Source organism: Streptomyces sp. NPDC039609, assembly GCF_055596705.1.
Genome location: NZ_JBVIUJ010000007.1, coordinates 282,630 through 337,299 on the forward strand (window position 1 = coordinate 282,630; position 54,670 = coordinate 337,299).

Annotated in this window: 57 protein-coding genes, 1 tRNA gene and 2 pseudogenes (2 of these 60 only partly in view); 29 read left to right on the forward strand and 31 right to left on the reverse strand. The window is 70.3% G+C overall.

The annotated features are described in order from the left end of the window. Positions 1-76, forward strand: the final stretch of a protein-coding gene (locus tag ACZ561_RS22450) for a GNAT family N-acetyltransferase (RefSeq protein WP_470997816.1). It extends 443 nt beyond the left edge of the window; the window shows 76 of its 519 coding nt (coding positions 444-519); its start codon lies beyond the left edge, outside the window; its stop codon occupies positions 74-76. Positions 77-83: 7 nt separating this feature from the next. On the opposite strand, the gene ACZ561_RS22455 is transcribed toward ACZ561_RS22450, so the two are convergent. From ACZ561_RS22455 to ACZ561_RS22480, 6 genes are all read right to left on the reverse strand, one after another. Continuing rightward, the gene (locus ACZ561_RS22455) at positions 84-683 is read right to left on the reverse strand and encodes a pentapeptide repeat-containing protein (RefSeq protein WP_470997819.1); all 600 of its coding nucleotides are present in this window, start codon (positions 681-683) and stop codon (positions 84-86) included. Continuing rightward, positions 680-5,407 carry a putative T7SS-secreted protein gene (locus ACZ561_RS22460; protein WP_470997822.1) on the reverse strand — a complete coding sequence of 1,576 codons (4,728 nt, stop codon included), beginning with the start codon at positions 5,405-5,407 and terminating at the stop codon, positions 680-682. The genes ACZ561_RS22455 and ACZ561_RS22460 overlap by 4 nt, the downstream gene beginning before the upstream one ends. A 2-nt stretch (positions 5,408-5,409) precedes the next feature. Continuing rightward, positions 5,410-6,060 (reverse strand): hypothetical protein, encoded by a 651-nt coding sequence (locus tag ACZ561_RS22465; RefSeq protein WP_376438711.1) that lies wholly within the window; start codon positions 6,058-6,060, stop codon positions 5,410-5,412. Then, positions 6,060-6,539: a hypothetical protein gene (locus tag ACZ561_RS22470; protein ID WP_470997825.1), complete on the reverse strand. Its 480-nt coding sequence runs from the start codon at positions 6,537-6,539 to the stop codon at positions 6,060-6,062. The genes ACZ561_RS22465 and ACZ561_RS22470 overlap by 1 nt, the downstream gene beginning before the upstream one ends. A 186-nt stretch (positions 6,540-6,725) precedes the next feature. Beyond that, positions 6,726-7,181, reverse strand: a complete 456-nt coding sequence (locus tag ACZ561_RS22475) for a hypothetical protein (RefSeq protein ID WP_470997828.1) — start codon at positions 7,179-7,181, stop codon at positions 6,726-6,728. A gap of 37 nt (positions 7,182-7,218) precedes the next feature. Beyond that, on the reverse strand, positions 7,219-8,682 hold the full coding sequence (locus tag ACZ561_RS22480) for an aminotransferase-like domain-containing protein (protein WP_470997830.1): 1,464 nt from the start codon (positions 8,680-8,682) through the stop codon (positions 7,219-7,221). Here ACZ561_RS22480 and ACZ561_RS22485 point away from each other — a divergent pair. Beyond that, positions 8,681-9,937: an aminotransferase class V-fold PLP-dependent enzyme gene (locus ACZ561_RS22485; RefSeq protein ID WP_470997833.1), complete on the forward strand. Its 1,257-nt coding sequence runs from the start codon at positions 8,681-8,683 to the stop codon at positions 9,935-9,937. The two genes, ACZ561_RS22480 and ACZ561_RS22485, sit on opposite strands and share 2 nt — an antisense overlap. A 187-nt stretch (positions 9,938-10,124) precedes the next feature. Next, positions 10,125-10,955 (forward strand): hypothetical protein, encoded by an 831-nt coding sequence (locus ACZ561_RS22490; RefSeq protein WP_470997836.1) that lies wholly within the window; start codon positions 10,125-10,127, stop codon positions 10,953-10,955. 256 nt (positions 10,956-11,211) lie between these two features. Here the strand turns inward: ACZ561_RS22490 and ACZ561_RS22495 are convergent, their stop codons facing one another. From ACZ561_RS22495 to ACZ561_RS22510, 4 genes are all read right to left on the reverse strand, one after another. Next, positions 11,212-11,481, reverse strand: coding sequence for a hypothetical protein (locus ACZ561_RS22495; protein WP_470997839.1), 270 nt, complete (start codon positions 11,479-11,481; stop codon positions 11,212-11,214). A gap of 38 nt (positions 11,482-11,519) precedes the next feature. After that, on the reverse strand, positions 11,520-11,786 hold the full coding sequence (locus ACZ561_RS22500) for a hypothetical protein (RefSeq protein WP_470997842.1): 267 nt from the start codon (positions 11,784-11,786) through the stop codon (positions 11,520-11,522). Positions 11,787-11,889: 103 nt separating this feature from the next. Further along, positions 11,890-12,099, reverse strand: a complete 210-nt coding sequence (locus ACZ561_RS22505) for a hypothetical protein (protein WP_376438691.1) — start codon at positions 12,097-12,099, stop codon at positions 11,890-11,892. Positions 12,100-12,103: 4 nt separating this feature from the next. Further along, on the reverse strand, positions 12,104-12,655 hold the full coding sequence (locus tag ACZ561_RS22510; RefSeq protein ID WP_470997845.1) for a DUF5994 family protein: 552 nt from the start codon (positions 12,653-12,655) through the stop codon (positions 12,104-12,106). Positions 12,656-12,938: 283 nt separating this feature from the next. Between ACZ561_RS22510 and ACZ561_RS22515 the strand changes: the two genes are divergently transcribed. The 3 genes from ACZ561_RS22515 to ACZ561_RS22525 are packed head-to-tail and all read left to right on the forward strand — an operon-like array spanning position 12,939 to position 13,987. Beyond that, positions 12,939-13,433, forward strand: coding sequence for a DUF5994 family protein (locus ACZ561_RS22515; protein WP_470997848.1), 495 nt, complete (start codon positions 12,939-12,941; stop codon positions 13,431-13,433). Continuing rightward, a complete protein-coding gene (locus tag ACZ561_RS22520) occupies positions 13,430-13,786 on the forward strand; it encodes a PRC-barrel domain-containing protein (RefSeq protein WP_470997851.1) in 357 nt (118 codons plus the stop codon). Before ACZ561_RS22515 ends, ACZ561_RS22520 begins: the two co-directional genes overlap by 4 nt. A 30-nt stretch (positions 13,787-13,816) precedes the next feature. Beyond that, positions 13,817-13,987, forward strand: a complete 171-nt coding sequence (locus tag ACZ561_RS22525) for a hypothetical protein (protein ID WP_470997854.1) — start codon at positions 13,817-13,819, stop codon at positions 13,985-13,987. A gap of 114 nt (positions 13,988-14,101) precedes the next feature. Here the strand turns inward: ACZ561_RS22525 and ACZ561_RS22530 are convergent, their stop codons facing one another. Next, complete coding sequence (locus ACZ561_RS22530; RefSeq protein ID WP_470997857.1) at positions 14,102-15,301, reverse strand: PP2C family protein-serine/threonine phosphatase; 1,200 nt, start codon at positions 15,299-15,301, stop codon at positions 14,102-14,104. Positions 15,302-15,616: 315 nt separating this feature from the next. On the opposite strand from ACZ561_RS22530, the gene ACZ561_RS22535 reads away from it, so the two are divergent. Further along, complete coding sequence (locus ACZ561_RS22535) at positions 15,617-16,885, forward strand: ATP-binding protein (RefSeq protein WP_470997860.1); 1,269 nt, start codon at positions 15,617-15,619, stop codon at positions 16,883-16,885. Positions 16,886-17,160: 275 nt separating this feature from the next. Here ACZ561_RS22535 and ACZ561_RS22540 read toward each other — a convergent pair whose 3' ends face one another. From ACZ561_RS22540 to ACZ561_RS22550, 3 genes are all read right to left on the reverse strand, one after another. After that, on the reverse strand, positions 17,161-18,363 hold the full coding sequence (locus tag ACZ561_RS22540; protein ID WP_470997863.1) for an NAD(P)/FAD-dependent oxidoreductase: 1,203 nt from the start codon (positions 18,361-18,363) through the stop codon (positions 17,161-17,163). A 113-nt stretch (positions 18,364-18,476) separates the two neighbouring features. Then, positions 18,477-19,421, reverse strand: a complete 945-nt coding sequence (gene sigJ, locus ACZ561_RS22545; RefSeq protein ID WP_470997866.1) for an RNA polymerase sigma factor SigJ — start codon at positions 19,419-19,421, stop codon at positions 18,477-18,479. A gap of 601 nt (positions 19,422-20,022) precedes the next feature. Continuing rightward, positions 20,023-20,937, reverse strand: coding sequence for a DUF1206 domain-containing protein (locus tag ACZ561_RS22550; RefSeq protein WP_470997868.1), 915 nt, complete (start codon positions 20,935-20,937; stop codon positions 20,023-20,025). A gap of 517 nt (positions 20,938-21,454) precedes the next feature. Between ACZ561_RS22550 and ACZ561_RS22555 the strand changes: the two are divergent. Next, a pseudogene (locus tag ACZ561_RS22555) lies at positions 21,455-21,763 on the forward strand (GNAT family N-acetyltransferase); the annotation flags it as partial. A gap of 212 nt (positions 21,764-21,975) precedes the next feature. Here the strand turns inward: ACZ561_RS22555 and ACZ561_RS22560 are convergent. After that, on the reverse strand, positions 21,976-22,314 hold the full coding sequence (locus tag ACZ561_RS22560) for a MerR family transcriptional regulator (protein ID WP_361968811.1): 339 nt from the start codon (positions 22,312-22,314) through the stop codon (positions 21,976-21,978). 972 nt (positions 22,315-23,286) lie between these two features. After that, on the reverse strand, positions 23,287-23,931 hold the full coding sequence (locus tag ACZ561_RS22565) for a type III effector protein (protein WP_470997872.1): 645 nt from the start codon (positions 23,929-23,931) through the stop codon (positions 23,287-23,289). 132 nt (positions 23,932-24,063) lie between these two features. Here ACZ561_RS22565 and ACZ561_RS22570 point away from each other — a divergent pair, with 132 nt between their 5' ends. From ACZ561_RS22570 to ACZ561_RS22585, 4 genes are all read left to right on the forward strand, one after another. Next, positions 24,064-24,498, forward strand: coding sequence for an Hsp20/alpha crystallin family protein (locus ACZ561_RS22570; RefSeq protein ID WP_393488375.1), 435 nt, complete (start codon positions 24,064-24,066; stop codon positions 24,496-24,498). Positions 24,499-24,589: 91 nt separating this feature from the next. Beyond that, complete coding sequence (locus ACZ561_RS22575) at positions 24,590-24,988, forward strand: DUF2267 domain-containing protein (protein ID WP_470997875.1); 399 nt, start codon at positions 24,590-24,592, stop codon at positions 24,986-24,988. 76 nt (positions 24,989-25,064) lie between these two features. Continuing rightward, positions 25,065-25,535: a DUF2267 domain-containing protein gene (locus ACZ561_RS22580; protein ID WP_470832416.1), complete on the forward strand. Its 471-nt coding sequence runs from the start codon at positions 25,065-25,067 to the stop codon at positions 25,533-25,535. A gap of 189 nt (positions 25,536-25,724) precedes the next feature. After that, positions 25,725-26,084, forward strand: a complete 360-nt coding sequence (locus tag ACZ561_RS22585; RefSeq protein ID WP_361968801.1) for a hypothetical protein — start codon at positions 25,725-25,727, stop codon at positions 26,082-26,084. 115 nt (positions 26,085-26,199) lie between these two features. Here ACZ561_RS22585 and ACZ561_RS22590 read toward each other — a convergent pair whose 3' ends face one another. The 6 genes and pseudogenes from ACZ561_RS22590 to ACZ561_RS22615 all read right to left on the reverse strand — a co-directional run bounded on the left by ACZ561_RS22590 (position 26,200) and on the right by ACZ561_RS22615 (position 30,517). Further along, positions 26,200-26,511, reverse strand: coding sequence for an SCO5918 family protein (locus ACZ561_RS22590; RefSeq protein WP_470997879.1), 312 nt, complete (start codon positions 26,509-26,511; stop codon positions 26,200-26,202). A gap of 48 nt (positions 26,512-26,559) precedes the next feature. Then, positions 26,560-26,964: a CBS domain-containing protein gene (locus tag ACZ561_RS22595; RefSeq protein WP_470997882.1), complete on the reverse strand. Its 405-nt coding sequence runs from the start codon at positions 26,962-26,964 to the stop codon at positions 26,560-26,562. A gap of 46 nt (positions 26,965-27,010) precedes the next feature. Next, entirely contained in the window at positions 27,011-28,522 is a 1,512-nt protein-coding gene (locus ACZ561_RS22600; protein WP_470997885.1) for a DEAD/DEAH box helicase, read from the reverse strand. Positions 28,523-28,770: 248 nt separating this feature from the next. Continuing rightward, positions 28,771-28,974 (reverse strand): cold-shock protein, encoded by a 204-nt coding sequence (locus tag ACZ561_RS22605; RefSeq protein ID WP_030939356.1) that lies wholly within the window; start codon positions 28,972-28,974, stop codon positions 28,771-28,773. A gap of 289 nt (positions 28,975-29,263) precedes the next feature. Next, positions 29,264-29,968, reverse strand: a pseudogene (locus ACZ561_RS22610) (NAD(P)/FAD-dependent oxidoreductase); the annotation flags it as partial. A gap of 475 nt (positions 29,969-30,443) precedes the next feature. Further along, positions 30,444-30,517, reverse strand: a tRNA-Gly gene (locus ACZ561_RS22615). A 405-nt stretch (positions 30,518-30,922) separates the two neighbouring features. On the opposite strand from ACZ561_RS22615, the gene dcd reads away from it, so the two are divergent. Then, positions 30,923-31,498, forward strand: coding sequence for a dCTP deaminase (gene dcd, locus ACZ561_RS22620; protein ID WP_017240230.1), 576 nt, complete (start codon positions 30,923-30,925; stop codon positions 31,496-31,498). Between the two features lie 13 nt (positions 31,499-31,511). After that, positions 31,512-32,009 carry a phosphoribosyltransferase gene (locus tag ACZ561_RS22625; RefSeq protein ID WP_376434930.1) on the forward strand — a complete coding sequence of 166 codons (498 nt, stop codon included), beginning with the start codon at positions 31,512-31,514 and terminating at the stop codon, positions 32,007-32,009. 95 nt (positions 32,010-32,104) lie between these two features. On the opposite strand, the gene ACZ561_RS22630 is transcribed toward ACZ561_RS22625, so the two are convergent. The 4 genes from ACZ561_RS22630 to ACZ561_RS22645 form a co-directional block, all read right to left on the reverse strand. Next, on the reverse strand, positions 32,105-32,338 hold the full coding sequence (locus ACZ561_RS22630; RefSeq protein ID WP_470997889.1) for a hypothetical protein: 234 nt from the start codon (positions 32,336-32,338) through the stop codon (positions 32,105-32,107). Positions 32,339-32,543: 205 nt separating this feature from the next. Continuing rightward, on the reverse strand, positions 32,544-33,392 hold the full coding sequence (locus tag ACZ561_RS22635; protein ID WP_470997891.1) for a Yip1 family protein: 849 nt from the start codon (positions 33,390-33,392) through the stop codon (positions 32,544-32,546). 160 nt (positions 33,393-33,552) lie between these two features. Beyond that, positions 33,553-35,802: a (Fe-S)-binding protein gene (locus tag ACZ561_RS22640; protein WP_470997894.1), complete on the reverse strand. Its 2,250-nt coding sequence runs from the start codon at positions 35,800-35,802 to the stop codon at positions 33,553-33,555. 143 nt (positions 35,803-35,945) lie between these two features. Then, complete coding sequence (locus ACZ561_RS22645; RefSeq protein WP_470997897.1) at positions 35,946-36,431, reverse strand: sugar transferase; 486 nt, start codon at positions 36,429-36,431, stop codon at positions 35,946-35,948. Positions 36,432-36,679: 248 nt separating this feature from the next. Here ACZ561_RS22645 and dnaK point away from each other — a divergent pair, with 248 nt between their 5' ends. From dnaK to ACZ561_RS22665, 4 genes are read left to right on the forward strand one after another with little or no spacing between them, the layout of a single operon-like run. Then, complete coding sequence (gene dnaK, locus ACZ561_RS22650) at positions 36,680-38,524, forward strand: molecular chaperone DnaK (protein ID WP_329118777.1); 1,845 nt, start codon at positions 36,680-36,682, stop codon at positions 38,522-38,524. Then, on the forward strand, positions 38,524-39,189 hold the full coding sequence (grpE, locus tag ACZ561_RS22655) for a nucleotide exchange factor GrpE (protein ID WP_376434921.1): 666 nt from the start codon (positions 38,524-38,526) through the stop codon (positions 39,187-39,189). Before dnaK ends, grpE begins: the two co-directional genes overlap by 1 nt. A 30-nt stretch (positions 39,190-39,219) precedes the next feature. Next, entirely contained in the window at positions 39,220-40,407 is a 1,188-nt protein-coding gene (gene dnaJ / locus ACZ561_RS22660; RefSeq protein WP_383554142.1) for a molecular chaperone DnaJ, read from the forward strand. A 4-nt stretch (positions 40,408-40,411) separates the two neighbouring features. Next, entirely contained in the window at positions 40,412-40,870 is a 459-nt protein-coding gene (locus ACZ561_RS22665) for a heat shock protein transcriptional repressor HspR (protein WP_329118783.1), read from the forward strand. Between the two features lie 57 nt (positions 40,871-40,927). Here the strand turns inward: ACZ561_RS22665 and ACZ561_RS22670 are convergent, their stop codons facing one another. Both ACZ561_RS22670 and ACZ561_RS22675 read right to left on the reverse strand, forming a co-directional pair. Beyond that, positions 40,928-41,401, reverse strand: coding sequence for a hypothetical protein (locus tag ACZ561_RS22670; RefSeq protein WP_470997902.1), 474 nt, complete (start codon positions 41,399-41,401; stop codon positions 40,928-40,930). Between the two features lie 5 nt (positions 41,402-41,406). Then, a complete protein-coding gene (locus ACZ561_RS22675) occupies positions 41,407-42,390 on the reverse strand; it encodes a helix-turn-helix transcriptional regulator (protein WP_470997905.1) in 984 nt (327 codons plus the stop codon). A gap of 393 nt (positions 42,391-42,783) precedes the next feature. On the opposite strand from ACZ561_RS22675, the gene ACZ561_RS22680 reads away from it, so the two are divergent. Then, the gene (locus ACZ561_RS22680; RefSeq protein WP_329118791.1) at positions 42,784-43,104 is read left to right on the forward strand and encodes a (2Fe-2S)-binding protein; all 321 of its coding nucleotides are present in this window, start codon (positions 42,784-42,786) and stop codon (positions 43,102-43,104) included. A 163-nt stretch (positions 43,105-43,267) separates the two neighbouring features. Here ACZ561_RS22680 and ACZ561_RS22685 read toward each other — a convergent pair whose 3' ends face one another. Further along, positions 43,268-43,681: a pyridoxamine 5'-phosphate oxidase family protein gene (locus ACZ561_RS22685; protein ID WP_470997908.1), complete on the reverse strand. Its 414-nt coding sequence runs from the start codon at positions 43,679-43,681 to the stop codon at positions 43,268-43,270. A gap of 120 nt (positions 43,682-43,801) precedes the next feature. On the opposite strand from ACZ561_RS22685, the gene clpB reads away from it, so the two are divergent. After that, complete coding sequence (clpB, locus tag ACZ561_RS22690; protein WP_470997910.1) at positions 43,802-46,387, forward strand: ATP-dependent chaperone ClpB; 2,586 nt, start codon at positions 43,802-43,804, stop codon at positions 46,385-46,387. A gap of 10 nt (positions 46,388-46,397) precedes the next feature. Here clpB and ACZ561_RS22695 read toward each other — a convergent pair whose 3' ends face one another. Beyond that, positions 46,398-46,805 (reverse strand): hypothetical protein, encoded by a 408-nt coding sequence (locus ACZ561_RS22695; RefSeq protein WP_470997913.1) that lies wholly within the window; start codon positions 46,803-46,805, stop codon positions 46,398-46,400. 157 nt (positions 46,806-46,962) lie between these two features. Between ACZ561_RS22695 and ACZ561_RS22700 the strand changes: the two genes are divergently transcribed. Together ACZ561_RS22700 and ACZ561_RS22705 are read left to right on the forward strand one after the other, a co-directional pair. Beyond that, complete coding sequence (locus ACZ561_RS22700; protein WP_376434905.1) at positions 46,963-47,493, forward strand: type III secretion system chaperone family protein; 531 nt, start codon at positions 46,963-46,965, stop codon at positions 47,491-47,493. A gap of 21 nt (positions 47,494-47,514) precedes the next feature. Then, on the forward strand, positions 47,515-47,799 hold the full coding sequence (locus ACZ561_RS22705; protein WP_470997915.1) for a hypothetical protein: 285 nt from the start codon (positions 47,515-47,517) through the stop codon (positions 47,797-47,799). A gap of 33 nt (positions 47,800-47,832) precedes the next feature. Here ACZ561_RS22705 and ACZ561_RS22710 read toward each other — a convergent pair whose 3' ends face one another. Further along, a complete protein-coding gene (locus ACZ561_RS22710; RefSeq protein ID WP_470997918.1) occupies positions 47,833-49,008 on the reverse strand; it encodes a pyridoxal phosphate-dependent aminotransferase in 1,176 nt (391 codons plus the stop codon). A 94-nt stretch (positions 49,009-49,102) separates the two neighbouring features. Here ACZ561_RS22710 and ACZ561_RS22715 point away from each other — a divergent pair, with 94 nt between their 5' ends. The 7 genes from ACZ561_RS22715 to fbaA all read left to right on the forward strand — a co-directional run. Continuing rightward, positions 49,103-49,291, forward strand: a complete 189-nt coding sequence (locus ACZ561_RS22715; protein WP_470997920.1) for a hypothetical protein — start codon at positions 49,103-49,105, stop codon at positions 49,289-49,291. Positions 49,292-49,598: 307 nt separating this feature from the next. Continuing rightward, a complete protein-coding gene (locus tag ACZ561_RS22720) occupies positions 49,599-50,156 on the forward strand; it encodes a DUF2617 family protein (RefSeq protein ID WP_470997923.1) in 558 nt (185 codons plus the stop codon). Between the two features lie 36 nt (positions 50,157-50,192). Continuing rightward, the gene (locus tag ACZ561_RS22725; RefSeq protein ID WP_470997925.1) at positions 50,193-51,860 is read left to right on the forward strand and encodes a polyamine aminopropyltransferase; all 1,668 of its coding nucleotides are present in this window, start codon (positions 50,193-50,195) and stop codon (positions 51,858-51,860) included. A gap of 68 nt (positions 51,861-51,928) precedes the next feature. Then, positions 51,929-52,762 carry an SRPBCC domain-containing protein gene (locus ACZ561_RS22730; RefSeq protein WP_470997927.1) on the forward strand — a complete coding sequence of 278 codons (834 nt, stop codon included), beginning with the start codon at positions 51,929-51,931 and terminating at the stop codon, positions 52,760-52,762. A gap of 20 nt (positions 52,763-52,782) precedes the next feature. Further along, positions 52,783-53,583, forward strand: a complete 801-nt coding sequence (locus ACZ561_RS22735; protein ID WP_470997929.1) for an aldose epimerase family protein — start codon at positions 52,783-52,785, stop codon at positions 53,581-53,583. A gap of 185 nt (positions 53,584-53,768) precedes the next feature. Further along, a complete protein-coding gene (pyrE, locus tag ACZ561_RS22740) occupies positions 53,769-54,317 on the forward strand; it encodes an orotate phosphoribosyltransferase (RefSeq protein WP_329118821.1) in 549 nt (182 codons plus the stop codon). A 245-nt stretch (positions 54,318-54,562) separates the two neighbouring features. Further along, on the forward strand, positions 54,563-54,670 hold the 5' end (the start) of the coding sequence (fbaA, locus tag ACZ561_RS22745; protein WP_470997931.1) for a class II fructose-bisphosphate aldolase. It continues 915 nt past the right edge of the window; only the first 108 of its 1,023 coding nucleotides appear in the window; it begins with the start codon at positions 54,563-54,565; its stop codon lies off the right edge, out of view.

The window sequence follows — 54,670 nt, forward strand, 5'->3', positions numbered from 1 at the left end:
CAAGGTCCCCGCGTACGCCACCGACCCCACGGGCGCGCTCCAGGACTGCAGCTTCTTCTACAAGGCGCTGGCGTAGGGCGGGGCTACGGCCTCAGCGACCCGCGCCGTACGCCCTCCAGAATCGCGTCGGTCAGGACCGTCCCCTCGGTCCTTGCCGCGATCAGCACGGCCTCCGTGAGGTCCGCGTGCGACAGGTCGGCGTCGGTGAGCTCGGCGCCGACGAGCTTCGCGCGGCGCAGGGAGGCTCCGCGCAAGGTGGCGCCGATCAGCCGCGCCCGGGAGAACGTCGCGTCGTCCGCCCGGGCGCCGCTGAGGTCCGCGCCGGTGAGGTCGCAGAGGCCGCCGTTCACCCGCGTCAGCGTCGCGTTCACCAGGGTGGCTCCGCCCAGGTCGGTGCCGGTCAGGAACGCGTCGGTGAGGTCGCAGCCGCTGAGGTCGGCGCCCCGCAGGTCGGCATAGCTCAGGTGGACGCCCGTCAGGTCCGCGCCCGTGAGGTCGACCCCCGCCAGCGGGATGCCGGCGAGGTCGTTGTCGTTGCCCCAGGGCTGTGTCCACGCGCGCACCAGGGAGCGCCAGTCGCCGCCGCCGGTCAGCGCGTCGCGCAGTCCGGCAAGGACGGAGGCGCCCTCCGGCCGGGCCCACCGGTCCCGTACCTCGGCCTCGTGGCCGTTCTCGTCGGTCATCCGCCTGACGTTCCGTTCCGGTTCTGGATCTGGTGCAGGAAGCCTTTCACACGGTCGAGGTGGTAGACGGTCTCGTCGTGCTTCTTCAGGAGGACTTCCAGGCCGCGTTCCGTCATGCCGTCGGGCAGCCGCTCCATCTCCTTCCACAGGACCTTGCGGACGTTCTCCAGGCCCTGCATACCCTGCGTGAGGTCCTCGACGTGGTCGAACGGTTTGCCGTTGTCCTTGAGCTTGATCACCTCGCCCCCCGCCTCCCGCCGCGCCGCCGAGTAGTGGTTGTGGTCGGGGTCGGAGTTGATGCGGCCGATCGGGTCGGCCTTGATGTTCTCCAGCTTCTGGATCGCGGCCATCGCCTCGTCGCTGAGGCCGAGGCCCCGGTACGGCGAGAGACCCAGCGGGTCGGACCAGGTGAACGGGTTGTGGACGTAGGCGGCCGGGTTGGGCGCCGGGGCGAGGCCCAGCGGGTCGGGCGTCAGGTAGCGGGCGGTCTCGGGGTCGTACTGCCGGAAGTAGTTGTGGTGGAGGCCGGTTTCGGGGTCGTAGTACTGCCCGGGGAATCGCAGCGGGGTGTAGGCCGTCGCGGAACTGTTCCACGCGGTGGTGCCCCAGAGCGTGGCGCGGGCGTGCCAGGCCGGCTCGCCCGCCTCGTCGACGAGTTCGGTGGGGGTTCCCACGATGTCGGTGGCGATCGCGAAGAAGCGTTCGTCGACCACCTCCTGGGAGGCGTCCGTGCCGAGGACGCGCTCCGTCTGGGCCAGCGGCCGGTTCTGCCGGTGGTCCCAGGTCAGGGCGACGGGGTGGGGCATCCCGGGGGCGGTGGTGGTCTGTTCGCACAGGGTCGAGCCGTCCCAGGTGAACCGGACCTCCTCGACGACCGTCTCGCCGTCGTCGGCCAGTCGCTGTTTCGCCGTGCGCCGGCCCAGCGGGTCGTACCGGTACCGCCAGCGTGTGCCGTCGGGCGTGGTGACGGCCGTGAGGCGGTCCTCGGCGTCCCAGGTGTACCGCCAGGTGTCGGCCTTCCGGGACAGCCGGGTCTTGCGGCGCAGGGTGATCCGGCCGCCGGCGTCGTGCTCGTACCGCACCGCGCCCGCGCGGGTCACCACCGTTCCGGTGTAGCTGCGGGGCCCGGTCGCCTCGTGGCCGGGATGGCCGTCGGGCCAGGACGCGGAGGTCTGGTTGCCGGCCGCGTCGTAGGCGTACGTCTCCGTCCAGCCGGCGGCCGTCACCGTCGTCACCCGGCCCGTGGCGTCCAGGTCGTAGCGGAACGAGCCGCGCAGGGTGTCGTCGAGCGCGGTGAGGTGCCCGTCGGCGCGGTAGGTGTACGTGCGGCGGTTGACCGTGCGGTCGCCGGCGGTGAGGTGCTGTCCGGTCAGCCTGCCGGCCTCGTCCCAGGCCGAGGCCAGGGCCACCGTGTCGCCGAAGGCGCGGCGCAGCTCGCGTCCCGCCGCGTCGTGGGCGAACGCGATCCGGCGTGTGCCGCTGGTCAGCCGGGTGAGGAGGCCGGCCGCGTCGTAGCCGTAGGAGGTGACGTGTCCGGTGGGCGTGACGCGGCGGGCCCGGCGCCCGGAGTCGTCGTAGCCGTAGATGAGGGGGCGGCCGTCGACGAGTTCGGCCTTGAGCTCGCCGCGGCGGCCGTACGTCCGGAGCAGCTCGCAGTCGGGGCCCGTGGCCCGGATCATCCGTCCGGCCGTGTCGTACGCGTAGGTGGTGACGGCGCCTGCCGCGTCCTTCCGGACGACCCGGTCGAGCGCGTCCCGCTCGTAGGAGACGGTCTCGCCCGTGGGGGTGGTGCGGGTGACCACCTGTCCGACCGGGTCGAGGGTGTAGCCGACGGTACGCCCGTCGAAGTCGGTCTCGGACACCGTCCGGCCGGCCCGGTCGTAGTCGTACGTCCAGGTCAGGCCCTGCGGGTCGGTGACCTTGGTGAGGCGCAGCGCCGCGTCGTGCTCGAAGGTGTGGCGGGCGCCGTCCGGGCCGGTGCGGGCGGAGAGCAGGTCGAAGTGGGTGTACTCGAAGCGTGTCGTGAGGCCCGTCGCGTCGGTGTGGGCGGTGCAGTTGCCCTCGCCGTCGTACGACCAGGACTCGGTGGAGCCGTCGGGGAGGGTGCGCCGGGCGGGATCGCCGTCGGCGTTCCATTCGAGGGTGGTGGCCGCGCCGAGAGCGTCGGTGATGCGGGTGAGCCGGCCGAAGGCGTCCCGTTCGCACCGGGTGGTGCCGCCGAGCGGGTCGGTGACCTCCACGGGCAGTCCGGCCGGGTCGCAGCGGAAGGTGGTCACGGCGCCGAACACGTCGGTGGCGGAGCGGAGATGGCCGCGGTCGTCGTACGCGTACCGGGTGGTGCGGCCGCCGGGGTCCGTGACCGCGATGAGGTTGCCCAGGTCGTCGAACTCCTGGAGCGTGCGCCCGCCGTCCGCGTCGGTGAACTCCACCGGCAGGCCCCGCGCGTCGCGGACGGTGCCGATGCGGCTGCCGTCGGCGCGGACGACAGCGAGCAGCCGGCCCTCCTCGTCGTACGAGAAGGCGGTGACGCGGCCCAGGGGGTCGGTGCGGGTCAGCAGGTTGCCGCGCGTGTCATGGGTGAAGCGGGTGGTGTGGCCGAGCGGGTCGGTGGTGGCGACGACCCGGCAGGCACTGTCGATCAGATGGCGGACGACGCGGCCGTCGGCGGTGGTCAGCGTGGTGACGCGGTGGCCCGTGGCGGGGTCGGGAGTGCCGTACGCCAGGGTGAGCTGGACGTGTCCGGCCTGGCCTCCCTCGCCGATCACCCGGTCGTGCTCGTCGTAGGCGTAGTCGTAGCGGCTGTCGTTGGAGTCGATCCAGGCGATCACCCGCCGCCTGTCGTCGTACTCGAAGGTGAGGGTGGCGCCGGAGGGTCGGGTGACGCCGGTGAGGTTGCCGTCGGTGTAGGCGTAGCGGACGACGTCCTGCCGGGCGCCGTCGGGGAGTTCCAGGGCCAGGCCGGTCACCCGGCCGTCCGCCGTGGCGACGGCCAGGCGGCGACCCGCCGAGTCGGCGAGGGTGAGCGGTGTGCCGTCCGTACCGCGGTCGACGCTGACGGTGTGGCCGCTTCGGTCGGCGGTGTGGACGAGCCAGGCGTCCCCGTCGTCCCCGGGCTCGACACCGGGCGGCGCGGTGAAGTGGCGGGTCAGGCCGGACTCGGGGTCGGTGAGGACGTAGTCGCCGCTCGCGTCGCGGGTGAGAAGGCGGCGCACGGTGCCCGACTCGGGGAGGGTGGGGACGCCGGGCACGGGATGCGGGTACGTGAGCAGGAGGCCGTCGTCGGTGACATGCACGACCCCTCGGGCGTCGATCTCCAGGTGCTCGTCCACGGTGGAGGACCAGGACGGGCCGAAGAAGCGGCCGGCGGTGTAGCCGGACTCGACGCGCCGGGTGAAGGCCAGCGGCAACGTGCCCGGCAGGACCACGTCGGTCTGGGGCAGGAACATGCGCCCCGAGGCGAGGTCCACCGGGTCGGTCTCGTCGACCAGGCGCTGCCCGTCGGGCCGGTTGTGGGTGCCGTTGGGTCCGTTGTCGAGCAGCCGGCGGGCCCGGTTGGCGTCGCTGGCCATGTCGGCCGCGTCCGCGGCGACCCGCACGCCCTTGACCGCGCCGCCGGCGCCGGCGGTCGCCGCGGTCAGCAGCGCGTCGGGCACAAGCCGTCCGAAGCCCTCGGCGGGGTCCTTCATGAAGTCGTTGATCATCGCCTTGCCCGTGCCCCACGGGTCGTTGGCGGCGAGGACGAGGCCGGAGGCGAGGCTGTTCAGATTGGTGAGGTACTCGGCGGGGTGGGTGAGGTTGTACGGGTCGGTGGGGTTGATGCCCCGTACGAAGGTGGCCAGGCCGGCCGTGCCCTTGATGATGCCGGCGCCGAAGTGGTCCTTCATCACCTGCAGTTCCTCGAGGCCGTCCATGGCCTGCTCGGCGTAGCTCGGCTTGGCCGGGGCCTCGTCCCGGGCCGCCCGGACCGCCGTACGCGCCGTCTCGGCGGCCGAGTTCCGCTGCTTGCGGGCCTCGGCGAGGATCTCCTGCGCCTCCTCCATCTGCGCCTTGCCGGGATCGCTGAACGTGCCCGGCTTCGGCGGCAGGGAGGACGGGTTCCGTTTGTCGGCGGGCTGGGCGTTGTAGCTGTCGACGGCCTTGTTGTAGTCGTCGACCTGCTTGTTGTGCGCGTTCGCGGCGTTCTCGGACGCCTTGGTGCCGGCCTTCCACTTGTCGATGGCGGTCTGCGCCTGCATCTGCGCCCACTCCACCGTCAGCGCGAAGCTCGCGATGGCGTCGGCGGCCTTCCCGAAGGCGTCCGCGCCCTTGAACCACTTCGGAGGCTCGATCGCCACGCTCTCGCGGAACGCGTCCGCGGCCTCACCCTTGACGGCGGACGAGTCGAGCCCTTTGAGCCCCTTGCCCACTTTGTCGAACGACGACTGGAGATCCCGCAGGTGGGAGGCTGTGGAGCGCAGCTTGGACGGGCTGCCGTAGATCAGTTTGGTCTTGTCCTCGGTCTGTCCGAGGTCCATCTCGTCGACCTCGGCGCCCATCCGGTTGGCCAGCGAGCGCGACTGCTCGCGCACCCAGTCCGCGCCTGACTCCCAGCCGACGTCGTCCAGCCGGTCCGCGGTCCAGTCGCCGGCGTCCTCGACCCGGTTGCCGGCCCACTCCACGCCGTCCTCGACCGCGTCCTCGACGACGTCGGGCGTGATGTCGCTGACGAAATCCCCGATGCCCACGGTCAGTTCCCCCCGGCGTTCGGCTGCTGCTGGGCGGCCCGCTCCTCGGGAGACGGGCCGAAGGTGTCGTCCACAGCGCGGTCGAAGGCGCCCTGGTCCACGCCGAGCATCTCGTTGAGGATCCGCGACTGGCGCCCGCCGTTCCCCTCCGTGACGAGCGCCCGCCCGGTGTCCTTCCAGGTCTGCGCGGCCTCGTCCCCGGCGCGCTCGAAGGACTCGGCGCTCCAGTCGGGGTTCAGATAGTCGGGGGTGAACACGTCACCCCAGTTCTGCTTGACGACATCCGCCTCGGAGGCGTGCGGATTGCCGACGGCGGCGTTCACCGCGATCTTGAACGTGCCCTGGAGGTACTGGTCCTCCTCCCAGACGATCCCGGCGGCGAGACCCAGCGCCGCCGCGAGGGTGTTGGCGTCCTGGACCAGTGCCCGTACGCCCCACTCCCAGCGCTCGCAGTAGTCCTCGAAGTCCACGGAGAGGCCGTGGTGCCCGGCCTCCATGCCGGTCATCGACAGGTCCGAGAACCCCTTGCCGAGCACGGCGCCCGTGCCCGAACCGATGTCGCGCAGCTCGGCGGTGGCCGCCCGAAGGCCTTCGGTGACCTGCTTGATGCTCTCCGCGTCGAACCGCAGGTCCTCCGGCCCGCCGCCGCCCATCAGACGCCCCCGTCCTCGGCCGGTACGTCGACGGCGACGGCGTCGGGGACGATGCCGTGGGCGGGCGGGAAGAGCATCGCCCCGTCGGGATCGGCGATGTCGACGGCGATTCCGGCGGGGACGGCCATGGCGGGGATGATCTCGTCCAGGAGACGGGCACCGCGCAGCTCGGCGAACTCCCAGGGAGGACCGGCCGCCGGCGCTTCCGGCGCATCGGTTTCCTCCGGCCCATCGGCATCAGGCCCAGCGGCTTCGTCCGCTACGTGAGCGCCCCGGGCTCGGGCGAACCGGGCGAGAGAGGCCTCGTCGGTGAAGGCGCAGATCCAGCGCACGCCGCCGAGCTCCGCCGTCCACAGGCCACGGGAGTCCACCGGCACCAGCAGCAGGGACCGACGCAACTCCCCCACCATGTCCCTGGGATCGCCCCGCCCGGCCCGCCGTTCGGCGATCCGTTCCGCAAGTGCCGCACCGTCGCTCATCGGCTCTCCTCCCGACGTCGCTTTGCGCCTCCCCGCTTTGAGAGGAGAACACGCCTGGCGCGGGGGATCGGTTCCGCAACGGAGGGGTGAGGACGGTGAGCGTGCACTCGCCCGACGCCTACCCGAGTCTCCGCCGGACGGGTCCAGAAGGTAGGGGTCACGGCCGCCACGGTGGCGGCGGCTCCCTCAGGGCTTCTTCAGCTCCAGGACGAAGTCCGGGCAGGTGTCCGGGTCGTCGTGCTCGTAGACGACCGTGCGTTCGGAGTCCGCGGTGATCGTCAGGAGGTCCACGGTGTCCCCGCGGAGAATGCCCTCCGGCTTCTCGAAGAACAGCCGCAGCTGAGGGATGTCGTCCGGGTCCGAGTGGCGGTCGACCTCCCACGTGCCGGAGCCGTCGAAGACGTCGCCGAGTTCGGCCAGTTGACGATCCCCGGTCGGCCAGTTCTCCGCCGTGAGTGTGCCGCCGGCCTGCCCCGGGGCGGTGGTGAGGGTCAGTCGTGCGCCGTCGGCATCCAGATCGCCCTCGAACGTGCCGGTGAGATCGGCCGAGCTCGCCGCGGAGGACTCCTCCGGGACACAACGCTCGAACAGACCGGACCCACAGGCGCTCACCGTCCCACCGAGGACCACGAGGGCGGTCATGACCCCGAGAACACGAGAAGAGCGGTGGAACATGGTGTTACGGCCTCCTGCCGGGATGCGCTTCGGTCCGGAGCGTCACAGTGTCGTCGATCATGTGGCCGAGCGCGGCTCCCAGTCGGCGTACTCCCTGCGTCAGTTCCGTATGGTCGGCCGTGGCGGCGAACCCGAGGCGCAGGTGGGCCGCCGGCGGCTCTGTGGCGAAGTAGCGGCTGCCGGCACTCACGGCGACACCGTGCTGCCGGGCGGCGCTTGCGAGGACGGTGTCGTCCACGCCGGGCGGCAGACGGACCCACAGGTGGAGGCCTCCGGTCGGCAGCCCGGACAGGGCCGCGCCCGGGATCTCCTGGGCGACCGCGGCGGCCAGTACGGCGCAGCGCTCGCGCAGTGCCGTGCCGAGGGAGCGGACGTGCCGGTCCCAGGACGGGGAGCTGAGCACTTCCAGCGCGGCCTCCTGGAGCGGGCGTGTGACGAAGAAGTCGTCGACCAGGCGCACCGCCCGCATCCGCTCCATGACCGGTCCGCGGGCCACAAGTGCCCCGATCCGCAGGCTCGGTGCCGCGGGCTTGGTGAGTGAGGTGACGTGGACGACCGTGCCGTCGCGGTCGTCGGCGACCAGCGGCCGCGGTACGGCGCCGCCGTGCCCGAGGTGCCGTGCGAAGTCGTCCTCGATCACGAACGCGCCCGAGGCGCGCGCCACATCGAGGATCTGACGGCGCCGTTCGGGCGCCAGCACCGTACCGGTCGGGTTCTGGAAGGCGGGCTGGCAGTACAGCAGCCGTGCGCCGGTCATCGCGAACGCGTCGGCCAGCAGGTCGGGCCGCAAGCCTTCGGCGTCGAGCGGGACCGGCACCGGCCGCAGCCCCGCGGCGCGTGCGGCGGTCAGGGCGCCGGGATAGGTGGGCGACTCCACCAGGACCGGGCTGCCGGGTCCGGCGATGGCCCGGAACGCGATCGACAGGGCGCTCTGTCCGCCGGCGGTGACCAGGACGTCCTGCGGAGCCACGCTGCCGCCGACGATGCGTGCGAACACGGTGCGCAGCGCCGTCAGACCGCCGGCCGGGGCGCGGTCCCAGGCGTCCGGACGGCGTGCCGCCCGCGCCAGCGCCGCGCTCAGGGCCCGGGTGGGCTGGAGCGAGCGGTGCACGTAACCGCTGTCCAGGGGGATGGTCCCGGCCGGTGAGGGGCCGAGCGGGTCGGCGATCAGGTGTGTGTCGACGGCGCGGTCCGTGAGGGCGACCGTCTGCCAGTCGGTGCTGGTGCCGGTGCCGGAACCCTCCTCACGGGGGCGGGTGCGCTGCGCCACGTACGTCCCGCTGCCCGGACGGGTCACCACCGCGCCCTCCGCGGCCAGTGCGGCGATGGCCCGCGCCACCGTCGCGGGGCCGACCCGGTACTCCTTGATCAGCTCACGACTGCTCGGGAGCCGGTCACCGGGCGAGAGCCGGGAGAGCAGCGGCCGAAGCCTGTCGGCCAACTCCCCAGAAGTGCTACCGTCATTCATGAGAGATAAGAATAGCGCTACCGGCTCTGGTCGAGAAGCACTTCAGCTGGACGTCGCCGCACTGCGTTCCGACACCCCGGGGTGTCGGAACGTCATCCACTTCAACAACGCGGGCTGCGGACTGCTTGCCTCCCCCGTACTCGACGAGATGGTCGGCCATCTGAACCTCGAGGCACGGATGGGCGGTTACGAGGCGTCGGCCGCCCGCGCCACCGAAGTGCGCGCGTTCTACACGGAGATCGCCGCGCTCATCAACACCACGCCCGACAACATCGCCTTCGCGGGCAGCGCCACCCACGCCTACGCCAACGCGCTGTCCTCGATCCCCTTCGAGGCCGACGACGTCATCCTCACCACCCGCGACGACTTCGTCTCCAACCAGATCGCCTTCCTGTCCCTGCGCAAGCGGTTCGGCGTACGCATCGTCCACGCCCCCAACACCGCCGACGGGGGCGTCGACGTGGAGGCGATGGCCGGGCTGATGCGGACCCACCGGCCCCGCCTGGTGTCCGCCACCCATGTCCCCACCAACTCGGGACTGGTCTCGCCGATCGCCGAGATCGGCCGGCACTGCCGGGAGCTGGACCTGCTCTACCTGGTGGACGCCTGTCAGTCGGTGGGCCAGTTCGTCATCGACGTGGAGGAGATCGGCTGCGACCTCCTCACCGCCACCTGCCGCAAATTCCTCCGCGGCCCGCGCGGCTCCGGATTCCTGTACGTGTCCGATCGCGTCCTGCGGGCGGGCCACGAACCGCTGTTCATCGACATGCACGGGGCCCGCTGGACCGGGCCGAGCACCTACGAGCCCGCCCCGACGGCAACCCGGTTCGAGGAATGGGAGTTCCCCTACGCCACGGTGCTCGGCAGCGCGGCCGCCACACGGTACGCCCGCGAGGTCGGCATCGAGGCCATCGAACAGCGCACACCCGCGCTCGCGGCCCGGCTGCGCGACCGGCTCGAGCCCATCCCGGGGGTACGGGTGCTCGACCGCGGTCCGCGACTGGCCGCACTCGTCACCTTCGCGGTGGAGGGCTGGCAGCCGCAGCCGTTCAAGGCGGCCATGGACGCCCGGAGCATCAACTCGGCACTCAGCTTCCGCGAGTTCGCCCAGTTCGACTTCGGGGACAAGGACGTCGACTGGTGCCTGCGTCTGTCGCCGCACTACTACAACACCGAGGAGGAGGTGGACCACGTCGCCGCCACGGTCACCGACCTCGCCCGCCAGGCCCCCGACCGCAGCCGGGGACGACGTTGACACCGACCGTCGCCACACGGACGGCCGCCGCGGAGCCGGCCTTCGGGTCCGCGGCCTGACCTGACAAGGACGAAGGCCCAGGTCGGTGACCTGGGCCTTCGTTCAGGAGTGGATGACGGGAATCTGACCCGCGGGACTCGTCAGGTCCTCCCTGGTGCCGGCGGCTTCCGCGACTAGCCTCCGCATCATGCTGCGTATCGTCGACACCCGTACCGGCCACCTCGTGGAGATTCCCTCCGTAAGCCGCCATCTGCTGAGCATCTGCGTCCACCTGTCGGCCGGCGACACCGGGATCGGCACGATGGACCTGCGGGCGCTCCTGGTCGGTGATGTACTGGCGCGCACCGCGGAGCTGCACGGCCTGCAGTCCCGCACATTCGTCACCACGCCGGACCTGCCGCATGTACAGGCCCAGGCGCTTGAGCGCGCCATGTCCGCTCTTGGCATCCACCCGCCCGCCACCGTCGGCGTCCACCATCCGAACGGAGCGCTCTGCGCCGCTGCCGATGTTCACGTGCACGCATATGGGAATGCCATACAGGACGCGGGCGGCGGGGCCCGAATCGACGTGGGCCAAGTCGGCCCGGTCTCCCGGGAGCGGGGCGTCCCGGACGGAGCCCACTCCCTGTTCCCTGGGCTTCTGGACGCCGTCGACCCGGAGGGGACCGATCCGTTGGCCGCGAGGATGCTGATGCTCGGGCACGCCTACCGCGAGCCGGTCGTGGTCACCGGTACTGCGCTCGACGAGGCCCGGCGGATGCTGGGGGACTGGCGGCAGCTGGTGGCCGACTGGGCACAGGAACCGTCCCGGCCGATCCCTGCCGACGTACTGCGAGACGCCCATGCCGTGCTGGCTGACGACCTCGGCGTCCCCGCCGTCCTGGACGCGCTGGTCACCGTGGCGAAGCGCGCCGACGTACCGGCAGGTGCCAAGTTCGAGACGTTCGCCTTTCTCGACCGCGTCCTCGGACTGGACCTCGCGCGCGAGGTGGGGCACCAGTACCGGGCGGCGACATGACGTCGGGCGCGGCCTCATGGCGGCGGTCGTCGCAACGGCCCCGGCGCATTCACTCCGCCAGGGCCGCCCTTCCGGATCGTCACACGTGAGCGTGGCCGATCCATGTCCCATTGTACGACTGCGGGCCGGACGGGCCGGGAGGAGAGAGCAGGCCATTCGGGCAGGCCCCCTCCCCCTCGTTCGTGTGTGCAAGTGGGGCCGTGCGGGCCGTAAGTGCCGGCTGAGCGGTGGACCGTCGGCCCTCGGGCAGTCCGGCTCAGCCGCGTTCTTCTTCCGCCTCCATCCGGCGGATGCCCAGGTGGGTGAGGGAGACCATCGCAGGTGTGTTGCCCGGTTCCCAGTCGACGCTGATCAGGCCCTCGCCGGCGAGGTACGTGCAGGCGGCGGCCAGGTCTTCCTCCGGGATGCGCAGGTCGTTGCGCAGCTTCCGCCCCGGGACTCCGAGGAGGCGGTTGCCTTCGGTGGCTTCGTACAGGGCGGTCAGGACCCGCTCGCGGTAGCCCTGTCGCTCGCGGAGAGTCGCCATGATCGAGTCCTTTGGTCCAAGCGAAGGTCCGGCGCTACTCAGACTTCGTCGACGTGGGCGCCGGTGCGGGTGAGCGGTCTGCTGGTGGTGAGCCAGGAGAGAGCGGGTCCCGCGGCGGATTCGGTGTCCACGGTGAGGTGGAGCCGGGTGCCGCCTTCGGGTACGGGGTAGCTGCGCTGTTCCGCCCCGGCGAAGCAGCGGCGGATGACTTCGGCGACCGCGCGGGCGGCTTCGGGGGTGGCGGCGACGATGCGGATGTCGGCGTGTCCGGCCGAGGGCAGGGTCGGGATGTCGATGGGGTACAAGGTGTGTGGTCCCTTCACGGGCGCGAGAGGCCTGGCGGGTGGGTTGTCCCGGGTGTCGGGTGCCCCACCCGCGGCCTTCGGTCGGAGGAGTGGTCCGAGGTGGTCAGGGCCAGGTGCCCGTGAGCCGGCGGCTGGGGGCCTTCCCTGTCGACGGGTGGTGGCTGTGGCCGGGTGGACGGGCGATGGCCGGGTAGGGGTCGCTGAAGTGGTAGGCCGCGATGCGTGCGTCGTGCTGGGCGTTGAGCTGGTGGATCAGGCGCATGCCGAGCGCGATCAGGAGGGCGCCTGCCGCGAGCGCGATCAAGGTCTCCATGACGTCACCTCCGCGGGTTCCCCGGCAGGGGGATCATCCGCGCGCCGACGACCGGGTGCCGGAGCGGCGGCAGGGCGGACCCGCCTTCGGTCTCCCAGGAATCCTCGCTGCTTCGGGCGTCCCGCATACGGCGGCCGGTCGCGGCCTCGTCGGACATGAGGACACCAGCGGTGAGGCTGCTGCCGGGAACGGCGGCGGCGGTCATGAGCCGGGCGGCTGCGGCGGGTTCGGCGTCGGGCGGGATCACCAGCAGATCGCAGCGGCCGACGGTGTAGGAGAGCAGGATCATCTTGTCGGGATCCTGTTCGGTGAACCAGCCGACGTGCACGGTGTGCCCGGTGACAGAAACCTTGTGCGGGACGACGGGCCAACGAGTGGGGTTCACCATGACGCGTGTGATGCGTCCGAAGCGGCCCTCCAGCGCGTCGACCAGGGGAGGAAGCTCGGCTTCGAGGTCACGTGAGTACGGCCACCAAGCACCGTCCAACAGGCCGGTCAGGGTGGTCTTCGGCGTCAGCGAAAGGCGCGCCGAAAGGGTGGGTGCGAAGGTCGTCATGATCGCGGACCCGTCTCCGGGCCGTCCTGCAGGACGGCCCAGTGTCTTGATCGCCGGAAACGACGTCCGCGTGGGAGCGGGTGTTCGAGTTACTCCCGGTACCTTCAGCGTACTCCGCGCCGGGGTCGGACGAGTGGTTTCCGACCAGCTGATCTCCGACCGGGAACGCCGCCCGGCCGGCGGTCGAAGGCGTGACCGCAGGCACGCGGGTACCGTGAGAACCACGGCGGTATCTCGTCGGCCATGAGGTGTCGGCGGCGCCGCGCAGTCAGGCGAACGCACCATGGCCGAATCAGACGCCCCCACCCCTCCCAAGCTCCTTCCGGACGAGATCCACCAAGCGGCGAAGCCCGGCACGGCCCTGCTCCGGCTGCAGACGACGCCCGCCCGCGAAGGCGTCCTCGACGGCGCCTGGTGGCCCCGCTCCCGGCACATCGCGGCCGAGCTGCCCGCCCTGATCCAGGTGCTCACCGCGCACCTCGGTCCCATCACACGGGTCGGCCTCGACACCGCCGCCTGGGAGGAGGTCCCGACTCGCGTGGTCGTCGACGACCGGGTCGTGCACCTCGACTCCTTCCCCGTCGGCGACGACACCGTCCTCATCACCCGAGGCGACAGCGACCACTTCGCCCTGATGGTGGTGCCGCCGGACACGACGCCCGACGCGGCACGTGACGCCATGGCCCGCGCGGTCCGAGCCGACAACGTCACCCAGGCCGCCGAGATCCTCGTCGCCACGCTTCCCGAACCAGCGACCGACCGCGAGGAGTCGGCATGATCCAGATGGCGGACATCCGTGAGTGGCGAACCCAGGACGTGGTGGACACGCGGGGCCACAGGATCGGAGAGCTGGAGGCGATCTATGTCGACACCAGCACCGACGAGCCGGCCATGGCCACGATCCGGGTCGGCCTGCCCACCCGGCACCGTCTGGTGTTCGTCCCCCTGGAAGGGGCGACGGTGGGGCCGGGCTATGTGAAGGTCGTTCACGACAAGGCGCTGGTGAAGCAGTGCCCTTCGATCGAAACCGACAGCGTCCTTCCCGCCGGGGACGAGGAAGCGGTCTTCCGGCACTACGACCTTCCCTACGAGCCCGGGGCGAACGGTGAACGGCAGCTGGCCCGCCGCTGAGCCCCCTGACTGACCGAGGAGGTGGCCCTCGTGTCGCTTTTCCTGGCCCTGATCATCGTGGCGATCGTGCTGGGCATCATCGGCGTCGTTGCCGACGGACTGCTCTTCCTTCTGTTCATCGGCATCGTGCTGCTCGTGGCAGACCTCATCTACATCGCCATGCGCACGCGCAGCTCAGGCCGACACCGCCCGGTCCGGTGACCCGACGCACGAGGCGAGCTGGTTGGGGCCCCGCCCGGCCGACCTGGTGGACTGACTCACCCTCACCTCTTTGCTCACACCGTTCCTCCTGGCACGTTGTGGCACGGTCTTCCGTCATCCGCGCCACTCCAACAGGACGAGCGTCGCGTCGTCCGAGGTGGTTTCGCCGCGTGCCCGCTTGAGGGTGTGGGACAGGTCCCGGGCCACCGTGCGGATCCCGTGCTCGGCCTGCTCCAGCTGGTTCACCCAGTCGATCAGCTGCTCCTCGCCGAACTGCTCCTGCCCGCTCTCGTGTTCTTCGATCAGGCCGTCGGTGAAGCAGAGGACGCGGTCACCCGGCTCCAGCGCCACCGCGCTGACCTGCGGCTGGGCCCCTCCGAAGCCGACAGGGAGGGTCGTGGGGCTGTCCAGACGGCGTACGACGCGGTGCGCGCGGATCAGCATCGGCGCGGGATGCCCCGCGTTGACCCACTGGAGGCGCCCCGTGTCCGTGTCCAGGCGCATCATCTGGGCGGTCACGAAGTGGTCCGGGTCGAACTGCTCGGCGATGGCCCGGTCCATGAAGAGATAGATCTCGGACAGTGCGATGCTGATCCGGCGGGCGTGGCGGTACGCGCCGATGGCCACCGTGGCCATCGTGGCCGCGTCCAGGCCGTGCCCCATGGCGTCGATCATGGCGAGGTGCAGGATGTCGCCGTTCAGGGCGTAGTCGAAGCTGTCCCCCGCCACGGCGTAGGCGGGCTCCAGGACTCCGGCGACCGCGACGCGCGGCATCACCATCGACAGCGGGGGCAGCAGGGACCACTGGATCTCCGCGGCGACACTCATCGGTTCGCCGCGGCGGGTGCGGAAGAAGAGGTCGGTGTAGCCGTTCTTGGTCTGCAGCAGGTCGGCCGCCAGGCCCGCGATCCTGCGCAGGAGGCGGCGGGTGTCGTCGTCGATCCCGTCCAGGGTGACCGCGAGGACCCCCACCTGGTCGCCGCCGTCCAGCAGGGGCAGGTGGACCCGCACGCCGTCGGCCGTCGGGACTTCGACGGGGCGTGACTCCAGGAAGCACCGGCCGGCTTCGGACCGGTCGATGGGCTGCGGATCACCGGCGCCCACGCCGTCGGCGGGCAGGGGGACCAGCTGTTGCTGTCCGTAGTCCTGAAGCAGGATCTGTGGTTCGCGGCCCCCCAGGCGGGCCACCGTCTCGGCGACGAGCGGGCCGACCATGTGCGGCGGCAGCTCGTGTGCCCGGTCCAGGAGCACCCCGAGCAGTTCCTCCCCGAAGCTCTCCGAGTGGTCCGGGTCCCCGCGCCCTCCGACGGTCATCCTGTTGCCTCCAACCGGGCGGCGGGCCGGCATCCGGCTGCACGGGCGGCGTGGCCTCCAGGATGCTCCCCCGCGACCGGGCACGCCACACGGGCTTCCGTGCCCGGCGGCCTCCCCGAGGCGTGGCTCTGCCGCCGTGAGGTGCCGTTGTGCCGTCCGGTGCCGCCGGCCTGAAGGGCCGTGCCATCGCGCTCCCCCGGCGGTTCGCGGCACCGGCGTCGCCGTGGAGGTCCTGGACCACACCGTTCGCCCGGCGTGCGCGTCCCGCGCACATCGGCCGATGATGGGAGTACGGCCGAACACGCGGAGCTGACCATGACGGGTTGGCGTGTCAGGGACTACACCCAGGACGATCTCGAGGCGGTGCTCCGAGTCGACGCGGAGAGCGGCACGGCCGAGGAGCCACCTCTCTTTCCGCTGTCGGACGCCGTGGCGTCCCTCCAGGCCTCCCACCCGGCGGTGGTGGCCACCGCGGACGAGGAGGTGGTCGGTGCCGCGGTGAGCAGGGTGGAGGGTGACCGGGCGTGGATCCTGCGCATCAGCATGGCGCCTGCCTGGCGGCACCAGGGGCTGGGCAGCGACCTGATCACGGCCCTGGAGCACCGGCTGTTCGCCGGTGGCGTCCGAACGGTGCACGCGGTCCTGCCCGACGGAGAGACCGGTGCCACCGCCCTGCACAACTGCGGCTTCGGCGCCCGTCCCGGCCTGGTCTTCTTCGAGAAGCGCGGGCGAGTGACCCCGCAGGCGGTCAGCATGCTCGCGTCACTGGGAGCGGAGCTGCCGCCCGGCGGACTGTGGCAGAAGGTCGCGGGCATGCAGAGGGAGAAGGAGCTCATCGAGCGGCGCCTGGTCCTGCCGCTGGCCCATCCCGAAATGGCCGCGCAGCACGGAGTCGAGCTGCCGCGGGCGGTGATGCTGTTCGGGCCGCCCGGGACGGGGAAGAGCACGTTCGCGCACGCGATCGCCAGCCGTCTGGGATGGCCGTTCCTCGAACTGTTCCCCGCCCGGCTGGCCGCCGAGTACGGGCTGGCCAGCGGGCTGAACCGGCGCTTCGACGAGATCGCCCGGCTCGACCACGTCCTGGTCTTCATCGACGAGGTCGAGGAGATCGCGGGGACCCGGAGCGGTGCGGACGCGACCGCGGTCGGTGTCGTCAACGAACTGCTCAAGGCGATCGTCCGGTTCCGTGGCCAGGACGGGCGGCTGCTCGTCTGCGCCACGAACGACGTGACCACGCTCGACTCCGCGTTCCTGCGGCACGGCCGGTTCGACTACGTGCTGCCGATCGGCCCGCCCGACCACCGTGCGAGGACCGCGCTGTGGGAGAGCTACCTGACCCGAGCGGGCGCGGAGGCCGACAGCGCGGCACTGGCGTCCGCCAGCGAGGGGTTCACCCCTGCCGACGTCGCCCATGTGGCGCGCACCGTCTCCCAAGTCCAGTTCGAGCGCACCTTCGACACCGGAGCCCGGGCCCGCCCCACCACCGAGGACTACCTGCGCACGATCGGCGAAACCAGGCCCACGGTAAGCACCGCCATGGCTCAGGAACTCGTCCACCAGACCGAGAGGTTCGCCCGCATCTAGCCCCTTCACTCGACCGCCTCTTCCTCCTCGGCCTCCGTACGCCGGATTCCCTCGTAACTCGGCCGGTCGCCGAACCAGTGCAGCAGGAGGGCTCGTTCCGAGCCGGTGCCCAGTACGTAGTGCTGCGGCCCGAGGGCAGCGAAGAGGGCCCAGGTCGTTGACCTGGGCCCTCTGGCACGGGCTTCGCGGGGGAGTGACCGTGGCGGAACGGGACCGGCGCGCCTGCGATGCGGCGCACCACGTCTGCGGAAACCCGCAGTTCGGCCGTGACGAGGTCAGGCCGCTGCCTCCACCTGTGCACGGCTCGGAGTCTCCTGCCGTACGACGCGCCGGCGCCGGGTCGGCAGGCCCAGGGTCGGGTTGGCGGCGCCCCAGGCGGCGCCCTTGCAGATCAGTTCCTTGTAGCGGGCGGCCAGGCGGCCGGTCAGGGCGCGCTCGACCGCTTGGTCGTCGGCGGTGACGAACTGGATCAGGCCCTCCTTGCGGCCGAGGGAGATGCACTGCTGGGAGTAATGGATGTCGATGTGAGGGACCTTGGTGCCGGCGAGACGGGCGGCGATGGCGTCGGCGGCCTGCCAGGCCATGGGGACGCCCGAGGCGCACGACATGCGGAGGGGCTTGTCGCCCGGGCCCATCGCCATCGCCGCGTCGCCCACGGCGTACACGTCCGGGTGGGAGACCGAGCGCATCGTGGCGTCGACCACGATCTGGCCGCGGTCGGTGATCTCCAGAGCGGTGGCCCGGGCGATTGGGTGGACGGCGAAGCCGGTCGTCCAGACCGTGACATCGGCGGGGATGGTCCTGCCGTCGGCGGTCGTCACGCCGTCCGCCTCCACGGTGTTGACCGCGGCGTGTTCGTGGACCGTGATGCCGAGCTTGTCCACCACCTTGCGCAGGTGGGCGCGGCCCTTCTCCGAGAGCCAGTCGCCGAGGGCGCCGCTCGCGGCCAGGGCGACGTCGAGGTCGGGGCGGGCCTCGGCGATCTCGGTCGCGGCCTCCAGGCCCGTCAGGCCGCCGCCGACCACGATGACCGGCCGGCCGGCGTCCAGGGCGGCCAGGCGGTCACGGAGGCGGAGGGTGCCGGCGCGGCTGGAGACCTCGTCGGCGTGTTCGGCGGTGCCGGGGACGCCCCCGTCGTTCCAGCCGCTGCCGAGGGCGTAGACGAGGGTGTCGTACGCCAGTTCCTCCCGCCCGGGGCCGTTCGCGGTGGCGACCGCCACCGTCTTGCGGTCCACGTCCACGGCGGTGACCTTCGCGAGCTTCAGTTCCACGCCCGTGCCCGCGAACATCTCGCCGAACGGCCGGGGCCTGAGGTCCTGGCCGGCCGCGAGCTGGTGCAGTCGGACGCGCTCGACGAAGTCGGGTTCGGCGTTGACGAGGGTGATGGTGACGTCCTCGCGGTGCAGCCGCTTGGCGAGGCGGCCGGCGGCGATGGCACCGGTGTAGCCGGCTCCGAGGACGACGATGCGGTGCTGCATGTCCGTGCTCCTGTCTGGGCGGGGGCTGCCGTTGTCCGGCGTGGTCTCGCCCCTTGAACCGGACAGTCCCGCGTTTCCTGACAGGATCGGGATGTGACCCGCGTCACACTTCATCAGAGGGTGTGGAGAGGGCCCTCCCCGTGGTCCGCGGCGGCCCACTGCTCGGTCGCCCGGGCGAGCTTGTCGGGGTTGACCTGGCTGCGGACCGCGGCGATGCCCTCCGCGGTGACCTCCAGGCAGGTGATCCCGACGACCCGGCCGTCCACGACCGCCACGATGGCGGGCCCGCCGTTGGCGGTCGTGGCGTAGATGTCGGGCGCGCCGCCGACATGGGCCCGCTTGGCCGCGCTGGGCTTGAACAGGCCGCGCATGAACGTGGCGACCGCTCGCGCGCCCTCGAACGCCTTCGCGCGGGCCAGGACCTTCCCGCCGCCGTCGCCGACCGAGATTGCGTCCTGGGTGAGCAGGCGTACGAGGGGTTCGGTACGGCCGCTGGTCGCCGCGACCAGGAACTCCTCGACGATCTTCAGGGCGGCGGCCTCGTCGATCTCGGTGCGCGCCTTGCCGTCCGCGACGTGCTTCTTGGCCCGGTGGTAGACCTGCTGGCTGGCGGCCTCGGTGATCTCCAGGATCTCGGCGATCTCCCGGTGCGGGTAGTCGAAGGCCTCGCGCAGCACGTACACCGCCCGCTCGTTGGGCGACAGGCGCTCGAGCAGGACGAGGACGGCGTACGACACCGACTCGCGCTGCTCGGCGGTGTCGGCCGGGCCGAGCATCGGGTCCCCGGCGAGCAGCGGCTCGGGGAGCCACCTTCCCACGTACGTCTCGCGCCGGGCACGTGCCGAAGTGAGCATGTTGAGACACCAGTTGGTGAGGACCTTCGTCAACCAGGCCTCGGGCACCTCGATCCGCCGGACGTCGGCCGCCTGCCAGCGCAGGAACGTCTCCTGCACGGCATCCTCGGCCTCGCTCGCCGAGCCGAGCAGCCGGTAGGCAATGGCCTCCAGCCGGGGCCTGGCGGACTCGAACCGGTCCACGTCGCTCATGATCAGGGCCATACTCGCGATCCTAGGCGCCCCTGCGCTGGAACGGCAGGGAGCCGGCGCTCTCCGGTGAGCGGCGGATTCGCGCCTGTTGGGGTCAGGCGCTGATGTCAGGTGCGCGAACGTTCCCCCGGCCTCCACGCGTTGATCAACTCATGTCCACCTATCGTCAGGCGTCGACCGACGGCCGGGCCGTGCGCGGCGGGTGCCTTGATGAGGTAGGGAAACGGTCTGGGCAACACAAAAGCCCCGGGTCTGTGACCTGGGGCTTCGCTATGGAGCGGATGACGGGAATCGAACCCGCGCTATACGCTTGGGAATCACCGACGCTGACGCCGATCATATGGTGTCTGACCTGTGAAAACGCCCCTTCTCGCGGCTCCCTTCGGTGATCCGGCGATACCCGTGTTGACTACTGTTCACCGTTCCGAAGGGCATGGATGGGGCACGGTGCCAGGGGGCACGGCCGCAGAGCCGAGGTGCCTACGTGGAAGCGCGCTCGGCGTCGGCGTCGATGCTCCGGAGGCGGTGGAGCCCGTGAACGTCAACTGCCCGGGCGGGTGAGACGGACCATGGCGGAGATGAACGGCCCACGCCGCCGGACGAGTTCCCCTGGCTAGGACGCACTGGGGCGTGTCCCCGAGCCCGCAGACCCGGCCGGCTGTTCAGCCGTAGTGTCGTGCGCAGCGGCTTTGCGCCAGCGGGCTTCGCAGAACGAGTAGAGGCCGAACAGCACGAGACCCACAGCGGCGGCGATCAACAGGGCAGGCCCCGCGGGCGTGGCGGCGAACGAACGCAACGTCTCGTCCAGGCCCTTCGCCTGGCTGGGGTCGTACCGCACCGCGGCCAACAGGACGGACAGGCCGGCCCCTGCCGCGACCACGCCGCATGCCACGCCGCCGGCGATGCCCAGTATTGCGACGACCCGCCGCGTCGCCGGGCGCATCTCTTCCGTCCGGAGATTCTGCTCGAACTTCCGCATCAGGCTGCGCACCAGTATCACCGCGCCCACGACGATCAGGACGGCCCCGAACACGCCGACGATCACCCGGCCGCCCGGCCAGTCCAGCACCCTGGCGGTGTACTCCTTCGACGTCTCGTCACCGGGGCGGCCCCCGGCGGATCCGCCGACCAGGGCCGTCTGCGCTACGCCGATACAGATCACCGTGTAGAACACCGCCATCCCCAAGGAGCCCAGACGCCGGCTCCACTTGTCGCCGCCCTCCACTGTCTGTCCGAACGCCGCCTCGGCCAGTCGCCACAGCGCCATCGCAGCCAGCCCCACCACCAGCGCCCACAGCAGAGCCCGGCCGAACGGCTGCTCGCCGAGGGTCCCCACCGCGCCGGACCGGTCGGCCTCCTGGCCGCTGTCGCTGCCGAGGCCGATCCGCACGGCCAGAATCCCCACCAGTACGTAGATCACCCCCCGGGCACAGAGCCCGACCCTGGACGCGACCTCCACCGCACGACTGTCGGCCACACGCCGCCCCCGCGACTTGGGCTGAGCTGCACTGTCCTGACTGCGCTCCATGCCTGGCACCTCCATGGGCCGGACCCCACTGAACAGTGAACCGTCGGCCGGGGCGGGCGCCGCAGGCCAGAGCTGGTGTCCGACGGCGTCCCTGGCGCGCCCGCAGTTTGCGGACCGCGGTGCCACGCCGGCCGATGCGGCGGCCAGGACCGGGAATCCGAGGCTGACGGGCATGACGCCATCCCCAGGTCTGTTCCCTGTCTCTCCACGTTAGGGCTGTCCCATCCCGGAAGTCACATCCAGATGCGGACCCGCCCTGCGCACAGGGACCCGGAGTTACTCCGGGAGATCGGGGTACGTCCATGAGTGTCCTCGACGCCGCCCTGCGGGGCGGCGGCTACGTGGCCGGCTTCGCTCTCCTGCGGACCGTCGGGATCATCCTGGGTGTCGGCCTTCGCCTTCGAGAGCAGCGAGCTGTCACCAAGGCCGGGACACCGACCCGACCCCCCTTGGGGTATCCGGCAAGCGCCCCTGGACCTCTGCAGTCGAAGGTTGTAGTTCCGGCCGTTGGAGGAGGGACAGCCCTGCCGTGGTGGAACTCGGCTACCGGTTGAACCAGGCGGCATGGGGACGCGGTTACGCCACCGAGGGGTCCCAGGCCCTGGTCCACAAGGGGTTCACGGACCTGGAGGTCGAGCGGGTCACCGCCAACACCATGGCCGTCAACACCCGATCCCGTCGCGTCATGGAAAAGTCGGGCCTGTCCTTCATTCGGAACTTCACCGGAGACTGGCCGGAGCAGATCGAGGGCTCCGAGCACGGTGAAGTCGAGTACAAACTCTCCCGGACCGAGTGGGAGCAGTCTCGACAGGCGTCGACGGCCTGACGCGCGACTCCGGACATGAGTTCTCGGCCCGGCGCCGACAGTGCTGACTGACGCGCAACGTGCTCCGCGCAGGCCGCGTATATGGCATCGACCAGGCCACTCGTAGTGCTGACATGGGGGCGGACCTCGCGCGGGCTTCTGCTCGTGAGTAATCCGCCGCCAATCCTTCTGGTTGCACCCGCCGGTCGGTTTCGACGGCGAGCGGACTCACCTCAGGCCGAGTCCGGCGGCGCGTCGGATGTGGCGTCGCGGCGGTATTCGGCGTTGATGCGCTGGGCCTCTTCGAGCTGGTCTTCGAGGACGATGATGCGGCAGGCGGCCTCGATGGGGGTGCCCTGGTCGACCAGTTCGCGGGCGCGGGCGGCGATGCGCAGCTGGTAGCGGGAGTAGCGGCGGTGGCCGCCTTCCGAGCGCAGCGGGGTGATGAGGCGGGCTTCGCCGATGGCGCGGAGGAATCCTTGTGTGGTGCCGAGCATTTCGGCGGCCCTGCCCATGGTGTAGGCGGGGTAATCGTCGTCGTCGAGACGGCCGTACGAGTCATCTGCTGTCATTTGCACCTCTCTGGGAAACGCATGGAGGGGCCCTGGTGCCGTACTGGCACCAGGGCCCCGAAGGAACTACTACACCACCTGCCGGCCCTGATACTGCGCCGGCGTTCTGTGTCCGCGGACCCGACTTGACTGCTGTCGGGGGCGCGGGGATCGCGTTTGCTTGACCGGAGACCACCTCACTATCGATGTCCTGCGGTACCCGGGTTCAGGACTTCCGCCCGGGCGATCCTGATGGCGCGGGTTCCTCCGTTCTTCCTCGGTGATCAACTACTTACTACGGGGTACTGCGTACTGCGGGTACTGATCCACTGCGGGTACTGCTGGTGATGCGAACCGCTCAGTGGCCTGTGACAGCGCCACTCTTCGGCAGCCAGCCCCGTTGCCCGTCCTGCGTCTTCTCTGGCTTGGAACCCCACTGCCGAACTTCCCGGTGCGCGCGTCCGCAGCCGACGCCTTCACCAGGGGTACTGCTCACTCTTCACTGCTGGGTACTGCGCACTGCACTCACGGGTACCACACCTGCCATGACCGCGGTCCCGCTGCGGCGGCCCCTGATCACTGCGGGCCACCCGGTCCGGCCGCCAGTCCCGTCGCCGTCCTGCAACATCCCTGGCTTCGGAACTCCACCGCCGTACCGTCCTGCGAACTGCAACCACCTGTACTGCTGGTACCGCTTGCCCGACAGTTCATCATCTGCCGGGCCTGCTGTCTCTCTGGGCTACGAGAGAAACCATAGCCACGCCACCGCACAATGTCTACTCCGGCCGACATAGATTTTCGCGTGTCCAGTGGACAGGTAATCGACCCCGAACGGTGACGCGAAGGATCGCGGAGCGGTCACCGCCGGGATACCCACGGCATATCCGGGCACACGCCACGGACAGGCAGTTCTGTGAGGTGTCCTCCGGGGGAGGCAGGTCGGGCGGTGGCGGGGCTCGCGATGGGCGAGGAGGACCGCTGCGAGGTTCCGGGTCAGGGCTGTGGGGTGTGGGAGCGGCGTTGGTCGCTTTCGTCGCGGAGGTCTTCGGTGCGGCGGGTCAGGTCGTCGACGCGCTTGGCCAGGTCGGGTTGGAGAGGGGTCAGGTGGGCGTGGGTGCGTGCGAGTGGTTCGAGGAGCAGGGTGGGGTCGCTGTGCGCGAGGGCCGCGGAGAGGTCGGCCTGTGTGTCTGTGGGCAGGGTGTCGAGGGCGGTGATCTGTCCGGCGAGTTGGCGCAGGTCGGCGGCGTTCGATCGGGCCCAGGCCGTGATGGTGCGGTCGGCGGCGCGGCGGTCGCGGATGGTCTGGACGCGTTGTTCTCCGGTGGTGCCGGGGTTGCCCGGGCGTACGCGGAGGTAGCGCCGTTCGGCGGCCTGTCGGCTGGTGACGCCGAGGGGGTGGGCGAGATCGGCCCAGCTGGCGCCGGCGTCGCGGGCGGCCTCGATGAAGCCGGGCTCCCATGCGGCGAGCTCTTCGCGCAGCTCACGCAGGAGGAGGAGGGCGGCGAGTGCTTCCTCCGAGGAGCCGTGAGGTGCCGTGTCGGGGGTGGTCGCGGACCGGGCTGCCCGTACCGCTTCGTCGATCGCGGCCAGGGCGGCGAGCGCCGCGGGAAAGGTGACCGGTCGGTCGGCTCCTGTCACAGGATCACGCCCTCTTCGTCATGTCGTCCATCCGTTGACATTCAGCTTGTCGTCGTTCGGATGACATGCTATAACGGAGGCAGATGAAGCGCATTGGCAGTCACTGCCTGATCCCACTGGAGGTGTTTCGCGATGTTGATGCGCACCGACCCGTTCCGCGAACTCGACCGTCTCGCCCAGCAGATGCTGGGTACGACCGGCACCTGGTCACGGCCTTCCGCGGTGCCGATGGACGCCTACCGTGAGGGTGACGTCTACGTCATCGCCCTCGACCTGCCCGGCGTCGCGCCGGACGCGATCGACATCGACGTCGAGCGGAACATGCTGACGGTCAAGGCCGAGCGCCGCCCCGTCGCGAAGGCCGACGACGTGCAGATGGAGCTGTCCGAGCGGCCCCTCGGCGTCTTCTCCCGGCAGCTGATGCTGGCCGACACCCTCGATACCGAGAAGATCACGGCCGACTACGAGGCGGGCGTGCTCACGCTTCGCATCCCGATCGCCGAGCGTGCCAAGCCCCGCAAGATCACCATCGGCCGGGGCGACGACCGCAGGCAGATCAGCGGCTGAACCGCAGGAAAGACCGGGAGCGGAGGGCGGAAGCCTTTCCCCCTCCTCCGTCCTCCGCTCCCCGCATCCATGTGTGCGCAAGGGGGTCGTGATGAGACTGCGATGGCAGAGCTTCCTCGACAAGGTCCAAGAGCGCGGCGACTACAGCTCGTCACAGGAGGCCGAACGCGCCGCCCGCACCGTGCTGGCGCTGCTCGGCGCCCATCTGGTCGGCGATGTGCGGGCCGCACTCGCTGCCCGCCTGCCGGAGACCTTCGCCCTGGTGCTCCTCAACCCGCTCCAGGCCGCTGAGCCCCTCTCACCGGAACGCTTCGTACGCGCGACGGCCGCCTGGATCGAAGGAGCCACCGAACGGACAGCGGCCTGGGACGTCAGCGCCGTCCTCAGCGTCGCCGCCGACGCGGCCGGCGAGGAGCTGACCGCCCGGATACTCCTGCAGCTCCCACCCGGCTATGACCTCCTCTTCGGCCGGCCGCACCACCCCCGGTGAGCCGGCAACCCCTGAAACGTGTTCGCTCCCCCGGTCCCAGGGGCCGGGCCCGAAGAGAACGGCGATCTCCACCGGCATGACTCTTCAGACCGAGACCACGACAACAGCCGCTCACGGCAGCATCACCAGCGCGGCGCCCTACTCCCAGATGCTCGAGCGTGTGCGCTACGAGGGCGCCTACCCCACCCTCGAACGCGCCGACGAAGCCGTGCGGTCAGTGCTCGCCGCTCTGGGGCGACAGCTCGTCGGTGACGAACGCGTCGACCTCGCCGCACGCCTCCCCGGTGAGGCCGCCCTCGTCCTCACCGCCCAGGTCCCCGCCGTCACACCCCTCACCGGGTGGGAGTTCGTCAAGGACCTCGCCCAGCGCACGGGCAGCACACCCGCCGGCGCCCGCTGGAACATCGGCGCCGTCCTCGCCGCCGTATCCCAACTCGCCGGACCCGAACTCCTCGACCGCATCATCAACCAACTCCCCTCCGGCTACGCCCTCCTCTTCGGCAAAGCCGAACTCCACCAACCCCGGCACAGAACCACCTCCTTCTGAACCGTCCCCCGCATGTGCACCCCGACCTCAACGGCGCCACCGGAGCTTCGGCCGGCACATGGTCAACCGGTCGCCATAGCGACCTCGGTCACGCGGCGTGCCTCTGGTGGGAAGACGGTGACGGCGCTTCTCGCCCAGTGGCACGACCGGTTGGGGGGAGGGGACGACCCGTGAATAGGATCTGCTCTCATGTCGAAGCTTGACGAGCTGCTCGTTGACATTGCCACGCTGGTGGAGTCCGGGCAGAGCAATCAGATGTCCCTGACGGTGGTCACCGGTGGAGCTGTCATCACCGGCCGACTGGCGCCCGAAGCGGTATGGAGGCAGCGGGTCTCGGAGGTCCTGGCGGACTCCGCCCGCCTGGGAGAGTTCTCCGCCGCCTTCACCGCTACGACACGGAGGGACGGACCGCCCGCGTATCTGCACTTCCACATGGCGCGGATTCTTCAGGGCACGGTGGGGATCCCGGAGACGGGCGGGATGTACCGCATCTCGATCGCGAATGTCAGCGCCTGGACCATGGGCGACTTCAGCTACTCCGATCACTGACTTCGCGCCCTTAGAGAAGCCAATACACCGATACGCGAGAGGGCCCGACCGGCGGGTGCCGGTCGGGCCCTCTCGGCTGCCCGAGTGTCAGCTCACGTTCGCCCGTGGGTCACGGTCAGGCCGCTGCCGGGGCGCCGAGCATCGCGGAGGCGTGCTGGAGGGGGTTGAGGCCGCGGGCGGGCGCGGTGTTCTGGGGAAGGCCGCGACAGGTGAAGCCGAGCTTGGTCATGGCGCGGAGGACTTCACCGGCAGTGAAGTCGCGGCGGTCCTGGTGTGTGATGGCCTGGCCGACCTGCTTGACGGGGTAGGTACGGCGGCCGATGATCACGGACTCGCCGACGACCTCCTCGGGCTTGACGCCCCGCATGGTCTCCAGGACGCCGCTCTTGGTGAGGTCGAACGGGAAGCGGGCGATGACACAGCGCACGATGCCTCACAGGGAGGGAAGGGGATGGTTCCGCCGTGGTGAGGCGGTTCACGCGAGGACGAGGACGGGCGCGGGGGCGCCCTGGGCGTCGTCCTGCTCGCCCACGACGGACGGGGTGACGATCCGGGGACGTACCGCCCGTCCGATCGTCAAGGCGGTGGCCGAGGTGAGCGGCCCGCCGTCGCCGGAGAGGTCGCGCAGCTGGAGCCGGTCCGTGTAGGCGGCGCTGTCGCGGACGGCGGTGAGCTGGGTCCGGGTGACCAGGCCGGTGCACTGACCGTCGTTGTCGCAGACGAGCAAGTGCCCGGTGCGGGCCCCGGCCATGACGGACAGGGCCACCTCGACGGTCATGTCGTCGCAGACGTGTGGTCCGGCCGGGTCCACGGCCTCGACCACCGTCCCGGGTGCGAGGGTGGCATGCGTCGAGCAGTGCTGCATCTGGACCGGCGTCACAACGTGCCTCCTGCGGAGATGGGTCAGCTTCCGGATCACGTGGCGCTCAGGCTGCCGCGCCGACAACGGAACGCCGGCCGCCGGCGCGCCGGGCGGCCGAGGCGGGGCCGCGCCGGCCGCGGGAGGTCGTGCCGCGCTTGCGCTGTTCGGCGGGCGGCGCGGTGATCGTCACGGGGATCCCGGAGGGGGTCCGCGCGCCGGTGATCCGGGTGAGTGCCTCCTCGCCGGAGCGGACCTGGGTGGTCTCGGGCACGATGCCGGCGGCGGCCATGAGGCGGTTCATGTCGCGGCGCTGGTTGGCGGTGACCAGGGTGACGACGCTGCCGGACTCGCCGGCCCGCGCGGTACGGCCGCCGCGGTGGAGGTAGTCCTTGTGGTCGGTCGGCGGGTCGACGTTGACGACGAGGTCGAGGTTGTCGACGTGGATGCCGCGCGCCGCGACGTTCGTGGCGACGAGGACGGTGACGTGCCCGGTCTTGAACCGGGCGAGGGTGCGGGTGCGCTGCGGCTGGGTCTTCCCGCCGTGCAGGGCGGCGGCCCGGACACCGCAGCCGAGGAGGTCCTCGGTGAGTCGGTCCACGGCGTGCTTGGTGTCCAGGAACATGATCACCCGGCCGTCGCGCGCCGCGATCTCCGTCGTCAGCCGCTGCTTGTCGGCGCCGTGCACGTGCAGGACGTGGTGCTCCATCGTGGTGACCGCGCCCTGGGAGGGGTCCACGGAGTGGACGACGGGGTCGGTGAGGTAGCGGCGGACCAGGAGGTCGACGTTGCGGTCCAGGGTCGCGGAGAACAGCATGCGCTGGCCCTCGGGGCGGACCTGGTTCAGGAGCGCGGTGACCTGCGGCATGAAGCCCATGTCGGCCATCTGGTCGGCCTCGTCCAGGACGGTGATCGCGACCTGGTTCATCCGGCAGTCGCCGCGGTCGATGAGGTCCTTGAGGCGGCCGGGAGTGGCCACGACGACCTCGACGCCGCTCCGCAGCGCGTTCGCCTGCCGGCCGATCGGCATGCCGCCGACGACGGTGGCCAGGCGCAGCTTCACGGCGCGGGCGTAGGGGGTGAGGGCGTCCGTGACCTGCTGCGCGAGTTCCCGGGTGGGGACCAGGACGAGCGCGAGCGGCTGACGGGACTCGGCGAGCTGTCCGGCGGTGCGGGCCAGCAGGGCCAGGCCGAAGGCGAGGGTCTTGCCGGAGCCGGTCCGGCCGCGGCCGAGGACGTCGCGGCCCGCCAGGGAGTTCGGCAGTGTCGCCCCCTGGATCGGGAACGGCACGGACACGCCCTGAGCCGTGAGGGCGGCCAGCAGGGTCTTCGGCATGTCGAGATCGGCGAACGCCTCGACGGCGGGCAGCGCCGGAGTGATCGTCTTCGGCAGGGCGAACTCCCCTTGCACCGGGGCGGGCCGCCGGCCGGAACCGCCCGACCGGCTCGGACCTCCCGAAGGGCTCGGCGCGGACGAACCGAAGCGACCTCCCCGGCCCGTTCCGGCGGAGGAGCCGTACGTGTGGCCGCCGTTGCGGCGGGTGCGGGAGGAACGGCTGTTCGTGCGTGTGGGGTTCATTCAGAACCTTCCTTTGATACGGCGCGTATCGAGGAATTCCCGCGCGGAGAAGCAGCGTGGGTAATCACAGGCACGGGCCGAATGAAATGCGAAGCAGGCGGCTTGGCTCAGGACGAGAAATTGTCGGCACAAGCGGGCGTGAAAGAAGTATGAGAGACGCAGGTGCGTGTGAGGACCCTGCGAAATGCATGCAGCTGGGGCCCGCACCCCGAGGGATGCGGGCCCCAGCTACGTATTACGCGTCAGCGTCAGGCGGGAACGATGTTCTCGGCCGTCGGGCCCTTCTGGCCCTGCGCGATGTCGAAGGAGACCTTCTGGCCCTCCTGGAGCTCGCGGAAGCCCTGGGCGGCGATGTTCGAGTAGTGGGCGAACACGTCAGGACCGCCACCGTCCTGCTCGATGAAGCCGAAACCCTTTTCCGCGTTGAACCACTTCACGGTGCCAGTAGCCATGTCATATCTCCTTGGGGCAGTACGCCGGCGTCCGTACCGTACGGACGCCGTGTCGCCGCGATGATGCCCTGCCCGGAAAATGACCGGAAAAAGCGCTTCCGTGCGGCGCGTGACCGGCCGGAGGCGCTTGAAGCTTTTTGGGTACCAAAACTGCAACTGAGTTCGACAGTAGCACGGTCACCGTAGTCCGTGTGCGTCGAATATTTCGCCCCGTGTGTCGCTGGCAAAAATCCTCTCCGCGATGGTCGTTAAAATCTCAGGCCGCGAACACAGGTATTCATTCAGAGCGTCAGACGGTGACCGACGCGGCGCCCGTGTGCGCCAGTGCTGCCAGGTGGCGTTCGGTGCCCGGTGCTGCTTGGCAGCCGCTGGCGGCGGCGGTGATGGCTTGGCGGTAGGTGTGGTCGACGACGTCGCCGGCGGCGAAGACGCCGGGGAGGTTCGTGTGGATGGAGGGGGCCTCGACCTGGATGTAGCCCTCGCCGTCGAGGTCGACCTGGTCGGTGAAGAGTTCGGTGCGCGGGTCGTGGCCGATGGTGATGAACAGGCCGGTGGCGTCGAGGTCGCGGGTCTTGCCGGTGAAGGTGTCGCGCAGGGTGACGCCGGCGAGCATGCCGTTCTCGGACTTGATCTCGGCGATCTCGTTGTCGAAGGCGAAGGAGATCTTGTCGTCGGCGAACGCGCGGCTCTGCATGGCCTTGGAGGCGCGCAGGGTGGAGCGGCGGTGGACGACGGTGACGGAGCGGGCGAAGCGGGTGAGGAAGGTGGCTTCCTCCATGGCGGTGTCGCCGCCGCCGACCACGACGATGTCGCGGTCGCGGAAGAAGAAGCCGTCGCAGGTGGCGCACCACGAGACGCCCCGGCCGGACGGTTCGTCCTCACGCGGGAGTCCGAGCTTTCGGTAGCCGGAGCCCGTCGCGATGATCACGGCCTTGGCGCGGTGGACCGTGCCCTCGCTGTCGGTGACTTCCTGCGGCTCGTGACCGACCTCAACACCCGCACGGACGGGGCCGCGACCGGAACGGGGGACCGGTCGCGGCCCCGCGCCGTGCTTCCCGCCAGGGCCTCGCGTGCGTGGCGGGCGAAATCGCGGTGATGCGGGAGCGGGTGGCGCGCTCGAAGGCGCGGTCCGTTCGAGGTCGGTCCTCACGGAGTTAGGTGCGGTGAGCGGCAGCAGATCCAGTACTCCACCGAGCGCGGCCAGTTGGTCCTTGGGTCACGTGGTCGTTTCCGCGGGTGAGGTGATCGGGGCGCGCTCGGTTGCAGCGGTGGCCTGGTGCCACGGGTTGCTCGGCTGGGCGGTCTCCGGCTCGGTTCCCGAGTCGTCGAGGCGCTGGCGGATCTTGGGCAGGGAGAGCGTCGGTCAGGATCGGGGCCTCGGGCGCGGCCATGAGGGGCGTTATGGCACGCGAGTCCGGAAAGGTCTGGACAACACAAAAGCCCCGGGTCTCTGACCTGGGGCTTTGTTATGGAGCGGATGACGGGAATCGAACCCGCGCTATAAGCTTGGGAAGCTCATGTTCTACCATTAAACTACATCCGCGCGACGGTCCGAAGATCGGTACCGCAGACTCGGACACTGTACCCCATCCCGAAGTCGAGGCGTACGAGCCGTACCCGGCCCTGACGGAGTGCCGCCTGGAGTGGTGTCCCGTTGATCCCCTAATGTGGCTGTCTCGTCCACCACTTGTCGGGGAAGGGACTTGATGGGTTCGATGGAGCGCACCGTCGTTCGTTGTGCCGAGGGGCATGTGTTCAGTACCGCTTCGTTCCCGCTGCAGCAGCTCGGTGCCGGGCGGATCGGGCCGGGGCGGCTCATTCGGTGTCCACGCTGTGCGCGGCTGCGGCACGCGGTTCCCGTGGAGCTCGAGCGGCGCTGAGGTCCGAAGGACGGGCGCGGAGTCTTCCCGATTGGGGCAGGTCCGCGCCCTCTGCGTATCGTGGGGGCGTGCTTCTCTCAGACAAGGACATCCGGGCCGAGATCGATGCCGGACGGGTGCGCATCGACCCGTACGACGAATCCATGGTGCAGCCCTCGAGCATCGACGTGAGGCTTGACCGCTTCTTCCGGGTGTTCGAGAACCACCGCTACCCCCACATCGACCCCGCCGTCGAGCAGCTCGACCTGACCCGTGAGGTCGAGCCCGAGGGTGACGAGGCGTTCATCCTCCACCCCGGTGAGTTCGTGCTCGCCTCGACCTACGAGGTCATCACGCTGCCGGACGACATCGCGTCCAGGCTCGAGGGGAAGAGCTCGCTCGGGCGGCTCGGGCTGGTCACCCACTCCACCGCCGGGTTCATCGACCCCGGCTTCTCCGGGCACGTGACCCTGGAGCTGTCGAACCTCGCCACCCTGCCGATCAAGCTGTGGCCGGGGATGAAGATCGGGCAGCTGTGCATGTTCCGGCTGAGCTCACCCGCCGAGTTCCCGTACGGCAGCGAGCGGTACGGCTCGCGCTACCAGGGGCAGCGGGGGCCGACGGCCTCGCGTTCCTTCATGAACTTCCATCGGACCCAGGTGTGAGGCGGCGGCCGGCATGAGTGAAGTACGCGAGAACCTGACCTACGAGGGCTTCGGGCGCGCGATCCGCGAGCTCGCGCAGACGATCGCCGACGACGGCTACGAGCCCGACGTCGTGCTCTCCATCGCCCGCGGCGGCGTCTTCGTCGCCGGTGGTCTGGCCTACGCCCTGGACTGCAAGAACATCCACCTCGTGAACGTGGAGTTCTACACCGGCGTGGGGACGACCCTGGAGATGCCGGTCATGCTGGCGCCGGTCCCGAACGCCATCGACTTCAGCGACAAGAAGGTGCTCATCGCCGACGACGTCGCCGACACCGGCAAGACGCTGAAGCTCGTCCACGACTTCTGCGTCGACCATGTCGCCGAGGTCCGCTCCGCCGTCATCTACGAGAAGTCGCACTCCCTCGTGAAGTGCGAGTACGTGTGGAAGAAGACCGACGAGTGGATCAACTTCCCGTGGTCCGTCGAACCGCCCGTGGTGAGGCGTGAGGGCCAGGTCCTCGACGCCTGACGACGGTACGAGCGGCCTGACGGTACGAGCACCGATGACGCATGGGGCGACCCGCGAGGAATTCCGCGGGTCGCCCCATTCGTGGGACGGAGAGGTCAGTCCCAGACGTACAGGCCCCAGCCGGCGGACTCGCGGAGACAGTAGTAGGACGAGTAGCCGTGGCGAACGTAGTAGGCGCCGCCACCCTGGCACTGCGCCTCGGAGCTGTAGTGCGTGATGAAGTGCATCGACGTGGGAGCGGCGGAAGCAGTGCTCGACACGGCTCCCCTCATTCCGAAAGCGGCCAGCGCGGCCGAGAACACCGCGATGCGCGAAAGCTTGCCAGGCATGAAACTCCTCGAACGAGTTGAGAATGAGTCCATGCGGTGGAGCGCTGCCGATCTTTGTTGGCGTGACGATGACACTCAACGGGATAGGGGAGGCGGTGCCGGGAATGGCCTCCAACCGTTGTCCGTGGCTGGTATTCGACAGTGCTGAGCAGAGGAGAAGCCCCCCACCGCCGTGCGATGGGGGGCTTCTCCTTGTCCGTACGTGTTACAGCGTGCCCAGCTTGATCAGGCTCAGCAGCGCGACCAGTTGGATCGCCGACGCGCCCAGGGCCTTCGGCCACGGCAGGTCGTGCGAGCGGCTCACCATCGTCGTGAACAGCGCGGCCGCCGCCAGCCAGGTGATCCAGCCGAGGACCTGTACCAGGCCGTTCTCGCCGCCCAGGAAGAGCGCGAAGACCAGTCGGGGCGCGTCGGTGATCGACATGATCAGCATCGACAGGCCCACCGTCGGCTGCCACGTGCCGTCGCCGCCGAGCTGGCGGGCCAGGGTGTGGGTCACCGCGCCCAGGATCAGGCCGGCGACGACGAAGCCGATGCCCGTCATCAGGACGTACGGGATCGCCGTCGACAGCGTCGCGTTGATCGCCTCGTCGCGCGCCTTGTCGAACCCGAAGATCGCGAGCAGTCCGTAGAGGAACGTGACGGTCAGCGCCGGGCCCCACACCGCGTGGTCCCGCATCTGCAGGAACGTCGGTGCCGGGCGCAGCACGATGCCGCTCAGCAGGGCCTTCCAGGGCAGGCGCGGCCCCGTGGGCGCGGGGGCGGCCTGGTACGTCGCGCCGGCGCCGTACGGGTCCTCGTTCACGCTGAACATCTGCGTGTGCCCCGGCGTGTTCGCCGCGTAGTGCTGCTGCTGTTGCTGCTGCGCCGCGTACGGGTCCCCGAAGTACTCCGGCTCCCCGTCGTAGCCACCGCCGCCGCCCTGCGGGGCCTGTCGGCCCCACTGCTGCTGCGGGTGGGGCGGCGGGGCCGCGTTGTACCCGTACGGCGCCTGCTGCGGTTGTTGTTGCGGGGGGCGGTTGTCCCGGCCGCGTCCGTTCCTGAATCCAGCCACGCATTGAACGTACCCGTTCCCGCTGTCAGGGCGCGCCTTTGCCACTGAGCTGTGACATCCCCTAGGGGGTCCGCGGAGGAGAGGGCCGCCCCGCCCCCAGGGGTTCACAAAGGAGAGGGCCGCCCCGCGCGGCGCGGGACGGCCCTCTCGTACGTGACGACTACTCGGCGGAGACGGACTCCGAGACGGACTCCGGCTCCGGCTTCGCCTTCACCGAGTCGAGCAGCAGCTGGGCCACGTCCACGACCTGGACGGACTCCTTGGCCTTGCCCTCGTTCTTCTTGCCGTTGACCGAGTCGGTCAGCATGACGAGGCAGAACGGGCAGGCGGTGGAGACGATGTCCGGGTTGAGGGACAGGGCCTCGTCGACGCGCTCGTTGTTGATGCGCTTGCCGATCCGCTCCTCCATCCACATCCGCGCGCCACCGGCGCCACAGCAGAAGCCGCGCTCCTTGTGGCGGTGCATCTCCTGCTGACGCAGGCCCGGGACGGCCGACATGATCTCGCGCGGGGGCGTGTAGACCTTGTTGTGGCGGCCCAGGTAGCACGGGTCGTGGTAGGTGATGAGCCCGTCGACCGGGGTCACCGGGATCAGCTTGCCCTCGTCGATGAGGTGCTGGAGCAGCTGCGTGTGGTGGATGACCTCGAACTCGCCGCCCAGCTGCGGGTACTCGTTCGCGATCGTGTTGAAGCAGTGCGGGCAGGTCGCGACGATCTTCTTCGCCGACTTCGGCTTCTTCGTCGACTCGTCCTCGTCATCCTCGCCGAACGCCATGTTCAGCATCGCGACGTTCTCCTGGCCGAGCTGCTGGAACAGCGGCTCGTTGCCCAGGCGGCGGGGCGAGTCACCGGTGCACTTCTCCTCGCCGCCCATGATCGCGAACGAGACGCCCGCCATGTGCAGCAGCTCGGCGAAGGCCTTGGTGGTCTTCTTGGCCCGGTCCTCCAGGGCGCCGGCGCAGCCGACCCAGTACAGGTAGTCGACCTCGGTGAGGTCCTCGACGTCCTTGCCGACGATCGGGACCTCGAAGTCGACCTCCTTGGTCCACTCGACGCGCTGCTTCTTGGCCAGACCCCAGGGGTTGCCCTTCTTCTCCAGGTTCTTGAGCATCGTGCCGGCCTCCGAGGGGAAGGCGGACTCGATCATCACCTGGTAGCGGCGCATGTCGACGATGTGGTCGATGTGCTCGATGTCGACCGGGCACTGCTCGACACAGGCGCCGCAGGTGGTGCAGGACCACAGGACGTCCGGGTCGATGACGCCGTTCTCCTCGGCGGTGCCGATCAGCGGGCGCTCGGCCTCGGCCAGCGCGGCGGCCGGGACGTCCTTGAGCTGCTCCTCGGACGCCTGCTCGTTGCCCTCCATGTCCTTGCCGCCGCCGGCCAGCAGGTACGGCGCCTTGGCGTGCGCGTGGTCGCGCAGCGACATGATCAGGAGCTTGGGGGAGAGCGGCTTGCCCGTGTTCCAGGCGGGGCACTGCGACTGGCAGCGGCCGCACTCGGTGCAGGTGGAGAAGTCGAGGATGCCCTTCCAGGAGAACTGCTCGACCTGGGAGACACCGAAGACGGCGTCCTCGGCCGGGTCCTCCCAGTCGATCTCCTTGCCGGCCGTCGTCATCGGCAGCAGCGCGCCGAGGGCGGTGGAGCCGTCGGCCTTCCGCTTGAACCAGATGTTCGGGAAGCCGAGGAAGCGGTGCCAGGCCACACCCATGTTGGTGTTCAGCGAGACCGTGATCATCCAGGTGAAGGACGTGACGATCTTGAGCGCCGCGAAGAAGTAGGTGAGGTGCTGGATCGTGCTCAGGTCCAGACCGTCGAGCAGCGCGATCAGCGGGTACGAGGCGAAGAAGCCCGGCTCCCAGCTGGTCACGTGGTGCTGGACGCCTTCCAGGGCGCGCAGCGTCATGATGCAGACGCCGACGATCAGGATGACGGCCTCGACGAAGTACGCCTGACCTGTCTTGGAGCCCGCGAAGCGGGACTTGCGGCCCGCTCCGCCCGGCCGGTTCAGCTGCCGGATGATGATCAGCGTCAGGATGCCGAGGACGGTCATCAGACCGAGGAACTCGGTGAAGATCTCGTACGGCAGCCAGTCGCCGATGATCGGGATCAGCCAGTCGGCCTGGAAGAGCTGGCCGAAGGCGTTGACGATCGTGAGCAGCAGCGAGAAGAAGCCCACCGCCACGAACCAGTGCGCCACGCCGACGATGCCCCAGCGGTTCATGCGCGTATGGCCGAGGAACTCCTTGACCAGCGTGATGGTGCGCTGTGTGGGATCGCCGGTGCGCGTTCCCGCGGGTACGGGCTGGCCGAGCATCACGAAGCGGTAGATCTGCGCGATGGCGCGGCCGAACAGCGCGACGGCCACCACCGTGATGGCGATCGACACGATGATCGCGGCGAGTTGCATGAGGGGCTCCTCGGGCGGGCCTGCGAGGCGGAGTGCCGACACTGCCGAGTGTGGCACTACTAAGCGGTAACTTATTCAGTCCGTGCTGAGATTACCGCCTCCCAGTGCCGCGCTGTAGCGGCGCTTGCGGTGATCTGTGTCGCTCAGGCAAGCCTTGCCGAGCGACGTCTCCGGACTGCTGGAAGCGTACGCGCCAGGATCGCGAGGTCCATCCCCAGCCAGTGATGGTCCACATAGTGGAGATCGAGCAGCTCGCGTTCCTCCCACGGCAGCTCCGAACGTCCGCTGATCTGCCAGAGCCCGGTCATCCCCGGCCGGACCGACAGTCGGCGCCGCGCCTCGCCCACGCACTCCCGGTGTCCGGGGGTGAGGGGGCACGGGCCGACCAGGGACATCTCTCCCCGTACGACATGGAGCAGAAGGGGCAGTGCGGCCAGCGCGCTCTTCGTACGGAACGTGACCATCGTGAAGACGCTTCCGCCCCGGCCCGCGACGGTCCGGCGGCGCGTCACCCCGCCGGCGCCGGCCGTCGCGAGTGCGAGCGAGAGGGCGACGGCCGCGATCACCGGCGCCAGGACGGCCAGCAGGACGATTCCGCCGAGGAGGTCGAGTGCGCGTTTGGCCGTCATTCCCCACACCCTTTCGAGTGACATTCATGGGATATTCGTGGGATATGCCCGCTATGCCCGGCAGGGGCACCCCGGACTCTCTCATGCGGAGAGGTGTCCGGGCCGGGAATGACGCGCCAGCGGCGTCTCTTTGAGCGGCTCTCAGGGTGAAGAGTTGAGTCGCCTCCACTCAGGTCTGTTGACGAGGTGAGCGTCGTCATGCATCCTTGAGTCAGTTCCACTCAAGTCAGTCAGCTGGAGGAATTGAAATGGCACGTGCGGTCGGCATCGACCTGGGCACGACTAACTCCGTCGTCAGCGTTCTCGAAGGCGGCGAGCCCACCGTCATCACCAACGCCGAAGGCGCCAGGACCACGCCGTCCGTCGTCGCCTTCGCGAAGAACGGCGAGGTGCTCGTCGGCGAGGTCGCCAAGCGTCAGGCGGTCACCAACGTCGACAGGACCATCCGGTCGGTCAAGCGCCACATGGGCACCGACTGGAAGATCGAGATCGACGGCAAGAACTTCAACCCGCAGCAGATGAGCGCCTTCATCCTGCAGAAGCTGAAGCGCGACGCCGAGGCGTACCTGGGCGAGAAGGTCGTCGACGCGGTCATCACCGTCCCGGCGTACTTCAACGACTCCGAGCGTCAGGCCACCAAGGAGGCCGGTGAGATCGCGGGCCTCAACGTCCTGCGCATCGTCAACGAGCCGACCGCGGCCGCCCTGGCCTACGGCCTGGACAAGGACGACCAGACGATCCTCGTCTTCGACCTCGGTGGCGGCACCTTCGACGTGTCCCTCCTGGAGATCGGCGACGGCGTCGTCGAGGTGAAGGCCACCAATGGTGACAACCACCTCGGTGGTGACGACTGGGACCAGCGCGTCGTCGACTACCTGGTGAAGCAGTTCGCCAACGGTCACGGCGTCGACCTGGCCAAGGACAAGATGGCTCTCCAGCGTCTCCGCGAGGCCGCGGAGAAGGCGAAGATCGAGCTGTCGTCCTCCACCGAGACGTCGATCAACCTGCCGTACATCACCGCCTCCGCCGAGGGTCCGCTGCACCTGGAGGAGAAGCTCACGCGCGCTCAGTTCCAGCAGCTGACCGCGGACCTTCTGGACCGCTGCAAGACGCCGTTCCACAACGTCATCAAGGACGCGGGCATCAACCTGTCCGAGATCGACCACGTCGTTCTCGTCGGTGGCTCCACCCGTATGCCGGCCGTCGCCGAGCTCGTCAAGGAGCTGACCGGTGGCCAGGAGGCCAACAAGGGCGTGAACCCGGACGAGGTCGTCGCCATCGGCGCCGCCCTGCAGGCCGGTGTGCTCAAGGGTGAGGTCAAGGACGTCCTGCTCCTCGACGTGACCCCGCTGTCGCTTGGTATCGAGACCAAGGGCGGCATCATGACCAAGCTCATCGAGCGCAACACCACGATCCCGACCAAGCGGTCCGAGATCTTCACGACGGCCGAGGACAACCAGCCGTCGGTGCAGATCCAGGTCTACCAGGGCGAGCGCGAGATCGCGGCGTACAACAAGAAGCTCGGCATGTTCGAGCTGACCGGTCTGCCGCCGGCCCCGCGTGGTGTCCCGCAGATCGAGGTCGCGTTCGACATCGACGCCAACGGCATCATGCACGTGACCGCGAAGGACCTGGGCACGGGCAAGGAGCAGAAGATGACCGTCACCGGTGGCTCCTCGCTGCCGAAGGACGAGGTCAACCGGATGCGCGAAGAGGCCGAGAAGTACGCGGACGAGGACCACGCCCGTCGCGAGGCCGCCGAGTCCCGCAACCAGGGCGAGCAGCTCGTCTACCAGACGGAGAAGTTCCTCAAGGACAACGAGGACAAGGTCCCCGGTGAGGTCAAGACCGAGGTCGAGGCCGCCGTCGCCGAGCTGAAGGAGAAGCTCAAGGGCGAGGACACCGCGGAGATCCGTACCGCCACCGAGAAGGTCGCGGCCGTCTCCCAGAAGCTCGGCCAGGCCATGTACGCCGACGCGCAGGCCGCCCAGGCCGCCGGCGGCGACGCCCCGCAGGGCGAGGCCAAGGCCGACGACGACGTGGTCGACGCCGAGATCGTCGACGACGAGAAGCCGAAGGGCGGCGCTGTCTGATGACGGAGGAGACCCCGGGCTTCGACGAGCAGCCCGACGTCCCCTCCGGCGCCACCCCTGACGACGCCGCCGACGCCGCCGAGGCCCCCTCCACGGAGGAGGGCCCGGCGGCCCCGGCCGGGGACGCAAGCAGCAAGAGCTCGGCCGAGACCGCAGGTCTCACCGCCCAGCTGGACCAGGTCCGCAGCGCGCTCTCCGAGCGCACCGGGGACCTCCAGCGGCTCCAGGCCGAGTACCAGAACTACCGCCGTCGGGTGGAGCGGGACCGGGTCACCGTCAAGGAGATCGCGGTCGCGGGCCTTCTGACGGAGCTTCTGCCCGTGCTCGACGACATCGGTCGGGCCCGGGACCACGGCGAGCTCGTGGGCGGCTTCAAGTCGGTGGCCGAGTCGCTGGAGACGGTGGCCGCCAAGATGGGGCTGCAGCAGTTCGGCAAGGAGGGCGAGCCCTTCGACCCGACGATCCACGAGGCCCTGATGCACTCGTACGCGCCGGATGTCACCGAGACGACCTGCGTGGCGATCCTGCAGCCGGGGTACCGGATCGGCGAGCGGACCATCCGGCCCGCGCGCGTGGCGGTGGCCGAGCCCCAGCCCGGGGCGACGCCGGCCGCGAAGGAAGAGAAGTCGGCAGACGAGGAGAGCGGTGGCCCCGAGGAGGGCTAGCGCGAAGATCGTCCGAGAGGAGGGACGTCGATGAGCACGAAGGACTTCGTCGAGAAGGACTACTACAAGGTTCTCGGCGTCCCCAAGGACGCCACCGACGCCGAGATCAAGAAGGCGTACCGGAAGCTCGCCCGCGAGAACCACCCGGACGCCAACAAGGGTGACACCAAGGCGGAGGAGCGCTTCAAGGAGATCTCCGAGGCGAACGACATCCTCGGCGACCCCAAGAAGCGCAAGGAGTACGACGACGCCCGCGCGCTCTTCGGCAACGGAGGCTTCCGTGCCGGAGGCCCGGGCGGCGGCAACTTCAACTTCGACCTGGGCGACCTCTTCGGCGGCGCCCAGGGCCCCGGCGGCCCGGGCGGGGCGGGCGGCTTCGGCGGCGGCCTCGGCGACGTCTTCGGCGGACTGTTCAACCGGGGCGCGGGCGGCGGCGCGGGTACGCGTACGCAGCCGCGCCGCGGTCAGGACATCGAGTCCGAGGTGACGCTCAGCTTCACCGAGGCCGTGGACGGTGCCACGGTGCCGCTGCGGATGTCCTCCCAGGCGCCCTGCAAGGCCTGTTCGGGCACCGGCGACAAGAACGGCACGCCCCGCGTGTGCCCGACCTGCGTCGGCACCGGCCAGGTCTCGCGCGGCGGCAGCGGATCCTTCTCGCTCACCGACCCGTGCGTGGACTGCAAGGGCCGCGGTCTGATCGCCGAGACCCCCTGCGAGGTCTGCAAGGGCAGCGGGCGGGCCAAGTCCTCCCGCACCATGCAGGTCCGTATCCCCGCGGGAGTCTCCGACGGCCAGCGGATCCGGCTGCGGGGCAAGGGAGCTCCGGGCGAGCGCGGCGGCCAGAGCGGTGACCTGTACGTCGTCGTCCATGTCGACGCCCATCCGGTCTTCGGCCGCAAGGACGACAACCTGACCGTCACCGTGCCCGTCACCTTCGACGAGGCGGCGCTCGGCGGCGAGATCAAGGTGCCGACCCTGGGAGGCCCGGCGGTCACGCTGAAGCTGCCCGCCGGCACCCCCAACGGCCGGACCATGCGCGCCCGTGGCAAGGGCGCGGTCCGCAAGGACGGTACGCGCGGCGATCTGCTGGTGACGGTGGAGGTCGCGGTACCGAAGGAGCTCGACGACAAGGCCCGCGAGGCCCTCGAGACCTACCGTCAGGCGACGGCGGGCGAGGACCCCAGGGCAGAGTTGTTCCAGGCCGCGAAGGGAGCTTGACCCGATGGACAGCAGACCGGGACGCAGCCGCAATCCGTACGAACTGACCGACGAGACGCCGGTGTACGTCATCTCGGTGGCGGCCCAGCTCTCGGGCCTGCACCCGCAGACGCTCCGGCAGTACGACCGCCTCGGCCTGGTCTCACCCGACCGCACGGCGGGCCGGGGCCGGCGCTACTCGGCCCGTGACATCGAACTGCTCCGCACGGTGCAGGCGTTGTCGCAGGACGAGGGCATCAACCTGGCGGGCATCAAGCGCATCATCGAGCTGGAGAACCAGGTCGCGGCGCTCCAGCAGCGTGTCGCCGAGCTGTCGGCGGCCGTCGAGGGCGCCGCGTCGGCGATGCGTCAGCGCGAGGCGCAGGTGCACGCCTCGTACCGGCGGGACCTGGTGCCGTACACCGACGTGCAGCAGGCGAGCGCGCTGGTGGTGTGGCGCCCCAAGCGGCCCGGCGGCGAGTAGTTCTCGGAACGGCGCGAAGGCCCCCTCCCGCGGGAGGGGGCCTTCGTGTGTGCGGTGCTAGGGGATGAGTTCGCCGACGATGTCCCCGAGGGTCTCCCACCACGGCGCGGCGCCGGTGCCGAAGGCGGCGGCGAGGGCGGTGCCGACGGCCCGGTCCAGGGGCTCGGGCTCCGCGCCGGGGGCCCAGTCGTCGTCGACACGGCCGTCTCCGGAGGACTCCAGGGTGCCGAGCGGGCGCCCGTCCCGGATCAGCCGGCTGTCGACGTAACCGCACGGCACGAGCCGGTAGCGCACGCCGCCGACACGGACGTCGACCCGGTACGAGCGCCGCAGCAGCCGCCCTCGCGAGGGCCGGATGCGGGCGGGCTCCCCGTCGACGGTGAGGGTGAGCAGGTCGCGCTTGCGGGTCCCGATGGGGATGTGCGGGTCCGGGGTGGTTCCCGGGGCCCGTACGAGCTCCACGGTCGGCATCCCGTGCCCGGACACCCGCAGGGTGCCGGCCTGGCCGTCCAGGTCGATCTGTGCGTACATTTTGGTCAGCGGTCCTGGTTCAGAATTCCGGACTGGGCGATGAGATAGCCGAGTTGGGCTCGGCTGCCGCTGCCGAGGGCGGCGGCCAGCTTGGCGATGTGGGCGCGGCAGGTCCGGACGTTCATGCCGAGCCGGCGGGCGATGGCCTCGTCGACGTGGCCCTCGACGAGGAGCTTGGCGATGGAGCGCTGGATGCCGCTGATGCCGTCGTGGGTCTGTGCGTAGGGCACCTGCTCGCCGAACGGGGTGGCCCGGGCCCAGGACTGTTCGAAGACGGTCGCAAGATACTCGACCAGGCCCGGATGGCGCAGTTCCAGGGCGACTTGGCGGTCCTGGCGGGCGGGTATCAGGGCCACCGAGCGGTCGATGATGATGAGCCGCTCTATGGACTCCTCCAGCGTCCGGACCTGGAGCCGGTCCATGCCGGCCTGTTCCAGGTAGACCTGCATGCCGTGGCTGTGGCGCGCCGTGTGCTGGTAGAGGGTGCGGACGCGGACCCCGCGTTCGAGGAGCGGCTGGATGCGGTGGAGCGCGGTGTTGAGGGTGTGTTCGCTGCGTCCGCCGCCGGGCTGGATGGTCAGCAGTTCCTGCGAGCACTCGGCGGTGGCGCGGCCGAGGACGGCGTCGATGCGGTTGATGCCTTCGAGGACGGTGATCGCGTGGGTCGTCGAGGGGTCCTGGGCGCTGATGGCCATGAACGGCTCGAAAACGCTGGAAAGTCCCGTGGCCAGGCTGCGGCGCTCCTGGATTTCCCGCTCCAGGGGGTGGACGAGCCGGGCCAGTGCCGCCGAGGGTGGGACCGGCCGCAGCCACGCGGGGTCGTCTGCGTCCGGGTGGAGAAGTGCCAGGTCCATGAGGCAGGGCGCGGCTTCTGCCTCGCTCCTGGTTATTCGCCCGGTACGCAACGCACTGGCGTACAAGTCCGATCCGGCTGCACAGAGATCGACATGACCGTGGGGATGTGTCGGTTCTGATTCGTTCTGCGGCATTTGAACACCCCCCAGGATCCTGTATTTCAGGAACATGATGCATTGCCCTGGTGGTGGAAGCGCAAAGACTGAGCCATCGTCTTGTACGCGGGGGAGAGGAAACCATCAAGTGAGGTCGAAGCCGCTCATGTCCAGAAAACTGCTTCGCTCGGTACTTGCTTCCGTCTTCATAGGGGCGGCGGCAGTAGGAGCGCTGGCCACCAGCGACCCGGTATGGGACAGCGCTCCTGTCAGTGTTGTCGCCGCTCCCGGTGATCCGGTGTGGGATGTCGTCCCGGCCGGCGATCCTGTGTGGGACGTATCTCCGGCGGGTGTGACCGACCCGGTGTGGGACGTGTCCCCGGCAGCCCAGGCCGATCCGGTGTGGGACTCCTCCCCGGCGGGCGCGGACGCATGACCGTGCCGCCGGACGACCGGGTCTTCCGGCGAGAGATGGCTTCGGCCTATCGATCCGGGTGGCATTTCATCGATCTCGTCACGGCCATCCCCCACCGTGGCGATTCGTTGATGGTCACCCTCTTCGGAGAACCGATCGTCGTCGCTCGTGAGCAGGACGAGGACGTTCGCGCCTACCGGTGTCTGCGCCGGCCCCGCGGAGCCCCGCAGCCCGTTCGCTGTGCCATCCGGTACGGCATGATTTTCGTCAATCTCGACCAGCGGGACCACCAGCTGCTCGAGCCCGAGACCATCACCGCCACCCCCCGCAGTGCCTGAGCGGTTCCCCCGTCGTTGTAGATCGCTCAGGTGCTTCCCCCACACAACGGCGCCATCGCGGACCTGAAACGCGATGGCGCCGTTGTGCTGTCCGCGTACGGAAGCTCGTGCGGGAGCGCGTACGGAAGCCCGTGCGGAGGCTCTCGTACGCGAGCGGGTGGTGCTACGCCCGGCCCATGGCCCGCGTCAGCGCGATCTCGATGACCACCCGGTCCGGGTTCGGGGCCGGGGTCCGGCCGTAGCGCGTCGCGTAACGGTCCACCGCGTCCGCGACGACGTCCGCCTCCGTACGGATGCGCGCCACGCCCTCCAGCGTCGCCCAGCGCCCCTTGTCCACCTGGCAGACCGCGACGCGCGCGCCCTCGGGGCCCGCCGCCAGGACGTTGGCGACCTTGTGGCTGTGCTTGTTGGTGATCACCCGGGCGATGCCGTTCTCGCCGCCCTCGGGGTCGTACGTGACGCCCACCGCCACCACGTGCGGAGTGCCGTCCGGGCGCGGGGTCGTCAGGGTGCTCATGTGGTACTCGCGCCAGAAGCTGAGATACGAGTCGTCCGGGTTCCGCGGGTCAGTCGCCATGCCCGGAACCTACCCGTGGGACGGGTATGCGCGACACCTTGAGCGGAATAGACTCAACTTTGTGTACGCTGGATGAGTCATAGACCGTGTACAGCGCACACCGAGGAGGAGAAAGCGCACGTGGACGCCGAACTGACCAACAGGAGCCGGGACGCGATCAACGCGGCCACCAGCCGTGCCGTGTCCGGGGGGCACCCCGATCTGACCCCCGCGCATCTGCTCCTCGCCCTGCTCGCCGGCCAGGACAACGAGAACATCGTCGACCTGCTCGCGGCCGTCGACGCCGACCAGGCCGCGGTACGGTCCGGGGCGGAGCGGCTGCTCGCCGCCCTGCCCAGCGTGACCGGTTCCACGGTCGCGCCGCCGCAGCCCAACCGGGAGCTGCTCGCCGTCATCGCCGAGGCCGCCAAGGTGGCCAAGGAGCTCGGGGACGAGTACCTCTCGACCGAGCACCTGCTCATCGGGATCGCCGCGAAGGGCGGCCAGGCGGGCGAGGTCCTCGACGGGCAGAGGGCGAGCGCGAAGAGGCTGCTGGACGCGTTCGAGAAGGCAAGGGGAGGACGCCGGGTGACCACACCCGACCCGGAGGGTCAGTACAAGGCGCTGGAGAAGTTCGGTACGGACTTCACGGCCGCCGCGCGGGAGGGGAAGCTGGACCCCGTCATCGGGCGCGACCAGGAGATCCGGCGCGTCGTCCAGGTCCTCTCCCGCCGCACCAAGAACAACCCGGTCCTCATCGGCGAGCCCGGCGTCGGCAAGACCGCCGTCGTCGAGGGACTGGCCCAGCGGATCGTGAAGGGCGACGTCCCCGAGTCGCTCCGCGACAAGCGCCTGGTCTCGCTCGACCTCGGCGCGATGGTCGCCGGTGCCAAGTACCGCGGCGAGTTCGAGGAGCGACTGAAGACCGTCCTCTCCGAGATCAAGGCCAGCGACGGCCAGATCATCACCTTCATCGACGAGCTGCACACCGTCGTCGGCGCGGGCGCCGGCGGCGACTCCGCCATGGACGCCGGCAACATGCTCAAGCCGATGCTGGCCCGCGGCGAGCTGCGCATGGTCGGCGCGACGACCCTCGACGAGTACCGCGAGCGGATCGAGAAGGACCCCGCCCTGGAGCGCCGCTTCCAGCAGGTCCTGGTCGCCGAGCCGAGCGTCGAGGACACCATCGCGATCCTGCGCGGACTCAAGGGCCGGTACGAGGCCCACCACAAGGTCCAGATCGCCGACTCCGCGCTCGTGGCCGCCGCCTCCCTCTCCGACCGGTACATCACCTCCCGCTTCCTGCCGGACAAGGCCATCGACCTCGTCGACGAGGCCGCCTCCCGGCTCCGGATGGAGATCGACTCCTCGCCCGTCGAGATCGACGAGCTGCAGCGCTCCGTGGACCGGCTGCGCATGGAGGAGCTGGCGCTCAAGAACGAGTCCGACGACGCGAGCAAGCAGCGCCTGGAGAAGCTCCGCCGCGACCTCGCCGACCGCGAGGAGGAGCTGCGCGGTCTGACCGCCCGCTGGGAGAAGGAGAAGCAGTCCCTCAACCGCGTCGGTGAGCTCAAGGAGCGGCTCGACGAGCTCCGCGGCCGCGCCGAGCGGGCCCAGCGCGACGGCGACTTCGACACCGCCTCCCAGCTGCTCTACGGCGAGATCCCGACGCTCGAACGCGAGCTGGAGGAGGCGTCCGAGGCCGAGCAGGAGGTCTCGAAGGACACGATGGTCAAGGAGGAGGTCGGCCCCGACGACATCGCGGACGTGGTCGGCGCCTGGACCGGTATCCCCGCCGGCCGCCTCCTGGAGGGCGAGACGCAGAAGCTGCTGCGCATGGAGGACGAGCTCGGCAGGCGGCTGATCGGCCAGACCGAGGCCGTACGGGCGGTCTCCGACGCCGTCCGCCGCACGCGCGCCGGGATCGCCGACCCCGACCGCCCCACCGGCTCCTTCCTCTTCCTCGGCCCCACCGGTGTCGGCAAGACCGAGCTGGCGAAGGCGCTCGCGGACTTCCTCTTCGACGACGAGCGGGCCATGGTCCGCATCGACATGTCGGAGTACGGCGAGAAGCACTCCGTCGCCCGGCTCGTCGGCGCGCCCCCCGGCTACGTCGGCTACGAGGAGGGCGGCCAGCTCACGGAGGCGGTGCGCCGCCGCCCGTACAGCGTGGTGCTGCTCGACGAGGTGGAGAAGGCCCACCCGGAGGTCTTCGACATCCTGCTCCAGGTCCTCGACGACGGCCGGCTCACCGACGGTCAGGGCCGGACGGTCGACTTCCGCAACACCATCCTGATCCTGACGTCCAACCTGGGCAGCCAGTACCTGGTCGACCCTCTGATCGGCGAGGACGAGAAGAAGCAGCGGGTCATGGACGTGGTGAGGGCCTCCTTCAAGCCGGAATTCCTCAACCGGCTCGACGACCTGGTGGTCTTCTCGGCGCTCGACAAGTCCGAGCTGGGGCGGATCGCGCAGCTCCAGATCGACCGGCTCGCCAAGCGCCTCGCCGAACGCCGGCTGACGCTGGAGGTCACCCCGGAGGCGCTGGCCTGGCTGGCGGAGGAGGGCAACGACCCGGCGTACGGCGCCCGGCCGCTGCGCCGCCTCATCCAGACGGCGATCGGCGACCGGCTGGCGAAGGAGATCCTCGCGGGCGAGGTCCGCGACGGCGACACGGTCCGCGTCGACCGTTTCGAGGACGGTCTGATCGTGGGCGCGGCGCAGTAGCCGGGCGCGGTCAGAGGTCGAAGGACCCCAGACGTACGAGGGCGGTGTCGCCGTCCTCGTACGTCACCTTCACGTCCACGGCGGCCGCCCCGCTGGGTGCGGGTGTCTCGCCGTACTGCACGTTTAGGCAGAAGTCCACATCGCAGAACTTGCTCGGTTCGTGGCCCGGGTACGTCCCCGCCAGCCACGGGCCGACCTCCCGGCGCGGCATCCGGAACTCCGCGTCGACGGTCGTGTCCTGCCAGTGGGCCGCCGTGCACCGCGCGTCCCGGGCGCTCTGCGGCAGGGTCGCCTCCGCGAAGGCCATCACCTTGACGCAGTCGACCGGCTGCGGCCGGCCGACGTCCCTCCACTCCCACACGGTCCAGGCCACCAGGGCCAGCGGGCCCCCGCAGAAGATCGACACCAGCGCCGACACCCAGATCCACGTGCGTGCGCGCGGCCGTACAGGCTTCGGTTTGTCCCCCATAAGCACCAGATCTTGTCAGCCCGCAGCGGATCGCGGGAGGTGGGGCTTGCGCCATACCGCCCGGCATGGGGGAGGATGGCGGCAACCGTACGAAGGGATATTCACGGTGAGCATCGACCCGTCCTCGATTCCGAATTTCGGGGGCCAGCCCCAGCCTCAGGCCGCAGGACCGGCGGGCCCCGTCGTCCCCGACCAGGACCTGGTCAAGCAGCTCCTGGACCAGATGGAGCTGAAGTACGTCGTCGACGACGAGGGTGACCTCGCGGCGCCGTGGGAGGAATTCCGGACGTACTTCATGTTCCGCGGCGAGGAGGACCAGCGTGTCTTCTCGGTGCGGACGTTCTACGACCGCCCGCACTCCGCCGACGACCGCGCCAAGGTTCTCGACGCGATCGACGACTGGAACCGCCGCACCCTGTGGCCCAAGGTGTACACGCACCTGCACGAGGAGGAGGACGGCTCCGCCACCCTCCGCCTCATCGGTGAGGCCCAGATGCTGATCGGCACCGGCGTCGCGCTGGAGCACTTCGTGTCCTCCACCGTCAGCTGGGTGCGCGCCTCCATCGAGTTCGACAAGTGGCTCGTGGAGCAGTTCGGCCTGGAGTCCCCCGAGGACAAGGAGTCCGAGGGCGAGTAGCCCTCGGCTCCCCACAGGGCCGTGTACGCGATCGTCAGCGCGTACACCCCGTCACTGGACGAGAGCCCGGCCAGAGCCGTGATCACCACGATCGCGGCCCTCGGCCGGGCTTTCGTCGGTGCGGGGGCCGGTGGCGGCAGCAGCGGGAACGCGGGCAGCGGCGCGGCCGAGCGCCTGGCGTACCCGGCCCCGGCGCTCCACCGCCGCCTCCGCCGCCTCCGCCGCCGCCTCCGCCTCCGCCTCCGCGTCGCCCTGCCGGGCCGGCGCGAAGACCTCGGTGACCGCCGCCCCCTCGGGCCCTCGTGATCCCGACCGCCGCTGCGCTCCGGCGCGGTCCGCTCAGAGCTGCTTGAGCCGCGAGACCGCCTCGGCGAGGACGTCGAGCCGCTTGCAGAACGCGAAGCGTACGAACGGGGCGCCCTGGTCCTGGTGGTCGTAGAAGACCGCGTTCGGGATGGCGACCACGCCCGCCCGCTCCGGCAGAGCGCGGCAGAAGGCGAAGCCGTCGGACTCTCCGAGGGGGCGGATGTCGGTGGTGACGAAGTAGGTGCCCGCCGGCCGGTAGACCTCGAAGCCCGCCTGGGCCAGGCCGTCGCTCAGCAGGTCGCGCTTGGCCAGGAGATCCGCGCGCAGATCGTCGAAGTACGTGTCGGGCAGGCGCAGCGCCTCGGCGACCGCGTACTGGAACGGGCCCGAGGAGACATAGGTCAGGAACTGCTTCGCCGACCGGACGGCGGTGGTCAGCGCGGGGGTCGCGGTGATCCAGCCGACCTTCCAGCCGGTGAAGGAGAAGGTCTTGCCGGCCGAGCCGATGGTGACCGTGCGCTCGCGCATCCCCGGCAGGCTCGCGATCGGCACGTGCTCGGCGTCGTCGAAGACCAGGTGCTCGTACACCTCGTCGGTGACGACGAGCAGATCGCGTGCGACGGCGAGCTCCGCGACTGCGGTGAGTTCTCCGCGGGTCAGGACGGTGCCGGTGGGGTTGTGCGGGGTGTTGAGGAGGATGAGCCGCGTCCGGTCGGTGACGGCGTTCCGCAGCTCGTCCAGGTCGAGGTGGTAGGCGCCTTCGTGCGGGCGGAGCGTGACCGGTACGCGCGTCGCGCCCGCCATCGCGATGCAGGCGGCGTAGGAGTCGTAGTACGGCTCCAGGGCGATCACCTCGTCGCCCGGTTCGAGGAGGGCGAGGAGAGAGGCGGCGATCGCCTCCGTCGCGCCGGCGGTGACCAGGACCTCCGTGTCGGGGTCGTAGGCGAGGCCGTACCGCTTCAGCTGGTGCTCGGCGACGGCCGTGCGCAGCTCGGGAACGCCGGGCCCCGGTGGGTACTGGTTGCCGCGTCCGTCGCGCAGGGCCCGGACCGCTGCCTCCCGGATCTGCTCCGGGCCGTCGGTGTCGGGGAAGCCCTGTCCGAGGTTGATCGCCCCCGTCCGGACGGCCAGTGCGGACATCTCGGCGAAGATCGTCGTCCCGAACTCGGCGAGCCGGCGATTGAGCAGCGGTCGTGTCATGCCCGCCATCCTGCGGTGAAGCTCTGGACTTCCTCAAGTGCGCTTTGGGCCGGAGCGGTGGGGGGCATCCCCCTGTCACACAAGACCTACGGGGGAGTCACACATGGAAGCTCTGATCATCGCATTCATCATCCTGATCGTGGTGGTGGGCATCGCGTCATCCGTCAAGGGCTCACGACGCGGGGGCGGGCGGCGCGGCGGCGGCTGGTCCGGCGGCGGCTCGTCCTGCGGCGGGGGCTCGTCCTGCGGCGGCGGGGGCGGCTGCGGAGGAGGGGGCGGCGGGGGCGACTGACACGGGGCAGTCGACTCCGCGATCACCCAGGTGCCCGGCCGGACCAACATCCGCCGGGCACCTCTGTGTTGGAGTCGACATCGATTCTGATTGAACAATTGAACTGTGGGGTCCCCGAAGGGGATGGAAACCGCTGCAAGTTGGGTAAAAGCGCTGCGAGTCGCTCGACGTCCATGATTCCCTCGCTGTTGAAAAGAGACAGCCCTCGGACCGTGTGTGCCCGAGCCGGCGATCCCCCACTCTCGTTGAACCCTTTCTCCGGGGCGCCCCCGGCCCACCCGTCAAACCGTGTTTGCGGAGCCGACCCATGCTCACGACCCTGAAGACCTCATACACCGACACGCGCGCGGCCGATCTGGCCTGGGCACTCGGGCGCGAGCCGCTGCCCGCCCTCGCCGTGCTCGACCTCGAACTGACCGGCGCCAAGCTGCAGTTGCGGCTCCTCGGCGCCTCCCACCAGGTGCTTCTGGAGGAACAGGAGCACAGTTGCTCGGAGACCGTCGCCTGTATGCCCGGCAGTAGCACGCCGCTGCCGCTGGGCGTCTCCAAGCGCTTCGGCGCGTGGGAGTACGAATTCGCGGCGCGTGTCGAAACGTTGTGCCACGGCTCGTTCGCCGGCCGCGCACAGGAGTTGCTCGCGCTCGTCGCCGACCATCCCAACGGCCTCGCGGGGACGTTCCCCGGCTCCCCGCACGCCTTCACGGCGATGCTGGCGCAGCGCCACGAGGGCCAGGTGTGGTGGCGCACCTGGCATGCGTACCCGCAGGAAGGGCAGTTGGTCGTCACCAGGACGCGGATCGGCGTTCGTATGCCCGCAACGCTGGAACGCGCCGCCCCAGAGCCTCATGTGCACTCGTGTGGGTGACAAGCGGCGACAGTTGTGTGACGTAGCGTTACGAACATGATCGATCCGCCCGTGACCCTGCCACCCAAGAGGGTGACGCGGGCGCCCGTGCGACCGAGTGCGGTGCGGTTTCCGGTCCTCGTCGTCGTCTTCGTCTGTGCCGCTTGCGGACTCGTCTACGAGCTGGAACTGGTCGCACTCGCCTCGTACTTGATCGGCGACTCGGTCACCCAGGCCTCCGTCGTGCTGTCGTTGATGGTCTTCGCGATGGGCGTCGGCTCGCTGCTCGCCAAGCGGCTGCGCTGCCGTGCCGCCGTCGGCTTCGGCCTGGTCGAGGGCGGACTCGCGCTGATCGGCGGCTGTTCCGCCCTTGTGCTGTACGCCGCGTTCGCCTGGCTCGGCGAGGCCCGGTACGTCCTGGTGGGGTTCTCGCTCGCCATCGGGGTACTCATCGGGGCCGAGATTCCGCTGCTGATGTCGCTGATCCAGAAGGCGGAGTCGGCGCGCGCCTCCGGCACACGGGGGAAGCAGGGCGCACCCGACCCCGCCGGGACGGTCGCCGACTTGTTCGCCGCCGACTACGTCGGCGCGCTGGTCGGGGGCCTCGCCTTCCCGTTCCTGCTGCTGCCCTGGCTCGGTCAGCTCACCGGCGCGCTCGTGACCGGTGCGGTGAACGCGGTGGCGGGCGGCGGCCTGGTGCTCTGGCTGTTCCGGCGCGACATGACCGCCCGGTCCCGGGCCCTGCTGATCGCCGCGAACGTGACGGTGCTCGCCGTCCTCGCCACCGCCACCGTCCTCGTCGACGACTTCGAGCGGGCGGCGCGCCGTGCGGTGTACGGCGACAGCGTGCGGGTCGCCGTCCACACCGACCTCCAGGAGGTGGTGGTGACGGGGGAGCGCGGCGGACCGCCGGACCTCTTCGTGGACGGGCGGCTGCGGGTCGGCGGCCAGGACGAGTACCGCTACCACGAATCGCTGGTGCACCCCGCGATGAACGGGCCCCACGCGCGCGTGCTGATCATCGGCGGCGGCGACGGCCTCGCCGCGCGCGAGGTGCTGCGCTACCCCGGCGTCCGCTCCGTCACCGTCGTCGAGCGCGACCCCGGAGTCGCACGACTCGCCCGGACCAATCCCGAGCTGGCCGCACTCAACGGCCATGCCTACCGGGACCCGCGTGTGCGGGTGGCGTTCGCGGACGCGTTCCGCTGGCTGCGTGGCGCGGCGGAGGGCGTGCGGTACGACGTGGTCATCTCGGACCTGCCCGATCCCGGGATCTCCGCCGGCACGAAGCTGTACTCGGAGGAGTTCTACGGTCTGTCCTCCCGGGTCCTCGCCGACGGGGGGCGGCTCGTCGTCCACGCGGGCTCGGTCTCGGCCCGCCCCCGTACCTTCTGGACGGTCGACTCCACCCTGCGCGCGGCAGGCTTCGCGACCCGGCCCTACAGCGCGCGGGGCCGGGGTGCGGGCGTCGCCGCGGGCCCCGACCGGGCCGAGCGGGCGGACCGTTCCGCCGAGGTGGAGACGGGGACGGGGGACTGGGGGTACGTCCTGGCGGTCGCCGGCATCTACCCGCCCGATCTGGGGCTCGCCCCCGACGCGCCCCGGCTGCGGTCCCTGACGGCGGACGCTCTGGCGGCGGGGGCACGGGCCGCGGAGGCGACCCGCGACGCGCGGGGCGCCGGACCGCCGCCGTCGACGCTGGTGCACCCGCGCTACGGCGGCTGAGCGTCGCGGGGAGCGCACCCTGGACAAACAGGCGACGCCGACGCCCGGTCTGAGTAGGCTCGGCTTTCATGGAGCATGAGGTGTTCGTTCCGGTACCGGCCGACGTCCTGCGCGAGACGCTCACGGACCCTGCCCGGGTGGCGCGCTGCGTCCCCGGTCTCCAGCAGGACGCCGACGCGGAGGCGGGCCCGCTCTCGGGCCGGCTGAGAATCCGCGCCGGCGGCAACACGATCACCTACCGCGGCGCGCTGCGCATGGCCGAACGCGACGGCGTCATCGCCGTCGAGGGCAAGGGCAGCGAGGTCCGTGGCAAGGGCTCGGTGACGTTCTCCCTGGCGATCGCGCTCACCCCGGTGGCCGACGGGACGACGCTCACCTTCACCGGTGGCGCCCAGCAGACCGGCCGCCTCGCGGACCTCTCCGAGGAGGCGCGGGAGTCGGCGGCCCAGCGGCTGATCGAGAAGTTCGCCGCGGGCCTGGCCGCCGTCGCGGACCTCGCCACCGACGCGGCCGAGGACGCGGCCGAGGACGAGCTCGAGGACGAGCCCGACAGTGACAGCGACGGCGTCGACGACGGGGTCGAGGAGCCCCATCGTCCGACGGTCTTCGACACGCCGGTCCCGCCGCCGTCCCTTGACCCCTTCGTGGGCGCGGGCTTCGAGGACGCGCCGGTCGAGTACCCCGCCGAGCCGCCCGCCGCCGAGGCCGCCCACGCCCGGCGGACCATGATCGGCCGGTCCGCCGAGGAGGTCGACCACGCCCCACCGCGCGGGCGGTACGCACCCGTCCCGGCACCCGAGTCGACCAGCGCGGGCGCCACCCTGCGCTGGATCGCCCCCGCGGCCGCGCTCGCGCTCGCCTCCGCGGTCGTCGTCGGCCGGGCCCTGCGCCGCCGACGCTGATCCCGTCTACTGTCGGAGCCGTGAGCGAGCTGACACGACTGACGGCGGGCGACGCCGAGTTGACCATCAACCCCGACAACGGCTGCCGGATCGAGAGCCTGCGGATCGCCGGAACGGAACTGCTGCGCCAGGGCGAGCGGTACGGATGCTTCCCGATGGTGCCGTGGTGCGGGCGGATCGAGGACGGGCGGTTCCGCAACGGCGCCGACGTGCACCAGATGCCCCTCAACGCCCCGCCGCACGCGATCCACGGCACCGGGCGCGACGCCACGTGGAAGGCCGCCCGGACGGCGGACGGGGACGGGCGCACGGCCGCGTTCACCTATGAACTGGGGGACCCCTGGCCGTACGCCGGACGGGTCACGCAGCTCTTCGAGCTGACCGAGGACGGGCTCACGCTCACCCTGGGCGTCGAGACCCACGCCGACTCCTTCCCCGCCCAGGCCGGCTGGCACCCCTGGTTCAACCGGACGCTCGGCGAGGACGGCAAGGACGTCCGTATCGACTTCACCGCCGACTGGCAGGAGGAGCGCGGCGCCGACCACCTCCCCACCGGACGCCGGATCGGCCCCACCCCGGGCCCGTGGGACGACTGCTTCGGAATGCCCGGCGGTGTGGACGTCACCCTGACCTGGCCGGAGCGGCTGGAGCTGAAGGTGACCAGTCGTGCGGAGTGGGTGGTGATCTACGACGAGCAGGAAGAGGCGGTCTGCGTGGAGGCGCAGTCCGGTCCGCCGAACGGTCTCAACACCCATCCGACCTATGTGACCCCGATCGAGCCGCTGGAGATCGCGGCCACGTGGGCCTGGCGGCGGTTGTAGGGCCGGGCGCCAGGGAGTGTCTCGTGGATCAGGCCGGATAAGCGAGCGGAGTCCGGCGCGTGCAGCTGCAAGGCGGAGGAAGGAGTCGACGCGGAGCGTCGACGACTGACGACCACGCGGCAGATATGCGTGCCGGACGTCGGGAGCCCGGCGTGATCCACAAGACACCCCCTAAGCTCGTGGGCATGACTGACGTACGCGCTGACCTGCTCCAGCAGATCAAGGACAAGGCCGTGGTGCACGGCAAGGTGACTCTTTCGTCGGGTCTTGAGGCCGACTACTACGTCGATCTGCGCCGGATCACGCTGGACGGCGCCGCCTCCCCGCTGGTCGGTCAGGTCATGCTCGATCTGACCGCCGACCTCGAGTTCGACGCCGTGGGCGGTCTGACGCTCGGCGCCGACCCGGTCGCGACCGCGATGCTGCACGCCTCCGCCGCGCAGGGGAAGCGCCTGGACGCCTTCGTCGTCCGCAAGGCCGCCAAGGCGCACGGGATGCAGCGCCAGGTCGAGGGCCCGGAGATCAAGGGCCGCCGGGTCCTGATCGTCGAGGACACCTCCACCACGGGCGGCTCCCCGCTCACCGCCGTCGAGGCGGCGCGGGCGGCCGGCGCCGAGGTCGTCGCGGTCGCGACGATCGTGGACCGGGCGACGGGCGCGGGCGAGAAGATCAGCACTACGGCGGGCGTTCCGTACCTGTACGCCTTCGCGCTGGACGAGCTGGGCCTGGCCTAGCAGCGGGACCGACGCTCGGGGCGGTCCCGGGCCGACCGACGCGAAGTCGTGACTTAGGTCCCGGCGTCAGCGATCCTACGGCCTGACCTGCGGCTTTGATGAGGGGCGGAGTGTTTCACGTGAAACGCTCCGCCCCTTCGTCCTGGCGTCCGGGGGAGAGTCTGGAAAGATGGGCCCCGACGATGACGTCGCCCCAGGTCAGGGACAAGCAACGCACCCCACCGCACATCACAAGGAGCGGACGAATGCCCATCGCAACCCCCGAGGTCTACAACGAGATGCTCGACCGGGCGAAGGCAGGCAAGTTCGCCTACCCGGCCATCAATGTGACTTCGTCCCAGACCCTGCACGCT

Coding starts and splice junctions, on each gene's coding strand:
- ACZ561_RS22455 (WP_470997819.1), bottom strand. CDS start 683: ATGACCGACGAGAACGGCCACGAGGCCGAGGTACGGGACCGGTGGGCC.
- ACZ561_RS22465 (WP_376438711.1), bottom strand. CDS start 6,060: ATGGGCGGCGGCGGGCCGGAGGACCTGCGGTTCGACGCGGAGAGCATC.
- ACZ561_RS22470 (WP_470997825.1), bottom strand. CDS start 6,539: ATGAGCGACGGTGCGGCACTTGCGGAACGGATCGCCGAACGGCGGGCC.
- ACZ561_RS22475 (WP_470997828.1), bottom strand. CDS start 7,181: ATGACCGCCCTCGTGGTCCTCGGTGGGACGGTGAGCGCCTGTGGGTCC.
- ACZ561_RS22485 (WP_470997833.1), top strand. CDS start 8,681: ATGAGAGATAAGAATAGCGCTACCGGCTCTGGTCGAGAAGCACTTCAG.
- ACZ561_RS22480 (WP_470997830.1), bottom strand. CDS start 8,682: ATGAATGACGGTAGCACTTCTGGGGAGTTGGCCGACAGGCTTCGGCCG.
- ACZ561_RS22490 (WP_470997836.1), top strand. CDS start 10,125: ATGCTGCGTATCGTCGACACCCGTACCGGCCACCTCGTGGAGATTCCC.
- ACZ561_RS22495 (WP_470997839.1), bottom strand. CDS start 11,481: ATGGCGACTCTCCGCGAGCGACAGGGCTACCGCGAGCGGGTCCTGACC.
- ACZ561_RS22505 (WP_376438691.1), bottom strand. CDS start 12,099: ATGGAGACCTTGATCGCGCTCGCGGCAGGCGCCCTCCTGATCGCGCTC.
- ACZ561_RS22510 (WP_470997845.1), bottom strand. CDS start 12,655: ATGACGACCTTCGCACCCACCCTTTCGGCGCGCCTTTCGCTGACGCCG.
- ACZ561_RS22515 (WP_470997848.1), top strand. CDS start 12,939: ATGGCCGAATCAGACGCCCCCACCCCTCCCAAGCTCCTTCCGGACGAG.
- ACZ561_RS22520 (WP_470997851.1), top strand. CDS start 13,430: ATGATCCAGATGGCGGACATCCGTGAGTGGCGAACCCAGGACGTGGTG.
- ACZ561_RS22530 (WP_470997857.1), bottom strand. CDS start 15,301: ATGACCGTCGGAGGGCGCGGGGACCCGGACCACTCGGAGAGCTTCGGG.
- ACZ561_RS22535 (WP_470997860.1), top strand. CDS start 15,617: ATGACGGGTTGGCGTGTCAGGGACTACACCCAGGACGATCTCGAGGCG.
- ACZ561_RS22540 (WP_470997863.1), bottom strand. CDS start 18,363: ATGCAGCACCGCATCGTCGTCCTCGGAGCCGGCTACACCGGTGCCATC.
- sigJ (WP_470997866.1), bottom strand. CDS start 19,421: ATGGCCCTGATCATGAGCGACGTGGACCGGTTCGAGTCCGCCAGGCCC.
- ACZ561_RS22550 (WP_470997868.1), bottom strand. CDS start 20,937: ATGGAGCGCAGTCAGGACAGTGCAGCTCAGCCCAAGTCGCGGGGGCGG.
- ACZ561_RS22560 (WP_361968811.1), bottom strand. CDS start 22,314: ATGACAGCAGATGACTCGTACGGCCGTCTCGACGACGACGATTACCCC.
- ACZ561_RS22570 (WP_393488375.1), top strand. CDS start 24,064: ATGTTGATGCGCACCGACCCGTTCCGCGAACTCGACCGTCTCGCCCAG.
- ACZ561_RS22575 (WP_470997875.1), top strand. CDS start 24,590: ATGAGACTGCGATGGCAGAGCTTCCTCGACAAGGTCCAAGAGCGCGGC.
- ACZ561_RS22580 (WP_470832416.1), top strand. CDS start 25,065: ATGACTCTTCAGACCGAGACCACGACAACAGCCGCTCACGGCAGCATC.
- ACZ561_RS22585 (WP_361968801.1), top strand. CDS start 25,725: ATGTCGAAGCTTGACGAGCTGCTCGTTGACATTGCCACGCTGGTGGAG.
- ACZ561_RS22600 (WP_470997885.1), bottom strand. CDS start 28,522: ATGAACCCCACACGCACGAACAGCCGTTCCTCCCGCACCCGCCGCAAC.
- ACZ561_RS22605 (WP_030939356.1), bottom strand. CDS start 28,974: ATGGCTACTGGCACCGTGAAGTGGTTCAACGCGGAAAAGGGTTTCGGC.
- ACZ561_RS22625 (WP_376434930.1), top strand. CDS start 31,512: ATGAGTGAAGTACGCGAGAACCTGACCTACGAGGGCTTCGGGCGCGCG.
- ACZ561_RS22630 (WP_470997889.1), bottom strand. CDS start 32,338: ATGCCTGGCAAGCTTTCGCGCATCGCGGTGTTCTCGGCCGCGCTGGCC.
- ACZ561_RS22640 (WP_470997894.1), bottom strand. CDS start 35,802: ATGCAACTCGCCGCGATCATCGTGTCGATCGCCATCACGGTGGTGGCC.
- ACZ561_RS22645 (WP_470997897.1), bottom strand. CDS start 36,431: ATGACGGCCAAACGCGCACTCGACCTCCTCGGCGGAATCGTCCTGCTG.
- dnaK (WP_329118777.1), top strand. CDS start 36,680: ATGGCACGTGCGGTCGGCATCGACCTGGGCACGACTAACTCCGTCGTC.
- grpE (WP_376434921.1), top strand. CDS start 38,524: ATGACGGAGGAGACCCCGGGCTTCGACGAGCAGCCCGACGTCCCCTCC.
- dnaJ (WP_383554142.1), top strand. CDS start 39,220: ATGAGCACGAAGGACTTCGTCGAGAAGGACTACTACAAGGTTCTCGGC.
- ACZ561_RS22665 (WP_329118783.1), top strand. CDS start 40,412: ATGGACAGCAGACCGGGACGCAGCCGCAATCCGTACGAACTGACCGAC.
- ACZ561_RS22670 (WP_470997902.1), bottom strand. CDS start 41,401: ATGTACGCACAGATCGACCTGGACGGCCAGGCCGGCACCCTGCGGGTG.
- ACZ561_RS22675 (WP_470997905.1), bottom strand. CDS start 42,390: ATGCCGCAGAACGAATCAGAACCGACACATCCCCACGGTCATGTCGAT.
- ACZ561_RS22680 (WP_329118791.1), top strand. CDS start 42,784: ATGACCGTGCCGCCGGACGACCGGGTCTTCCGGCGAGAGATGGCTTCG.
- ACZ561_RS22685 (WP_470997908.1), bottom strand. CDS start 43,681: ATGGCGACTGACCCGCGGAACCCGGACGACTCGTATCTCAGCTTCTGG.
- ACZ561_RS22710 (WP_470997918.1), bottom strand. CDS start 49,008: ATGGCGGGCATGACACGACCGCTGCTCAATCGCCGGCTCGCCGAGTTC.
- ACZ561_RS22715 (WP_470997920.1), top strand. CDS start 49,103: ATGGAAGCTCTGATCATCGCATTCATCATCCTGATCGTGGTGGTGGGC.
- ACZ561_RS22720 (WP_470997923.1), top strand. CDS start 49,599: ATGCTCACGACCCTGAAGACCTCATACACCGACACGCGCGCGGCCGAT.
- ACZ561_RS22725 (WP_470997925.1), top strand. CDS start 50,193: ATGATCGATCCGCCCGTGACCCTGCCACCCAAGAGGGTGACGCGGGCG.
- ACZ561_RS22730 (WP_470997927.1), top strand. CDS start 51,929: ATGGAGCATGAGGTGTTCGTTCCGGTACCGGCCGACGTCCTGCGCGAG.
- pyrE (WP_329118821.1), top strand. CDS start 53,769: ATGACTGACGTACGCGCTGACCTGCTCCAGCAGATCAAGGACAAGGCC.